At 70.0% G+C, this 56966-nt stretch carries 54 protein-coding genes and 5 tRNA genes (2 of these 59 cut by a window edge); 18 read left to right on the top strand and 41 right to left on the bottom strand.

The window, feature by feature from the left end; all coding sequences use genetic code 11:
• The 9 genes from mutM to ACWD02_RS31355 form a co-directional block, all read right to left on the bottom strand.
• On the bottom strand, window positions 1–381 hold the beginning of the coding sequence (gene mutM / locus ACWD02_RS31395; protein ID WP_451216392.1) for a bifunctional DNA-formamidopyrimidine glycosylase/DNA-(apurinic or apyrimidinic site) lyase. 483 nt of this gene lie to the left of the window's left edge; only the first 381 of its 864 coding nucleotides appear in the window; its start codon is at window positions 379–381; the stop codon falls past the left edge of the window.
• 103 nt (window positions 382–484) lie between these two features.
• Window positions 485–1342, bottom strand: a complete 858-nt coding sequence (gene rnc / locus ACWD02_RS31390) for a ribonuclease III (RefSeq protein WP_451216389.1) — start codon at window positions 1340–1342, stop codon at window positions 485–487.
• A 7-nt stretch (window positions 1343–1349) separates the two neighbouring features.
• Window positions 1350–1523: a 50S ribosomal protein L32 gene (gene rpmF, locus ACWD02_RS31385; RefSeq protein WP_003965982.1), complete on the bottom strand. Its 174-nt coding sequence runs from the start codon at window positions 1521–1523 to the stop codon at window positions 1350–1352.
• 2 nt (window positions 1524–1525) lie between these two features.
• Complete coding sequence (locus tag ACWD02_RS31380) at window positions 1526–2203, bottom strand: YceD family protein (protein ID WP_451216386.1); 678 nt, start codon at window positions 2201–2203, stop codon at window positions 1526–1528.
• Window positions 2204–2340: 137 nt separating this feature from the next.
• Window positions 2341–3405, bottom strand: a complete 1065-nt coding sequence (locus ACWD02_RS31375) for a cell division initiation protein (RefSeq protein ID WP_451216383.1) — start codon at window positions 3403–3405, stop codon at window positions 2341–2343.
• Window positions 3406–3515: 110 nt separating this feature from the next.
• On the bottom strand, window positions 3516–3995 hold the full coding sequence (gene coaD, locus ACWD02_RS31370) for a pantetheine-phosphate adenylyltransferase (RefSeq protein WP_351165707.1): 480 nt from the start codon (window positions 3993–3995) through the stop codon (window positions 3516–3518).
• 26 nt (window positions 3996–4021) lie between these two features.
• The gene (rsmD, locus tag ACWD02_RS31365) at window positions 4022–4615 is read right to left on the bottom strand and encodes a 16S rRNA (guanine(966)-N(2))-methyltransferase RsmD (RefSeq protein ID WP_451216380.1); all 594 of its coding nucleotides are present in this window, start codon (window positions 4613–4615) and stop codon (window positions 4022–4024) included.
• 70 nt (window positions 4616–4685) lie between these two features.
• A complete protein-coding gene (gene recG / locus ACWD02_RS31360) occupies window positions 4686–6878 on the bottom strand; it encodes an ATP-dependent DNA helicase RecG (RefSeq protein WP_451216378.1) in 2193 nt (730 codons plus the stop codon).
• 70 nt (window positions 6879–6948) lie between these two features.
• Window positions 6949–8613 (bottom strand): DAK2 domain-containing protein, encoded by a 1665-nt coding sequence (locus tag ACWD02_RS31355; RefSeq protein ID WP_451216375.1) that lies wholly within the window; start codon window positions 8611–8613, stop codon window positions 6949–6951.
• A 218-nt stretch (window positions 8614–8831) separates the two neighbouring features.
• Between ACWD02_RS31355 and rpmB the strand changes: the two genes are divergently transcribed.
• A complete protein-coding gene (rpmB, locus tag ACWD02_RS31350) occupies window positions 8832–9017 on the top strand; it encodes a 50S ribosomal protein L28 (RefSeq protein ID WP_160507429.1) in 186 nt (61 codons plus the stop codon).
• 249 nt (window positions 9018–9266) lie between these two features.
• Here rpmB and ACWD02_RS31345 read toward each other — a convergent pair whose 3' ends face one another.
• Complete coding sequence (locus tag ACWD02_RS31345; RefSeq protein WP_363212506.1) at window positions 9267–10235, bottom strand: thiamine-phosphate kinase; 969 nt, start codon at window positions 10233–10235, stop codon at window positions 9267–9269.
• 209 nt (window positions 10236–10444) lie between these two features.
• Between ACWD02_RS31345 and ACWD02_RS31340 the strand changes: the two genes are divergently transcribed.
• Window positions 10445–10678, top strand: a complete 234-nt coding sequence (locus tag ACWD02_RS31340) for an Lrp/AsnC family transcriptional regulator (protein ID WP_016642988.1) — start codon at window positions 10445–10447, stop codon at window positions 10676–10678.
• A gap of 26 nt (window positions 10679–10704) precedes the next feature.
• Complete coding sequence (locus ACWD02_RS31335; protein WP_451216815.1) at window positions 10705–11187, top strand: DUF3515 domain-containing protein; 483 nt, start codon at window positions 10705–10707, stop codon at window positions 11185–11187.
• Between the two features lie 16 nt (window positions 11188–11203).
• Here the strand turns inward: ACWD02_RS31335 and ACWD02_RS31330 are convergent, their stop codons facing one another.
• Genes ACWD02_RS31330 through ACWD02_RS31320 form a run of 3 tightly spaced genes read right to left on the bottom strand, consistent with a single transcriptional unit; the run spans window position 11204 to window position 14215 of the window.
• A complete protein-coding gene (locus ACWD02_RS31330; RefSeq protein WP_451216371.1) occupies window positions 11204–12382 on the bottom strand; it encodes a D-alanine--D-alanine ligase family protein in 1179 nt (392 codons plus the stop codon).
• Between the two features lie 34 nt (window positions 12383–12416).
• Entirely contained in the window at window positions 12417–13427 is a 1011-nt protein-coding gene (locus ACWD02_RS31325; protein ID WP_451216368.1) for an NAD(P)H-dependent glycerol-3-phosphate dehydrogenase, read from the bottom strand.
• Window positions 13424–14215 carry a lysophospholipid acyltransferase family protein gene (locus ACWD02_RS31320; RefSeq protein WP_451216365.1) on the bottom strand — a complete coding sequence of 264 codons (792 nt, stop codon included), beginning with the start codon at window positions 14213–14215 and terminating at the stop codon, window positions 13424–13426. The genes ACWD02_RS31325 and ACWD02_RS31320 overlap by 4 nt, the downstream gene beginning before the upstream one ends.
• Window positions 14216–14375: 160 nt before the next feature.
• On the opposite strand from ACWD02_RS31320, the gene cofC reads away from it, so the two are divergent.
• Both cofC and ACWD02_RS31310 read left to right on the top strand, forming a co-directional pair.
• On the top strand, window positions 14376–15011 hold the full coding sequence (cofC, locus tag ACWD02_RS31315; protein WP_451216362.1) for a 2-phospho-L-lactate guanylyltransferase: 636 nt from the start codon (window positions 14376–14378) through the stop codon (window positions 15009–15011).
• Window positions 15012–15024: 13 nt separating this feature from the next.
• Window positions 15025–15228 carry a hypothetical protein gene (locus ACWD02_RS31310; RefSeq protein WP_160507421.1) on the top strand — a complete coding sequence of 68 codons (204 nt, stop codon included), beginning with the start codon at window positions 15025–15027 and terminating at the stop codon, window positions 15226–15228.
• Between the two features lie 74 nt (window positions 15229–15302).
• On the opposite strand, the gene ACWD02_RS31305 is transcribed toward ACWD02_RS31310, so the two are convergent.
• The 4 genes from ACWD02_RS31305 to leuC all read right to left on the bottom strand — a co-directional run bounded on the left by ACWD02_RS31305 (window position 15303) and on the right by leuC (window position 18665).
• Window positions 15303–15983, bottom strand: a complete 681-nt coding sequence (locus ACWD02_RS31305; RefSeq protein ID WP_451216359.1) for an HU family DNA-binding protein — start codon at window positions 15981–15983, stop codon at window positions 15303–15305.
• Window positions 15984–16156: 173 nt separating this feature from the next.
• Window positions 16157–16393, bottom strand: a complete 237-nt coding sequence (locus tag ACWD02_RS31300; RefSeq protein WP_363212500.1) for an SCO5555 family protein — start codon at window positions 16391–16393, stop codon at window positions 16157–16159.
• Between the two features lie 239 nt (window positions 16394–16632).
• Window positions 16633–17226, bottom strand: a complete 594-nt coding sequence (leuD, locus tag ACWD02_RS31295) for a 3-isopropylmalate dehydratase small subunit (protein ID WP_363212499.1) — start codon at window positions 17224–17226, stop codon at window positions 16633–16635.
• A 5-nt stretch (window positions 17227–17231) separates the two neighbouring features.
• A complete protein-coding gene (leuC, locus tag ACWD02_RS31290) occupies window positions 17232–18665 on the bottom strand; it encodes a 3-isopropylmalate dehydratase large subunit (RefSeq protein WP_451216355.1) in 1434 nt (477 codons plus the stop codon).
• A 181-nt stretch (window positions 18666–18846) separates the two neighbouring features.
• On the opposite strand from leuC, the gene ndgR reads away from it, so the two are divergent.
• A complete protein-coding gene (gene ndgR, locus ACWD02_RS31285) occupies window positions 18847–19563 on the top strand; it encodes an IclR family transcriptional regulator NdgR (protein WP_053137572.1) in 717 nt (238 codons plus the stop codon).
• Between the two features lie 83 nt (window positions 19564–19646).
• Here the strand turns inward: ndgR and ACWD02_RS31280 are convergent, their stop codons facing one another.
• A complete protein-coding gene (locus ACWD02_RS31280; protein ID WP_451216812.1) occupies window positions 19647–20105 on the bottom strand; it encodes a DUF4188 domain-containing protein in 459 nt (152 codons plus the stop codon).
• Window positions 20106–20238: 133 nt separating this feature from the next.
• On the opposite strand from ACWD02_RS31280, the gene ACWD02_RS31275 reads away from it, so the two are divergent.
• Window positions 20239–20916: a MerR family transcriptional regulator gene (locus ACWD02_RS31275; protein ID WP_451216352.1), complete on the top strand. Its 678-nt coding sequence runs from the start codon at window positions 20239–20241 to the stop codon at window positions 20914–20916.
• A gap of 39 nt (window positions 20917–20955) precedes the next feature.
• Here ACWD02_RS31275 and ACWD02_RS31270 read toward each other — a convergent pair.
• The 9 genes from ACWD02_RS31270 to ACWD02_RS31230 all read right to left on the bottom strand — a co-directional run bounded on the left by ACWD02_RS31270 (window position 20956) and on the right by ACWD02_RS31230 (window position 24979).
• Window positions 20956–21028: transfer RNA gene (locus ACWD02_RS31270), tRNA-Glu, on the bottom strand.
• A 40-nt stretch (window positions 21029–21068) separates the two neighbouring features.
• Window positions 21069–21140, bottom strand: a tRNA-Gln gene (locus tag ACWD02_RS31265).
• Window positions 21141–21168: 28 nt separating this feature from the next.
• Window positions 21169–21241 (bottom strand) — tRNA-Glu (locus ACWD02_RS31260).
• Window positions 21242–21303: 62 nt separating this feature from the next.
• Window positions 21304–21376 (bottom strand) — tRNA-Glu (locus tag ACWD02_RS31255).
• 21 nt (window positions 21377–21397) lie between these two features.
• A tRNA-Gln gene (locus ACWD02_RS31250) sits at window positions 21398–21469 on the bottom strand.
• 87 nt (window positions 21470–21556) lie between these two features.
• Window positions 21557–22282: an HAD family hydrolase gene (locus tag ACWD02_RS31245; RefSeq protein WP_451216349.1), complete on the bottom strand. Its 726-nt coding sequence runs from the start codon at window positions 22280–22282 to the stop codon at window positions 21557–21559.
• A 79-nt stretch (window positions 22283–22361) separates the two neighbouring features.
• Entirely contained in the window at window positions 22362–23843 is a 1482-nt protein-coding gene (gene gltX, locus ACWD02_RS31240; RefSeq protein ID WP_451216346.1) for a glutamate--tRNA ligase, read from the bottom strand.
• A complete protein-coding gene (locus ACWD02_RS31235) occupies window positions 23836–24624 on the bottom strand; it encodes a fumarylacetoacetate hydrolase family protein (RefSeq protein ID WP_451216343.1) in 789 nt (262 codons plus the stop codon). Before ACWD02_RS31235 ends, gltX begins: the two co-directional genes overlap by 8 nt.
• 157 nt (window positions 24625–24781) lie before the next feature.
• Window positions 24782–24979: a hypothetical protein gene (locus ACWD02_RS31230; RefSeq protein WP_451216811.1), complete on the bottom strand. Its 198-nt coding sequence runs from the start codon at window positions 24977–24979 to the stop codon at window positions 24782–24784.
• A 575-nt stretch (window positions 24980–25554) separates the two neighbouring features.
• On the opposite strand from ACWD02_RS31230, the gene ACWD02_RS31225 reads away from it, so the two are divergent.
• The 8 genes from ACWD02_RS31225 (at window position 25555) to ACWD02_RS31190 (ending at window position 36114) form a co-directional block, all read left to right on the top strand.
• Complete coding sequence (locus ACWD02_RS31225; protein WP_451216340.1) at window positions 25555–29361, top strand: nitrate- and nitrite sensing domain-containing protein; 3807 nt, start codon at window positions 25555–25557, stop codon at window positions 29359–29361.
• Window positions 29362–29781, top strand: coding sequence for a roadblock/LC7 domain-containing protein (locus tag ACWD02_RS31220; RefSeq protein ID WP_098244998.1), 420 nt, complete (start codon window positions 29362–29364; stop codon window positions 29779–29781).
• 119 nt (window positions 29782–29900) lie between these two features.
• Window positions 29901–30305, top strand: a complete 405-nt coding sequence (locus ACWD02_RS31215) for a DUF742 domain-containing protein (RefSeq protein WP_363212493.1) — start codon at window positions 29901–29903, stop codon at window positions 30303–30305.
• A complete protein-coding gene (locus ACWD02_RS31210) occupies window positions 30286–30867 on the top strand; it encodes a GTP-binding protein (protein ID WP_451216336.1) in 582 nt (193 codons plus the stop codon). The genes ACWD02_RS31215 and ACWD02_RS31210 overlap by 20 nt, the downstream gene beginning before the upstream one ends.
• 340 nt (window positions 30868–31207) lie before the next feature.
• Window positions 31208–34438: a nitrate- and nitrite sensing domain-containing protein gene (locus tag ACWD02_RS31205; RefSeq protein ID WP_451216333.1), complete on the top strand. Its 3231-nt coding sequence runs from the start codon at window positions 31208–31210 to the stop codon at window positions 34436–34438.
• Between the two features lie 10 nt (window positions 34439–34448).
• Entirely contained in the window at window positions 34449–34862 is a 414-nt protein-coding gene (locus tag ACWD02_RS31200) for a roadblock/LC7 domain-containing protein (RefSeq protein WP_135330751.1), read from the top strand.
• Window positions 34863–34955: 93 nt separating this feature from the next.
• Window positions 34956–35549 (top strand): DUF742 domain-containing protein, encoded by a 594-nt coding sequence (locus tag ACWD02_RS31195; protein WP_363212490.1) that lies wholly within the window; start codon window positions 34956–34958, stop codon window positions 35547–35549.
• Entirely contained in the window at window positions 35530–36114 is a 585-nt protein-coding gene (locus ACWD02_RS31190) for a GTP-binding protein (RefSeq protein WP_030361923.1), read from the top strand. Before ACWD02_RS31195 ends, ACWD02_RS31190 begins: the two co-directional genes overlap by 20 nt.
• A gap of 83 nt (window positions 36115–36197) precedes the next feature.
• On the opposite strand, the gene ACWD02_RS31185 is transcribed toward ACWD02_RS31190, so the two are convergent.
• Complete coding sequence (locus ACWD02_RS31185) at window positions 36198–36395, bottom strand: acyl-CoA carboxylase subunit epsilon (protein ID WP_451216329.1); 198 nt, start codon at window positions 36393–36395, stop codon at window positions 36198–36200.
• Between the two features lie 33 nt (window positions 36396–36428).
• A complete protein-coding gene (locus ACWD02_RS31180; RefSeq protein ID WP_451216326.1) occupies window positions 36429–38024 on the bottom strand; it encodes an acyl-CoA carboxylase subunit beta in 1596 nt (531 codons plus the stop codon).
• Window positions 38025–38367: 343 nt separating this feature from the next.
• Between ACWD02_RS31180 and ACWD02_RS31175 the strand changes: the two genes are divergently transcribed.
• Window positions 38368–39006, top strand: a complete 639-nt coding sequence (locus tag ACWD02_RS31175; protein WP_451216323.1) for a YceI family protein — start codon at window positions 38368–38370, stop codon at window positions 39004–39006.
• Between the two features lie 205 nt (window positions 39007–39211).
• Here the strand turns inward: ACWD02_RS31175 and ACWD02_RS31170 are convergent, their stop codons facing one another.
• From ACWD02_RS31170 to ureA, 10 genes are all read right to left on the bottom strand, one after another.
• Window positions 39212–39817 (bottom strand): TIGR03086 family metal-binding protein, encoded by a 606-nt coding sequence (locus ACWD02_RS31170; protein ID WP_451216320.1) that lies wholly within the window; start codon window positions 39815–39817, stop codon window positions 39212–39214.
• A gap of 319 nt (window positions 39818–40136) precedes the next feature.
• Window positions 40137–41030 (bottom strand): alpha/beta fold hydrolase, encoded by an 894-nt coding sequence (locus tag ACWD02_RS31165; protein WP_451216317.1) that lies wholly within the window; start codon window positions 41028–41030, stop codon window positions 40137–40139.
• A 79-nt stretch (window positions 41031–41109) separates the two neighbouring features.
• The gene (locus ACWD02_RS31160) at window positions 41110–42468 is read right to left on the bottom strand and encodes a hypothetical protein (RefSeq protein ID WP_451216314.1); all 1359 of its coding nucleotides are present in this window, start codon (window positions 42466–42468) and stop codon (window positions 41110–41112) included.
• A gap of 61 nt (window positions 42469–42529) precedes the next feature.
• Window positions 42530–44134, bottom strand: coding sequence for a citramalate synthase (gene cimA / locus ACWD02_RS31155; protein WP_451216311.1), 1605 nt, complete (start codon window positions 44132–44134; stop codon window positions 42530–42532).
• Between the two features lie 332 nt (window positions 44135–44466).
• Window positions 44467–45762, bottom strand: coding sequence for a TolB family protein (locus ACWD02_RS31150; RefSeq protein WP_451216308.1), 1296 nt, complete (start codon window positions 45760–45762; stop codon window positions 44467–44469).
• A gap of 98 nt (window positions 45763–45860) precedes the next feature.
• Window positions 45861–47102: a TolB family protein gene (locus ACWD02_RS31145; RefSeq protein ID WP_451216305.1), complete on the bottom strand. Its 1242-nt coding sequence runs from the start codon at window positions 47100–47102 to the stop codon at window positions 45861–45863.
• Window positions 47103–47226: 124 nt separating this feature from the next.
• Window positions 47227–47838: a TetR/AcrR family transcriptional regulator gene (locus tag ACWD02_RS31140; RefSeq protein WP_451216302.1), complete on the bottom strand. Its 612-nt coding sequence runs from the start codon at window positions 47836–47838 to the stop codon at window positions 47227–47229.
• 14 nt (window positions 47839–47852) lie between these two features.
• Entirely contained in the window at window positions 47853–48890 is a 1038-nt protein-coding gene (locus ACWD02_RS31135; RefSeq protein ID WP_451216299.1) for an agmatine deiminase family protein, read from the bottom strand.
• 11 nt (window positions 48891–48901) lie between these two features.
• The gene (locus ACWD02_RS31130; RefSeq protein WP_451216296.1) at window positions 48902–50623 is read right to left on the bottom strand and encodes an urease subunit alpha; all 1722 of its coding nucleotides are present in this window, start codon (window positions 50621–50623) and stop codon (window positions 48902–48904) included.
• Complete coding sequence (gene ureA / locus ACWD02_RS31125) at window positions 50620–51324, bottom strand: urease subunit gamma (protein WP_451216293.1); 705 nt, start codon at window positions 51322–51324, stop codon at window positions 50620–50622. Before ureA ends, ACWD02_RS31130 begins: the two co-directional genes overlap by 4 nt.
• A 162-nt stretch (window positions 51325–51486) precedes the next feature.
• Between ureA and ACWD02_RS31120 the strand changes: the two genes are divergently transcribed.
• Window positions 51487–52905: a cytosine permease gene (locus ACWD02_RS31120; RefSeq protein ID WP_451216290.1), complete on the top strand. Its 1419-nt coding sequence runs from the start codon at window positions 51487–51489 to the stop codon at window positions 52903–52905.
• A 67-nt stretch (window positions 52906–52972) separates the two neighbouring features.
• On the opposite strand, the gene ACWD02_RS31115 is transcribed toward ACWD02_RS31120, so the two are convergent.
• Window positions 52973–54070 carry a branched-chain amino acid aminotransferase gene (locus ACWD02_RS31115; RefSeq protein ID WP_451216287.1) on the bottom strand — a complete coding sequence of 366 codons (1098 nt, stop codon included), beginning with the start codon at window positions 54068–54070 and terminating at the stop codon, window positions 52973–52975.
• A gap of 244 nt (window positions 54071–54314) precedes the next feature.
• Window positions 54315–55364 (bottom strand): 3-isopropylmalate dehydrogenase, encoded by a 1050-nt coding sequence (locus ACWD02_RS31110; RefSeq protein WP_451216284.1) that lies wholly within the window; start codon window positions 55362–55364, stop codon window positions 54315–54317.
• 151 nt (window positions 55365–55515) lie between these two features.
• Between ACWD02_RS31110 and ACWD02_RS31105 the strand changes: the two genes are divergently transcribed.
• On the top strand, window positions 55516–56966 hold the 5' portion of the coding sequence (locus ACWD02_RS31105) for a purple acid phosphatase family protein (RefSeq protein WP_451216281.1). The gene runs 163 nt beyond the window's last position; the window shows 1451 of its 1614 coding nt (coding positions 1–1451); it begins with the start codon at window positions 55516–55518; its stop codon lies beyond the right edge, outside the window.

Raw genomic sequence — 56966 nt, 5'->3', positions numbered from 1 at the left:
GTTCTCGTGCAGCGAGAGTCCGCCGAAGGTCCGCTGGTCGACGAAGCGCAGCTCGGTGCCGAGCGCGTCGGCGAACCGCACGCGGATCCTCAAGTGCTTCTCGTCGGGCGCCTCTTGGGGCTGGACGAGCAACTGCCCGCTCATGCCGAGATGGGCGAGGATCGAGGTGCCGCTGTCCTCGAGGGGCAGCCAGAGATACTTCCCGCGCCGCATGGCCGTACCGACCCGGTGGCCCTTGAGACGGAGACCGAAGTCGTCACCGCCCGCGAGGTGCCGCCGCACGGCACGCGGATGCAGCACCTCGGCATCGGCGACGGTGCGATGAGCCACCCACCGCTCAAGCCCACGCCGAACGACTTCAACTTCGGGCAGCTCGGGCACGGGTATTCACTCCGGGGCAATCGGGTGGGTGGGCGGGAAAAAACGCGGCGAAAAGGCTGGTGCCGGCCGCCCAAAGGGCAACCGGCACCAACGGTAAAGCGGTTCAGGCGGACGAAGCTTCAGCAGCCCCGTCAACCTCCGCGGCAGCGGGAGCAGCAGCCGGCGCAGCGGCGGCAATCTCCGCAGCCTTGATCCGCTCATCCGCCGCAGCGCGAATCTCGCGCCAAGCGGACTCCGCGGCCTGCTGCTCCGCTTCCTTCTTGCTGCGGCCGGTGCCGGTGCCGTACGAGACGCCTCCGACGCGGGCGGCAGCAGTAAAGGTCTTCTCGTGGTCCGGGCCGCTCTCCGTGACGAGATACTCGGGAACGCCGAGGCTCTCGGTCGCGGTGAGCTCCTGGAGGCTGGTTTTCCAGTCCAGGCCCGCGCCCAGGTTCGAGGACTTCTCGATCAGCGGGTCGAAGAGCCGGTGCACCAGCTCGCCCGCCGCGTCCAGACCCTGGTCCAGATAGACCGCGCCGATCACCGCTTCAAGGGTGTCGGCGAGGATGGATGCCTTGTCCCGGCCACCCGTGCCCTCTTCGCCCCGGCCGAGCCGGATGAAGAGGCCGAGTTCGAGGCCACGACTGACCTCCGCCAGCGCACGCGAATTGACCACCGCGGCCCGCAACTTGGCCAGCTGGCCTTCGGGCAGGTCGGGGTGGGTGCGATAGAGCGTGTCCGTGACGACGAGACCGAGCACCGAGTCCCCGAGGAACTCGAGCCGCTCATTCGTCGGCAGACCGCCGTTCTCGTACGCGTACGAACGGTGGGTCAGTGCACGCACCAGAAGGGCGGACTCGAGTTTGTACCCGAGCCGCCCTTCCAAAAGCGTGTGGGACGAGGCCGTGTTTTCCGCCTGCTTCTTGGCGTTCTCCGCCTTGGCGTCATCCGCCATCTTGTGGCTAGACACGGTGCCTCTCACCAGCCGCTCAGACCTCGAGGACCTGGCGCTTGTTGTACGTGCCGCAGCTCGGGCACGCGATGTGCTGCAGCTTCGGCTCCTGGCAACGCTCACACGAAACCAGGGTGGGGACCGCAGCCTTCCACTGCGACCGGCGGTGGCGCGTGTTGCTGCGCGACATCTTCCGCTTCGGAACAGCCACGGCTACTTCTCCTGCTTCTCGTCGACGCCGGCTTCGGCGCCGCTCACGTCGTCCTTCTCGCCGTCCTGGATGGTCCCGGCGAGTCCCTGCAATGCCGCCCAACGAATGTCGACGGCGTCATGGTGGTGGTCCGGATCGTCCGCGAGCCGTGCCCCGCACTGGGAACACAGGCCCGGACAGTCGTCCCGGCACACCGGCTGCATCGGCAGCGCAAGCACCACCGCATCACGCAGCACAGGCTCGAGGTCGAACAAGCCGTCCTCGAGATAGAGCCTGTCCTCGTCGTCCTCGGCGTCGTCGGCCGGTTCCGCGGTGCGGCCCCGGTCGTCGGCGTCAGGGTACGAGAACATCTCCTGGAAATCCGCTTCCACCTCAAGCTTCAGCGGCTCCAGACACCTTACGCACTCCCCCTCGGCCGACGCACGGGCGGTGCCTGTGACAAGCACCCCTTCCATGACCGACTCAAGACGGATCTTCAGCTCGACCGGAGCACCTGTCGGCACTCCGATGACCCCTTCGATGCCGAGGACGGCCGGCGAACCGGGCGCCTCGACGGAACGGGTCAGCCGCTGCAGCGCACCGGGACGCCGACCCAGCTCGTGTGTGTCGAACACGAGTGGGTTGCGGTGGTCAAGGCGAGCACTCAGGGCTTTTCCTGCTTTCGAATCCTGGAGGTTCAAGGAGGGCCGCCCCCGTCGTGAGCTTCGCTCACTAGCCGGGCAGCCTGGATCGCGGACGTACGCGCGACCGAAGAGCCAGGATACTGGACCTTTCGCTCACGGCCCAATCCGGTCCCTCGTGCATCGCGAACCGGGCGTCAGCGGCCCTGTTCGTACTGGCGCAGCTGCTCCGCCGTGATCATGCCGGTGTCGAAGAGGCTGGTCTCGTCGAGCACGCCGGGCGCCTGGTGCTGCTGTGGTTGCGGCTCCGCGTAGCCCTGCTGCTGGGTCTGGTCGTACCCCTGCTGCGCGTAGCCGTACGGATCCTGCTGCTGATAGCCGTACGGGTCCTGCTGGGCGTACTGCTGCTGGTAGCCGTACTGGTCCTGCTGCTGGTACGCGTACGGGTCAGGCTCCTGCTGGGGCGGCGCGTACGGCTGCTGGGCCGGGATCTGCGGGGGCGCCTGGGGCGGCTGCGGGGCCGCGGGGGCGGGTGCCGCGGGGGCCGTGGGGTCGGTGAGGCCCGCGAGGTACTCGGCGTCCGTGGTGTGCGCCTGGGAGGCAAGGCCCTCGGCGAGGCCCGCGAGGTCGTCGGCGGGCGCACGGCCGTGCAGCGTCTGGCGGCCGCGGCCGACCGCCTCCAGGGTCTTGGCGAGGACCGCCTCGAAGGCGCCGAGCTTGGCGTCGACGTACGCGTCGGCGTCGCGGCGCAGGGTCTCGGGGTCGTGGCTGCGCTGCGGGGCGTCCTCGTCCTCGTAGCCCTGCTCGTCGAGGCCGGGGCCGGTGCCGAGGAGCTTCTCGCGGCCGCGGCCGACCGAGCCGAGGGTCTTGGTGAGGACGACCTCGAAGTTGGCCAGCTTGCTGTCCACGTAGTCGTCGGCCTCGACGCGGACCTCTTCGGCGGCCTGGCGGGCCTCGGCGAGGATGCGTTCGGCCTCGCCCTGGGAGTTGCGGGCGACCTCCGTGTCGGAGATCAGCGAGCCGCGCTCCGCGTGGGCGGTCTCGATGATCCGCTCCGCCTCCTGGCGGGCCTGCTCGACCATCTGCTCGCGGCCGCCGATGAGCTCCTGGGCCTGGGCGAGGGAGCCGGGCAGCGCCTGGCGCACCTCTTCGAGCATCGACAGCAGATCGGCGCGGTTGACCACGCACGAGGCCGACATCGGCATGGACCGGGCACTGCCGACCGCGTCGACGATCTCATCGATCTTCTTCTGCACGTCCACCGTGTGCTCGCCACTCTCTACAGCTGGTTGGAGACGGACGGCACGACTGTAAGGCCAGACGGCGGCCGCCCGACACCGGGTGACGGGCTGTCAGTTGACCCGGTGGTCCGTCACTTCTTGCCGATGCGCTCCACCAGCGCCTCGTGGACCACCGGCGGCAGCAGGTGGGCGACGTCACCGCCCCAGGCCGCGACCTCCTTGACGAGCGAGGAGGACAGGAAGCTGTAGGTCGGGTTGGTGGGCACGAAGAGGGTCTCGACACCCGAGAGGCCGTTGTTCATCTGGGCCATCTGGAGCTCGTAGTCGAAATCGCTGACCGCGCGCAGGCCCTTGACGATGGCGGGGATGTCGCGCTGCTTGCAGAAGTCGACGAGCAGGCCGTGGAAGGACTCGACCTCGACGTTCCCGAAGTCGGCGGTCACCTCGCGGATCAGCTCGATCCGCTCGTCGACGGTGAACAGGCCCTTCTTCGACTGATTGATCATCACCGCGACGTGCACCACGTCGTACAGCCGGGAGGCGCGGGCGATGATGTCGAGGTGTCCATTGGTGATGGGGTCGAATGACCCCGGACAGACGGCGCGGCGCAACTGAAGTCCCTCGCTCTCCGGTCCGGTCATGGCGCGATCACTGAGTCGTCGCACGTAGAGGCGGCGCGACCGTACCAAAACGTGCCTTCGCCGTAGCGACGGGACCTCAGTGCTTCGAAGCCGTCGGGCCAGCTGAATTCTCCGCCTCTGGTACTGCGTTCAACGGTGACGAGCGCATCGTCCGTGAGCCAGCCCCCGGCGCGGAGTGTGAGCAGTATCTCGCGAAGATCGTCATCGGTGACGACGTACGGAGGGTCGAGAAAGACCAGGTCGTACGGGGTGTTGGGGGCGCCGCCCTGGATGATCTGGGCCGCTTTGCCCGCCCTGACCTCGGCGCCGGGCAGGCCGATCGACTTCACGTTCTCCCGGACGGTGCGCACCGCGCGGGTGTCCGCCTCGACCAGCAGGGCGTGGCCCGCGCCGCGCGAGAGCGCTTCGAGGCCGATGGCTCCGGACCCCGCGTACAGGTCGAGGACGCGCGCGCCGTCCAGCGTGCCCTGCAGGGCCTGCCAGGTGGAGAACAGGCCCTCGCGCGCACGGTCGGTCGTGGGCCGTGTGCCGTTCCCTGGCGGGACGGCGAGGCGACGTCCGCCGGCCACACCGGCGATCACGCGGGTCATCTGAGTCCTTGTCGGTGTACGTACGGGTGGTCCGGCCCCAGTGTCTCAGTCCCGGCGCCCGCGCCGCCTGTCAGCCCTTGTCGAGATACTGCTCGCGCTCGTCGTCCAGGAGGGCGTCGAGGGCGGTGCGCAGCTCGGGCAGGTGTTCCAGGTCCGGGTCGGCCGAGACCACCGAAACCGCCTCCTCGCGGGCCTCGGCGATGATCTCCTCGTCCTCGATGACGGCGAGCATGCGCAGGCTGGAGCGGACACCGGACTGCGCCTGGCCCAGTACGTCGCCCTCGCGGCGCTGCTCCAGGTCGATCCGGGAGAGCTCGAAGCCGTCGAGCGTGGCGGCCACGGCCGCGAGGCGGCCGCGGGCGGGGCTCGCCTCGGGCATCTCGGTGACCAGGAGGCAGAGGCCGGGGGCCGAGCCACGGCCGACGCGGCCGCGCAGCTGGTGCAGCTGCGATACGCCGAAGCGGTCGGCGTCCATGATCACCATGGCGGTGGCGTTCGGGACGTTCACGCCGACCTCGATGACCGTCGTCGCGACCAGGACCTGGGTCTCGCCCGCGGCGAAGCGGCGCATCACCGCGTCCTTGTCGTCGGGCTGCATGCGGCCGTGCAGGACCTCGACCCTGAGGCCGCTCAGCGGGCCCCGGGCGAGCTGCTCGGCGACCTCGATGACGGCGAGCGGGGGTCGCTTCTCGGCGGTGGCCTCCTCTTCGGCCTTCTTCTTGGCCTTCTTCGGGTCGTCGTCCTCGTCACCGATCCGGGGACACACGACGTACGCCTGGTGGCCGTTCTCGACCTCCTCGCGCACGCGCTCCCACGCGCGCGCCAGGAAGTGGGGCTTGTCCTCGGCCGGTACGACATGGCTGGCGATCGGCGAGCGTCCGGCGGGGAGCTGGTCCAGGACCGAGGTCTCCAGGTCGCCGAAGACCGTCATCGCGACCGTGCGCGGAATGGGCGTGGCCGTCATGACGAGGAGGTGCGGGGGCTGCTTGCCCTTGCCGCGCAGGGCGTCGCGCTGCTCGACGCCGAAGCGGTGCTGCTCGTCGACGACGACCAGGCCGAGGTCGTGGAACTGGACCTTGTCCTCGATCAGCGCGTGGGTGCCGATGACGATCCCCGCCTCGCCGGTGACCAGGTCGAGCAGGGCCTGACGGCGGCCTGCCGCGCCCATGGAGCCGGTGAGCAGCGTGACCTTCGTGCCGTGGTCCGAGCCGCCGAGCATGCCGCCCTCGGCGAGCTCGCCCATCATCTCGGTGATCGAGCGGTGGTGCTGCTGGGCGAGGACTTCGGTCGGCGCGAGCATCGCGGCCTGCCCGCCCGCGTCGACGACGGCGAGCATGGCGCGCAGGGCGACCATCGTCTTCCCACTGCCCACTTCTCCCTGGAGGAGGCGGTGCATCGGGTGTTCGGTCGCCAGGTCGTCGAAGATCTCCTTGGAGACCTTCTCCTGGCCCTCGGTGAGGGTGAAGGGCAGCTTGGCGTCGAAGGCGTCGAGCAGGCCGCCCTCGCGGGGGCGGCGGGCGGTCGCGGGGAGTTGCGCGTCCGCGTACCTCCGGCGGGCCAGGGCCACCTGGAGGACGAAGGCCTCGTCCCACTTCAGGCGGTCCCGGGCGGCTGCGATGTCCGCCTTGGTCTGCGGCCGGTGGATCTTCAGGAGCGCTTCGGGGAGCGGGATCAGCTCCCGTCCCTCGCGCAGGCTCGGCGGCAGCGGGTCGACGGCCTCCTGGGCGCTGGGCAGGACCGCGTCGACGGACTTGGCGATCTTCCAGGACTCCAGCTTCGCCGTGGCCGGATAGATCGGGATGAGGGCGCCGGCCCAGGAGTCGACCGCGTCCTCGGCGTCGCCCTTCAGAAGTTCGTACGCCGGGTGGGCGAGCTGCATTTTGCGGTTGAAGACCGATGCCTTGCCCGCGAACATCGCGCGCGTGCCCGGCAGCAGGTCCTTGTGCGGCTTGTGGATGCCACGGCCGAAGAAGACCAGCTGGAGCTGGCCGCTGCCGTCGGTGATCGTCACTTCGAGGCGCTGGCCCCTGCCGCCGTTGAACGTCAGGATGCGCGCCGTCGCGACCTGGGCGACCACCGTGACGTGCTCGTCCAGCGGGAGTTCGGCGAGGCGGGTGAGCTCGCCCCGCTCCGCGTATCTGCGCGGGTAGTGGTGCAGCAGATCACCGACCGTGTGCAGGTCCAGGTGCTCGGCCATCACCTTCGCGGTGGCGGGACCGACCACTTTCTTCAGGGGTTCTTCGAGCGCGGGCACGAGATCCATTGCACACCACGCCACTGACAATTCGGCGTACGTCCCCGAAATCCGCTGGTCAGGACTGCCGAAGGCAGGCCTACTCCACGCCGATCAGCAGCAGGGCCGACTGGCGTCCGCCGCGGTAGACCACCGTGTCGACCGCCAGGTGCACCTCGCGCACATGCTTCTCCAGCTCGTCGCCGAGGCTGTCCGGCACGTCGTCGCCGAGCACCAGCGTGACCATCTCGCCGCCCGCCGCCAGCATCCGGTCCAGCACGGACCGTGCGGTGCGCGTGGTGTCGTCGCCGATCAACGCGACGTCGCCGTCGATCAGGCCGAGGACGTCCCCGGCCTGGCAGATGCCCGCCATGGTCCACGACTGCCGCTCGGCGACGGCCAGTTCGGCGTACCGCGTCGCGCCGGCCGCCGAGGTCATCGCGACGACGTCCTCGTCGAAGCGGCGGTCCGGCTCGTGCACGGCCAGCGCCGCGATGCCCTGGACCGCGGACCGGGTCGGGATCAGCGCGACCCGCACCCCTTCGGTACGGGCCTGCTCGGCCGCGGCGGCCGCGGTGTGGCGCAGCTCGGCGTCGTTCGGCAGGAGCACCACCTCGCGCGCGTGGGCCCGCCGGATCGCTTCTACGAGCTCTCCGCTGGCGGGCGGCTCCCCGGGGCGCGTGGGCACGGTGGTCGCCCCGGCGTCGGCGTAGAGCCCGGCGAGCCCCTCCCCCGGCACGACGGCGACGATCCCGCGCTGCACCCGCTCGCGGGGCGGCTGCGCGGCGCCGGCGGTGTGCGCGTCGCCGACCCCGAAGTGGGTGATGCGGATGCGGTGGGGCCGCCCGGCCTCGACGCCCGCCTCGACGGCGGCACCGGCGTCGTCCACATGGACGTGGACGTTCCACAACCCGTCGCCGCCGACGACCACGAGCGAGTCGCCGAGCCCGTCGAGCCGCGTCCGCAGCCGGGCCACAGCCGTGTCGTCGGCCTCCAGGAGGTAGATGACCTCGAAGGCGGGGGCCGCACCGTCGGCCGGGGTGTCCTGGCACTCGACGGCGGCGCCCGCGCCGTCGGCCGTCCGCGGGGAAGCGGCCCGCAGCGACAGCGTCCCGCCCGACAGGGCCCCCACGAGCGCCCCGAGCACCGCGACGAGCCCGCGACCCCCGGCGTCCACCACTCCCGCACGGCCGAGGACCGCGAGCTGCTCCGGTGTCGCTTCCAGCGCCCGGCACGCACCGTCGTACGCGGCCCGCGCCACCGTCCCGCAGTCGCCGTCGGCGCCCGAGGCCGCGTCGGCGGCGGCGGCCGCCACCGTCAGGACCGTGCCCTCCACGGGGTGGGCCACCGCTTGGTAGGCCGACTCGGCGGCCCGGCGCAGCGCGAGTGCCAGCGCCCGGCCGTCGGCGTGATCAGTGTCACGGTCGGCGCCCAGGACCTGCGCCATCCCCCGCAGGAGCTGCGACAGGATCGTGCCCGAGTTCCCGCGGGCCCCGATCAGCGCTCCGTGCGCCATCGCCCGCGCGGCCTCGGCCAGCGTGGGGTGGGTCGGCTCCAGGCCGGTGAAGGCGGCGTCGACCGCCTGGGACGCCGATTCCACGGTCAGATAGAGGTTGGTTCCGGTGTCTCCGTCCGCGACCGGATAGACGTTGATCGCGTCGATCTCCTCGCGGGCCCTTCCCAGGGCGTCCAGAGCGAGGCCGCACCAGGCGCGCACCGCGACGGCGTCGAGGTTCTGCGGCACCTGCTCGCCTCCTAAAGGCATCCGGAATGGACGCAGCGTAGACCGGGAAGGGCGAAAGGCCCGGGGCGGGGCCGGGGCGAGACATGGTAGTTTCGTTCTACCGAAGCAGTCGTTGTATGCTGCTCCGGTTGCCCGATACCCATCGGGACATTCCTCCTGGCAACGCCACCCACGATCATTGCACTGATCCCGGCATGCCGGGATTAACCGTAAGTGCATCTGAAGTCTTGGAGTGACCCGTGGCTGCCAACTGCGACGTCTGCGGCAAGGGGCCGAGCTTCGGCAACAACATCTCGCACTCTCACCGCCGTACGTCCCGTCGCTGGAACCCGAACATCCAGCGCGTTCGTGCCGTGGTCAGCGGGACGCCGAAGCGGCTCAACGCTTGCACCTCGTGCATCAAGGCCGGCAAGGTCTCGCGCTGACGCTCAGCGCGGCCACCTAGCTGGTTGCTGAAAGAGCCGGTCCCCTCGGGGGCCGGCTCTTTCGTGTGCGCCCAGACCGTGTGCGCCCAGACCATATGCGCCCAGACCTCCACCGGCCCCGGAACCGCCACCGGCAGCTCCCAAAAGCCCTGCGGGCCCAGGGAGTTCTGCGCGGTGGCGGCGGTGACGGCCGTGACGTCGGACCCGGCGACGGTCAGGACGCGGGGCGGCGCGGTGCTCGCGCCCGGCTCACTCCACGTCCCCGTTGTCCCCGAAGTGGTCCCAGCCCTTGCTGGTCCAGGGCGCACCGTCCACCGTCACCTGGGGCAGTGCCGAGGGGTTGAGGACCTCGCCGATGACCTTCCAGCGAGCGGGCAGCTTCACGTCCGGCGGGAACGTCGCCACGATGGCGTGGTCCTCGCCGCCGTTGAGCACCCACTGCAGCGGGTCGACGCCGACGGCCTGGCCGATGTCGTTCATCTGGGTGGGCACGTCGACGTCTCCGGAGCGGATGTCGATGCGCACCTTGCTGGAGTCGGCGATGTGGCCGAGGTCGGCGATGAGGCCGTCGCTCACGTCCGTCATCGAGGTGGCGCCGAGACCGGCGGCCGCGGGGCCCGCGTGGTACGGCGGTTCGGGCCTGCGGTGGGCCTCCACGAAGGCGCGCGGTGAACGGAAGCCGCGGGAGAGCACCGCGTGCCCGGCGGCCGACCAGCCCAACCAGCCGGTGACGGCGACGACATCGCCGGGCTGAGCACCCGCGCGCGTGACCGGCTCGTGGTTGCGCAGATCGCCGAGCGCGGTGATCGCGACGGTGATCGTGTCGCCCCGTACGACGTCTCCGCCCACGACCGCGGCCCCGGCGACCTGGCATTCGTCACGCAGGCCGTCCATGAGCTCGGTGGGCCAGCTGGCGGGGAGTTCGGCGGGCACGACCAGGCCGAGCAGGAGCGCGGTCGGTACGGCGCCCATGGCGGCGATGTCCGCGAGGTTCTGCGCGGCGGCCTTGCGTCCCACGTCGTACGCGGTCGACCAGTCGCGCCGGAAGTGCCGCCCCTCCAGGAGGATGTCGGTGCTCGCCACGACCCTGCGGTCGGGGGCCGACACGACGGCGGCGTCATCGCCGGGGCCGAGCCGGACGGCCGGGGTGGACGTGAGCCGGGAGGTGAGTTCCCTGATGAGCCCGAACTCCCCCAACTCGCCGACGGTTCCCTTCACCGGGACTCACCATGCCCTTTCACGCTGCTCGGCTTGCGGTCGCGAGCCATCACTGTCATAGGTACGCTCGATATGATCGTCAACTTCTGTTGCCCGTCCACCGCGATGTGCGCGCCACAGCTCCCCCGGGTCTCCCCGTGGGAAGCGGCGACGCGGTACCGTGGCGTCCCTTCCCCCCACATGATCCTCGTGGCCGCCCTGGAGGTTCCGTGGTACAGGCGTACATCCTGATCCAAACAGAGGTCGGCAAGGCGTCGACCGTCGCCGAGCTGATCGGCAAGATCCCAGGAGTGATCCAGGCCGAGGACGTGACCGGACCCTACGATGTCATCGTGCGCGCCCAGGCGGACACGGTCGACGAACTCGGCCGCATGGTGGTCGCCAAAGTCCAGCAAGTGGACGGCATCACCCGGACCCTGACCTGCCCCGTCGTGCACCTGTAGCCCCCGTCTACCCTTGGCCGGTGAAGATTTCCCGTCGCCGGCGTCGCTGCCTCGTCTCCGCTCCCGCCCTCGCACTGCTGATCGCGTCCGCGGGCTGCTCCTCAGCAGACGAAGCGGTGAAGGCAGCGGTTCCCACCCCGGACGGCAAGGTCACCGAACTGTGCCGGAACCTGGACAAGCGGCTGCCGAAGAAGGTGGACGGTCTTGAGCGCGTTGATCCCGAGCCGAAGTCGGAGCTGACCGCCGGGTGGGGAGACCCGGCGATCATACTGCGCTGCGGTGTCGCCAGACCGCCGAAGATGAACGACCCCGAGGCGGACGGTGTGACGGCTGACGGCGTCAACTGGCTGATGGAGGAGCAGGACGACGGTTCGTTCCGCTTCACGTCCACGCTGCGCAAGGCGTACGTGGAGATCACGCTGCCCGAGGAGCGCGCGGGGAGCGGCGTGAGCCCGCTGACGGACTTCGCCGCCCCCGTCAAGAAGACGATCCCCAAGGGGATCGCCTAGCGCATCCCGCGAGGGGTCAGCGCAGCCCCGTCGACCGGTTGAGGGCCGCCTGGACGAGGCGGTCCACCAGCTCGGGGTAGCTGACGCCGCTCGCCTCCCACATCTGCGGGTACATCGAGATGGGCGTGAAGCCCGGCATCGTGTTGATCTCGTTGATCACGAACCCGTCCTCGGTGAGGAAGAAGTCCGCGCGCACCAGGCCCTCGCAGGAGGTGGCCTCGAAGGCGTCGACCGCGAGCCGCTGGATCTCGGCGGTCTGCTCGGGCGTCAGCGGGGCGGGCACGATCCCGGGCGTCGAGTCGATGTACTTCGCCTCGAAGTCGTAGTAGTCGTGCGACTGCACCGGCGGGATCTCGGCGGGCACGCTCGCGCGCGGCCCGTCCTCGAACTCCAGGACCCCGCACTCGATCTCGCGGCCGCGCAGGAGCGACTCGACGAGGATCTTGGGGTCGTGGCGGCGGGCTTCCTCGATCGCCTCGTCGAGGCCCTCGAAGGAGTCGACCTTGGTGATGCCCATCGAAGAGCCGCCGCGCGCGGGCTTGATGAACAGCGGCCAGCCGTGGTCGCCGGCGAACTCCGCGATCTTCTTGCGGGCGCCCTCCTGGTCGCGGTCCCACTCGCGCGGGCGGATCACCAGGTACGGGCCGACGGGCAGACCGAAGGAGGTGAACACCCGCTTCATGTACTCCTTGTCCTGGCCGACGGCCGAGGCGAGCACACCGGCGCCCACGTAAGGCACTCCGGAGAGCTCCAGGAGCCCCTGGAGGGTGCCGTCCTCTCCGTAGGGACCGTGCAGCATCGGGAAGACGACGTCGACCTCACCGAGCGCCTTGGGCACGGAGCCGGGCTCGCTGTAGACGACCTCGCGGTTGCCGGGGTCCAGCGGCATCACCACGCCGCCGTCGGCCGACTCGGCCAGCGCGTCGACGTTGGGCACCTGCCGGTCGGTGATCGCCATGCGGTCGGGATCGTCGGCGGTCAGGGCCCAGCGGCCGTCCGTCGTGATGCCGATGGGCAGGACGTCGTACTTGGTGCGGTCGATGGCACGCAGTACGGCGCCCGCCGTGACGACCGAGATGCCGTGCTCCGAGCTGCGGCCGCCGAACACGACGGCCACACGCGGCTTGCGGAGCGGCAGCTCAGAGCTCTGCTCGGGGCGCGGCTCGGGGCTCTGGGGGAGGTTCTCGCTGCTCATATCGGCTTGAGGGTACCCGCTGGCCCGGGGAGAGTCAGCGGCGCTCGGGCTTGGCGCTGCGCGACATCAGCTCCTTGAGGGCGACCACGGGGGGTGTGCCCTCGTGCACGATGCCCACGACCGTCTCGGTGATGGGCATGTCGACGCCGTGCCTGCGGGCCAGATCCAGCACCGACTCACAGGACTTGACGCCCTCCGCGGTCTGCTTGGTGACCGCGATGGTCTCCTCGAGGGTCATGCCCTTGCCGAGGTTGGTGCCGAAGGTGTGGTTGCGCGAGAGCGGCGACGAGCAGGTGGCCACCAGGTCGCCCAGGCCCGCGAGTCCGGAGAACGTCAGCGGGTCGGCGCCCATCGCCATGCCCAGGCGGGTGGTCTCGGCGAGCCCGCGCGTGATGAGCGAGCCCTTGGTGTTGTCGCCCAGGCCCATGCCGTCCGCGATGCCGACGGCGAGACCGATGACGTTCTTGACGGCGCCGCCGAGTTCGCAGCCGACGACGTCCGTGTTCGTGTACGGGCGGAAGTACGGGGTGTGGCAGGCGGTCTGCAGGCGTTGCGCGATCGATTCGTCGCGGCAGGCGACCACGGCGGCTGCGGGCTGCCTGGCGGCGATCTCGCGGGCGAGGTTGGGGCCCGTGACGACGGCCACGCGGTCGGCGGCGACCTTCGTGACGTCCTCGATGACCTCGCTCATCCGCATCGCGGAGCCCAGTTCGACGCCCTTCATGAGGGAGACGAGCACGGTGTCGGGGGCGAGCAGCGGCGCCCACTCGGCGAGGTTGCCGCGCAGCGTCTGCGAAGGCACCGCGAGCACGGTGAAGTCGGCGCCGGCCGCGGCCTCGGCCGGGTCCGTGGTCGCCCTCAGGCTCTCCGGGAGTTCGACACCGGGGAGGTAGTCCGGGTTGCTGTGCGAGGAGTTGACGGCCTCGGCGAGTTCGGCGCGGCGGGCCCACAGGGTGACGTCGCACCCGGCGTCGGCGAGCACCATGCCGAAGGCAGTACCCCACGAGCCGGTTCCGAAGACGGCGGCCCTCACCGGGTTCGTCACTTGCTGTCCTCCGTGGTGCTCTCGGGGGTGTTCTCGGGGACGCCTGAACCGCTCGGGCCGGTCGCCTTGCGGCGTTGCGCGAGCCGCGCCTTGCGCGGGTCGTAGGGAACCGCGGGCGCCTTCTCGTGCCGGATCTCCTCGAGGAGTTCGGTGACCCCGGCCATGATCTCCTCGGTCACCTCCCGCAGGATCTCGGGTGTGGGTTCCTTGTCGTAGAAGCGCGAGAGGTCGACCGGCTTGCCCGCGAGGACCTGGAGCTTCTTGCGCGGGAAGAGGCTGAGCTTCTTGCTGTACGGGGGAAGCGCGAGGTTGGCGCCCCACTGGGCGACGGGGATCACCGGGCACTTGGTCCGCAGGGCGACCCGCGCGGCACCGGACTTGGCGGTCATCGGCCACATCTCGGGGTCCCTGGTGAGGGTGCCCTCGGGGTAGAACGCCACGCACTCACCGCGCTCGATCGCGTCGACCGCGGCACGGAAGGCGTCGAGCGCATTCGTGGTCTCGCGGTAGACCGGGATCTGGCCCGTGCCCTTCATGACCTTGCCGACGAAGCCGTCCTTGAAAAGGCCGTCCTTTGCCAGGAAACGAGGCACTCGTCCGGTGTTGTACTGAAAATGCGCGTACGAGAGCGGGTCGATATACGAGTTGTGATTCACCGCCGTGATGAATCCACCGTCGGCCGGAATGTGCTCCATTCCACGCCAGTCCCGCTTGAACAGAACCACCAGCGGCGGTTTTGCGATGACCGCCGCCAGGCGGTACCAGAAGCCGATTCTGCGGCGGGACACTCGGACACCTTCCTCCATGAACCTGGTCGGCCGCACAAGTGTCGCCCCAGGCTGCCTGTCTGTCGAGAACACCGTACGCCCGCCCCCGCAACCCCGGCCCCGGTAGTGCCCCGGCCGGCAGGTCACAATGGGCCCGACGCGAAGGACGGAGCCGGCACCCGTGCAGTGGACCCTGGTGATACCCCTGAAGCCGCTGGAGCGCGCCAAGAGCAGGCTCACCGCCACCACCGGTGACACCTTGCGCCCCGGCCTCGCCCTGGCCTTCGCGCAGGACACCGTGGCCGCCGCGATGGCCTGCCCGGCGGTACGGGATGTGGTGGTCGTCACGGACGACGGCCTCGCCGGGCGCGAGCTGGCGGTGCTGGGGGCCAGGATCGTCCGTGACGAGCCCGCGGGGGGCCTCAACGCGGCCCTGGCGCACGGGGCGGCGGATGTACGCGCCGGGCGGCCCGGAACGGCCGTCGCGGCGCTCAATGCCGATCTCCCCGCACTGCGCCCCCTGGAATTGACCCGGGTACTCGACAGCGCGGCCCGATTTCCCCGTTCTTTCCTCGCGGACGCCGCCGGAATCGGCACGACGTTGCTCTCCGCCACCCCCGGCATGGAATTGCGTCCGGCATTCGGCGCGGCGTCCCGTTCCCGGCACAAGGCCTCCGGGGCGGTGGAACTTCCGCTCGACGACGTCGATTCCGTACGCCAGGACGTGGACACCGGCGACGACCTGCGGGCCGCGCTCGCGCTGGGTGTGGGGCCGCGCACGGCGGCGGCTGCCGCGAGGCTGCTGATCGCCGACTGAGTACGCTTCCCCCATGCAGGCGACCGCGTACACGTACGACTCCGAGACCCGCAGCGGCAGCGTGCTGCTCGACGACGGCACTCCGGTGCCCTTCGATCCCCCGGCGTTCGACGCGGGCGGCCTGCGGCTGCTCAGGCCCGGCCAGCGGGTGCGGATCGAGGTCGAGGGTGAGGGCGAGGGCCGCCGGATCACCCTGGTGACGCTGCAGACGTTCTGAAGTGGCCCCCGCACACGCCGCGGGCCGGGCTCCCAGTTGGGAGCCCGGCCCGGCGCGTGAGTGCCCTGGTGCCCTTACTTCTTGCGGGCGGTCGCCTTCTTGGCGGTGGTCTTGCGCGCCGTCGACTTCTTGGCCGGAGCGGTCTTCTTCGCGGTGGCCTTCTTGGTGGCCGGCGCGGTCTTCTTGGCGGTGGCCTTCTTGGCGGGGGTGGCCTTCTTGGCCGTCGCCTTCTTGGCCGTGGCCTTCTTGGCGGTCGCCGTCGTCTTCTTGGCGGTGGCCTTCTTGGCCGTGGCCGCCTTCTTCGCCGTCGCCGTCGTCTTCTTGGCGGTGGCCTTCTTGGCGGGGGTGGCCTTCTTCGCCGTCGCCTTCTTGGCGGTGGCCTTCTTGGCCGCGGCCTTCTTGACGGTCGCCGATGCGCTGCCGCCCGAAAGGCTGCCCTTGGGCGCCTTCTTGACCGCGACGTCGTTCTTCGGGAGCTTCTTCGAGCCGCTCACCAGGTCCTTGAAGCCCTGACCGGCGCGGAAGCGCGGAACCGAGGTCTTCTTGACCCGAACGCGCTCCCCGGTCTGCGGGTTGCGGGCGTAACGGGCCGGACGGTCAACCTTCTCGAACGAGCCGAAACCGGTGACCGAAACACGGTCTCCGCTGACCACGGCACGGACGACTGCGTCCAGAACCGCGTCCACGGCGTCGGCGGCCTGCTGACGGCCACCCACCTTGTCGGCAATCGCTTCTACGAGCTGCGCCTTGTTCACGTCTTCCCCTTCGGAGACCTCGCCCGAGCGTATTCGCCAGGCTTTTTCGCACGTTAGGCAGATATATACCGCAAATCAAACACGAAACGGGCTAATCACCCTTGTGCCGCAACGAACTCGACTGTCCATGAGTTCCTCGAAGGTTCCTCGAAGGGCCGTTTGAGCCTTGTGGCTCAGGCATCTTCGGGGAATCGGCCCTCTTCAGCTTCGTCGAGGGACGCCATCAATCGCTCCAGACGCCTTGCCGCATCGGCGAGATCGTGTTTGGCCGCGGCCGTAATGACCAGCAGCTTCCGGGTCAGCGCCATCCGTACGCCCTCCGGGACTTGCAGTGCACGCACCCTTGAGTGCGCTTCCTTCAGTTGGTCCGCAACAAGCCCGTAGAGCTCGAGTTGGCTGTCACGTTCCATGCACCGATTGTGCCATCTGGGGCGAGTTGTCGCCTCCGCAGGGGGTAACTACCCACATCCGGCGCCCTCCTGAGGGTACCCGGTCGGACCGAGTACAAGGGGATTTCAAGCCTCTTCTGCCGTCCGGATCAAGGGAGTTGAGACCACCCGTTCAGGTCAGCGGACCCCCTCCAGGGCCCGGACACAGATGTACCCCCAACCGTCCACGATTGGGGGTACACCAGGGTGTTGCGGGGGTGTCAGACCTGCACGGTCCGCGGCTTGTACGAGCGTCGGCCGGCCTCGTACGCGGCGATGTCCGGCTCGTTCTGGAGCGTGATGCTGATGTCGTCCAGGCCGTTCAGGAGACGCCAGCGGGCGTTCTCGTCGAGCTCGAAGTCGGCGGTGACGCCCTCGGCGCGGACCTGGCGATCCTGCAGGTCAACGGTGATCTCGGCCTGCGGGTCGGCCTCCGTCAGGTCCCAGAGCGCGTCCACGATCTTCTGGTCGAGCACGACGGTGAGCAGGCCGTTCTTCAGCGAGTTGCCGCGGAAGATGTCGGCGAAGCGCGAGGAGATGACGGTCTTGAAGCCGTAGTTCTGCAGCGCCCAGACGGCGTGCTCGCGCGAGGAGCCCGTACCGAAGTCGGGGCCTGCCACCAGGACCGTGGCGCCCTGGCGTTCGGGCTTGTTCAGGATGAACTCGCCGTCCTTGCGCCAGGCCTCGAAGAGCCCGTCCTCAAATCCGTCCCTGGTGACCTTCTTCAGCCAGTGGGCGGGGATGATCTGGTCGGTGTCGACGTTGCTGCGGCGCAGCGGAACGGCCCGGCCGGTGTGCGTGGTGAATGCTTCCATGGCTCTCAGACTCCGGCGGTGACGGGGTTACCAGGGGCGTCGGTCAGGTCCGCGGGCGACGACAGGTGGCCGGTGACCGCGGTGGCGGCGGCGACCTGGGGCGACACCAGGTGGGTGCGGCCGCCCTTGCCCTGCCTGCCCTCGAAGTTGCGGTTGGAGGTCGACGCGGAGCGCTCGCCGGGCGCCAGTTGGTCGGGGTTCATGCCCAGGCACATCGAGCAGCCGGCGTGCCGCCATTCGGCGCCCGCGGCGACGAAGACCTTGTCCAGGCCCTCCTCGATGGCCTGCAGGGCGACCCGGACCGAGCCGGGGACGATCAGCATCCGTACGCCGTCGGCGACTTTGCGGCCCTCGACGATGGACGCCGCCGCACGCAGGTCCTCGATGCGGCCGTTGGTGCACGAACCTACGAAGACGGTGTCGACCTTGATGTCGCGCAGCGCCTGCCCCGCGGTCAACCCCATGTATTCCAGGGCCTTTTCGGCGGCGTACCGCTCCGAGGCGTCTTCGTACGAAGCCGGATCGGGGACCTGCGCCGAGAGCGGCGCGCCCTGGCCCGGGTTGGTGCCCCAGGTGACGAACGGCGCGAGCTTCGTGGCGTCGATGTAGACCTCGGCGTCGAAGACCGCGTCCTCGTCCGTCTTCAGGGTCTTCCAGTACTCGACCGCCGCGTCCCACTCCTCGCCCTTCGGGGCGTGGTCGCGGCCCTTGATGTAGTCGAAGGTGGTCGCGTCGGGGGCGATCATGCCCGCGCGGGCGCCGGCCTCGATCGACATGTTGCAGATGGTCATGCGGGCTTCCATCGAGAGTTTCTCGATGGCGGAGCCGCGGTACTCCAGGACGTAGCCCTGGCCGCCGCCGGTGCCGATCTTGGTGATGATGGCGAGGATCAGGTCCTTGGCCGTGACGTCGTCGGGCAGTTCGCCGTCGACGGTGATGGCCATGGTCTTCGGCGGGGCCATCGGCAGCGTCTGCGTGGCCAGGACGTGCTCGACCTGGGAGGTGCCGATGCCGAACGCGAGCGCGCCGAAGGCGCCGTGCGTGGAGGTGTGCGAGTCGCCGCAGACCACGGTGGTGCCGGGCTGGGTCAGGCCCAGCTGGGGGCCCACCACGTGGACGACGCCCTGCTCCACGTCGCCCAGCGAGTGCAGCCGCACGCCGAACTCGGCGCAGTTCTTGCGCAGCGTCTCCAACTGCGCCCGCGAGACCGGGTCCGCGATGGGCTTGTCGATGTCGAGGGTCGGGGTGTTGTGATCCTCGGTGGCGATGGTGAGGTCGAGGCGCCGCACCGGGCGTCCTGCCTGGCGCAGGCCGTCGAAGGCCTGCGGGCTGGTCACCTCGTGCAGCAGGTGCAGATCGATGAAGAGGAGGTCGGGCTCGCCTTCGGCGCGCCGGACGACGTGGTCGTCCCAGACCTTCTCCGCGAGTGTCCTACCCATCGCTTTCCCTCCGACCGGCTGTGTTGGGCCGGCCCAACTAGAGAATTGTTCGTCCACGCCCGTACCCCTCGTGCCGCGCGTGGACCGCCATCCGTTGGTCCGCGGATCGCACGTCCCAGGGTGACGTGTTCCATCGAAAATTGAACTTGCGTTTCACAGAGTGAGACGCGAGTATCGACGCATGGACAACTCTAGCGGCGTCGGCGTTCTCGACAAGGCGGCTCTCGTCTTGAGCGCCCTGGAGTCCGGCCCGGCCACCCTCGCGGGTCTGGTCGCGGCCACCGGACTCGCACGACCCACGGCACACCGTCTCGCCGTGGCACTGGAACACCACCGGATGGTGGCGCGCGACATGCAGGGCCGCTTCATTCTCGGCCCGCGGCTCGCGGAACTCGCGGCGGCGGCCGGCGAGGACCGCCTGCTCGCCACGGCGGGCCCGGTCCTCACGCACCTGCGTGACGTGACGGGCGAGAGCGCGCAGCTCTATCGCCGCCAGGGCGACATGCGCATCTGCGTCGCGGCGGCCGAGCGTCTCTCGGGCCTGCGGGACACGGTCCCCGTCGGCTCGACGCTCACGATGAAAGCGGGCTCGTCCGCGCAGATCCTGATGGCCTGGGAGGAGCCGGAGCGCCTGCACCGCGGCCTCCAGGGCGCCCGCTTCACGGCCACCGCCCTTTCGGGCGTACGCCGCAGGGGCTGGGCCCAGTCCATCGGCGAGCGGGAGCCGGGCGTCGCGTCCGTCTCCGCCCCCGTGCGCGGCCCCTCGAACCGCGTGGTCGCCGCCGTCTCGGTCTCCGGGCCGATCGAGCGCCTGACCCGCCACCCGGGCCGGATGCACGCCCAGGCCATCATCGACGCCGCAGGACGCCTGTCCGAGGCCCTGCGCCGCACGGGCTGACCCGTACCACCCCGGTCAGCACGTAGTAATCGCCCGAGGGGCCGCCTCAACGCCGCGGCTGCCCCTCGGGCGTTTTACATGCCTCAGACGACCTTGAGCCGGTCGGCGGCCCGCTCCCCCCGGCGGCCCACCGGCACCACGCCGACGGCCTTGCCCAGGCCGAACTCCGGCATGTTGATGTAGACCGCCTCATGAGCGCCGGGCGGCACCACGTACGTCTCGTGCCAGAAGCCGACCTTCCCCTTGCCCTCCCGCAACCGCCGGTTGAAGGCGGCCCAGGCGGGGCGGTGCTCCTTGCCCTGCTCGGACGCGTAGGCAAGGAGCTTCTCCGGTGACTCCCAGTACTGGACGACGTACAGCACCCGTGGGCCGCCGAGCAGCAGTTGATAGCCGAGCATGCCGCTCCCCGGGTCCCGCGACAGCTCCTCGAGCATCCGGGGCATCGCCCGGAAGACGGGCCACCAGCTGCGCACGGCACGGAAGTTGTTGATGCGCATCCCGATGTTGAAGACGGTGACCGGACCCTGCGCGTCGGCGGTCATGCGCCCTTCGATCGGCTTGGTGCTCACGATGGTTCCCCCTTCAGAGAGCGTTGGATAGCTCTGCTATCCATGATTGGATAGTGCCACTCCCCAAGGGGATGCGCAAGAGAGAACCAAGAGAAGGAGCGAGCCGATGCGACTGGCGGAGCTCAGCACGCGCAGCGGGGTCTCGACGGCCACGATCAAGTACTACCTGCGCGAGGGGCTGCTCCCGCCGGGCCGCCGCGTGACGGCCACGCAGGCCGAGTACGACGAGCAGCACCTGCGGCGACTGCGCCTCGTCCGGGCGCTCATCCAGGTGGGCCGGGTGCCGATCGCGTCCGCCCGCGAGGTGCTCACCGCCCTGGAGGACGACTCCCTCGACCACAACTCCCGTCTGGGCATGGCGGTCTGGGCACTCCCCCACGGCCCCGAGCCCGTCGAGGACGACCCGGCGACACTGACGGCACGCCACACGGCCGACGCCCTGCTCGAACGGCTCGACTGGCGGTACGGCCAGGGCTACGGCGCCGATTCACCGGCGTACGGGATGCTCGTGACCGCGGTCGCGACGCTCGCCCGGCTCGGATACCCCTGCGCCGTCGACGACTTGGCGCCCTACGCGCGCTCGGCGGGACAACTGGCCGTCGCCGACCTGGACTTGGTGGAGCGCTACGAGTCGCCCGACGAACAGCTGGAGGCGGCGGTCGCGCTCACCGTCCTCTACGAACCGGTCCTGCTGAGCCTGCGCAGGCTCGCCCAGGCCGAGGAGTCCAACCGCCGCTACGGGCAGGAGGGTTCGGGCGACGCGACAGGAGCGCCGGAGGAATGACGAAAGGGCCCTCCCTTACGGGAAGGCCCCTTCTTTCTGTACCCCCGACCGGATTCGAACCGGCGCTACCGCCTTGAGAGGGCGGCGTGCTAGGCCGCTACACAACGGGGGCTAGCTTTTCCTGCTGCACTGCTTTGTCCTGCCGTACTGCGCTGGGCTACCAGGACTCGAACCTAGAACAACGGAACCAGAAACCGTCGTGTTGCCAATTACACCATAGCCCACTGTGGTCTAGACCAGCTAGACACTGCGTACCCCCGACCGGATTCGAACCGGCGCTACCGCCTTGAGAGGGCGGCGTGCTAGGCCGCTACACAACGGGGGCCCTAGCGATCCTGCATCGGCTGCAGTGGGTGCGACCCGAACTGCTTCCATGGGAAGGATCTGTACCCCCGACCGGATTCGAACCGGCGCTACCGCCTTGAGAGGGCGGCGTGCTAGGCCGCTACACAACGGGGGCGTTGCAGATAAGCTCTGCGAGCTGGCCTACCAGGACTCGAACCTAGACTAACGGAACCAGAAACCGTCGTGCTGCCAATTACACCATAGGCCATCGATACGCAACCCCTTGCGGGAGTTTTGCTCGACTTGCGCTTCCTGGTCGGACCTTTCGGCCTTCTCGGGCGGCGCAGGAAGAACATTACCCGAAGGTGGACGGCGCTCCAAAACGGGTATCGCCGCGGAGCAGCGGGGGCAGCTCGGTGAGACACGTGATGCGGTGTACGCCCGACATGCCTTCCTGGGCCGCGCCGTTGCGGTCGAGCCAGATGCCGAGAAGACCCGCGTCCCGGGCGCCCCGTGCGTCGATCTCCGGCTGGTCCCCTACGTAGGCGACTTCCTCGGGGGCCAGGCCCATCGTCGTACACACCGCGAGGAAGGCCTCCGCCGCGGGCTTGGAGACGCCGAGTTCGGCGGCGCACAGGACGGACTCGAAGCGGTCCCGCACGCCGAGTACGCGCAGCTTGCGGTCCTGGACCATCAGTGCGGAGTTCGAGAGCACGGCGTGGCGGTAGTCGTCGGCGAGGGCGTCCAGGACGGGGAGGGTGTCGGGGAAGAGGGTCCAGGCGGATTCGTAGTGGACGAGGTAGCGCTGGAACCAGGCGTCCGCGTCCCGGTCGCTCAGGACGGCGTCCAGGAACTCGCGTACGCGGTCGCGGCGCTGGGCCTCGAAGTCGACCCTTCCGGCACTGAAGCGGGCCCAGTGGCGCTCGGTGACCTCTTTCCACAGGGCAAGGGCACGCTCGGCGGTCTCGTACCGCTCCATGAGGCCTTCGGCGGTGAGGTGGGCGTGCATGCCGGTGGCGTCGGCGTACGCGTAATCGAAGATCGTGTCGTCCACGTCCCAGACCACGGCTTTGATCGGCATGGTCCGAACGTACGCGAAGGGCCCGGCAGCCGTGATGGCTTCCGGGCCCTTCGTTCTGAACGTGCGTGCTTGCGCAGCCTTACGCGGCAAGCTTCGCCAGGGCCGCGTCGATGCGGGCCAGGGACTTCTCCTTGCCCAGGATCTCCAGGGACTCGAAGAGGGGCAGGCCGACCGTGCGGCCGGTGACGGCGACGCGGACCGGGGCCTGGGCCTTGCCGAGCTTCAGGCCGTGCTCCTCGCCGGCGGCCAGGACGGCCTCCTTGAGGGACTCGGGGGACGTCCAGTCGGCGGCGTCGAGCTTGGCGCGGGCCGTCGTCAGAAGGGCGGCCGGGTCGCCCTTGCCCATGGCCTTCGTCCAGGACGCCTCGTCGTCGACGGGCTGGTCGAGGAAGAGGAAGTCCACGTTCTCCGTGATCTCGGAGAGGACCTTGATGCGGGTCTGGGCGTGGGGGGCGATGGCTTCCCAGGCGGCCTGGTCGAAGCTCTCGGGGGCCCAGTTGGCGTGCGGGGCCCGAAGCCACGGCTCGCAGGCCGCCGCGAACGCCTTCACGTCCAGCATGCGGATGTGGTCGGCGTTGATCGCCTCGGCCTTCTTCAGGTCGAAGCGGGCCGGGTTGGCGTTCACGTCCGCGAGGTCGAACTTGGCGACCATGTCCTCGATCGAGAAGACGTCCTGGTCCGCGGAGAACGACCAGCCCAGGAGGGACAGGTAGTTGAGGAGGCCCTCGGGGAGGAAGCCGCGCTCGCGGTAGAGGTTCAGGGACGCCTGCGGGTCGCGCTTGGAGAGCTTCTTGTTGCCCTCGCCCATGACGTACGGGAGGTGGCCGAAGGCCGGGGTCTCCTTGGCGATGCCCAGGTCCGCAAGCGCCGCGTAGAGGGCGATCTGGCGGGGGGTCGAGGAGAGCAGGTCCTCGCCGCGCAGGACGTGGGTGATCTCCATCAGCGCGTCGTCGACCGGGTTCACCAGGGTGTAGAGCGGTGCTCCGTTGGCGCGGACGATGCCGTAGTCCGGGACGTTCTCCGGCTGGACGGTGATCTCGCCGCGGACCAGGTCCGTGAACGTGATCGCCTCGTCGGGCATGCGGAAACGGACGATGGGCTTGCGGCCCTCCGTCTCGTACGCGGCACGCTGCTCGGCGGTCAGGTCGCGGCAGTGGCCGTCGTAGCCGGACGGCTTGCCGGCGGCGCGGGCGGCGTCGCGGCGGGCGTCCAGCTCCTCCGTGGAGCAGTAGCAGTAGTACGCGCGGCCGGAGTCCAGGAGCTTGGCGGCGACGTCCTGGTAGACGTCCATCCGCTGCGACTGGCGGTACGGCGCGTGCGGGCCGCCGACCTCGGGGCCCTCGTCCCAGTCGAAGCCCAGCCAGCGCATCGCCTCGAGCAGCTGCTCGTACGACTCCTCCGAGTCGCGGGCCGCGTCGGTGTCCTCGATGCGGAAGACGAGGGAGCCCTCGTTGTGCCGGGCGTAGGCCCAGTTGAAGAGAGCGGTGCGGACCAGGCCCACGTGGGGGTTGCCGGTCGGCGAGGGACAGAACCGTACGCGTACGGGAGTCGCGTTAGCCACGCTTGATCACCTTGTTGGTGAGAGTGCCGATGCCTTCGATGGTGACGGCGACCTCGTCGCCGACGTTCAGGGGGCCGACCCCTGCCGGGGTGCCCGTGAGGATGACGTCGCCGGGGAGCAGCGTCATGGCCTCGGAGATGTGCACGATCAGGTCCTCGACGGAGCGGACCATGTCGGTCGTACGCCCCAGCTGGCGCTGTTCGCCGTTGACCGTGCACTGGATGGTGAGGTCGGAGGGGTCGAGGTCGGTCTCCACCCAGGGGCCGAGCGGGCAGGAGCTGTCGAAGCCCTTGGCCCTGGCCCACTGCTTCTCGCGCTGCTGGACGTCACGCGCGGTGACGTCGTTCGCGCAGGTGTAGCCGAGGATGACGTCGCGGGCGCGCTCGCGCGGGACCTCGCGGCACATGCGGCCGATGACCACGGCGAGCTCGGCCTCGTAGTGCACCTCCTGCGAGAAGGAGGGGTACGCGATGGCGTCACCGGGGCCGATCACCGAGGTGGACGGCTTGAAGAAGGCGACCGGGACGTCGGGGACCTCGTTGCCGAGTTCCTTGGCGTGGTCCGCGTAGTTGCGGCCGATGCCCACGACCTTGTTGGGGAGCACCGGAGGCAGCAGCCTGACCTTGCTCAGCGGGACCTTCGTGCCGGAGAGCTCGAAGTCCGCGAACGGGATGCCCTTGATGATGTCGAGGACGAGCCCATCGGTCGTTCCGGGGGGACTTTCGCCCTCGACCGCGCCGAAGGCGACGTTGCCGTCGATGGAGAACCTGGCGATGCGCAAGAGCGGTGCCCTTTGCTGGAGGGAGAGACTGACACCCCAGGCTAACGCGGTGGCCTGCGGCCGGCGTGCGACCGGATCTCACGTGCCCCCGCGTCGGCACTCCGTCTGTCGCCGCTGCGCGAGCTCGTCCTCGAACGCCGGACGGGCTGGATTCTTCTCAGACAGCCGGACTGAACTGCTCCGGCGCGTCCATAAGGATCGTGCGCTTCGGGTTGGCCGTCACCGCCGGGAGTTCCGTCGCGTGGTCCGGCTGCTCGGCGGCCGGGGCGACCTCCTGTGCGTCCGTGAGGTGGGCGAGGGTGGTGCGGCGCGGGTTGGCTATGTTGCGGAACATCGCCGACTTGACGGTCTTCATCTGCTGTTCGTGCCCTGTCAGTTGAGGCGTCGTGTGGTGGACGCGGGTTGTCGGATTCGCCATCCCTGTAAAGCGTCAGGCTAAACATCCAATTCCCGCCCAAAGCCCGGATGAGGCCTTGATCTTCATGTGAGTTTGCTCACGAGGTAGCGGGCAAAAGGGTCAATTCAGGCCCGTGAAGGGGTTGTTGGAATCGGACATTGCGCCACTGAAGCCATCATTCCGCTCCCGATCATGAACACTGGGACACCCGTCGGCCAGAGCTTTACTGGGCCCAATGGCCCGTTTTGCCCCAGATCACTTTCTACGTCTCGTGACGCGCCACTCACGCCCAGTCACGGAGGTCGCGGCGCGACACACGGGCCTTGTTGGAGATCCTGCACTGTGCTGGAATTCCCGGGACCGCCGCGGGATCGAACCGGCGCGCAGGGGCGCAACGCAGCGCCGAGTGGCGGCGGGAAAGGGGAGCCAGCGCCGGTCACTCACGACCACCATGGGGCGTTCTGCGCCCCACGACGCCGACACCGTCCCGCCGTTTGTGCGGAGGGACGCCTGGTCCAGAGGTTGCGACGCTAGTGCAGGGACGTTTCAAGAGGGATGGCAGCAGCGCTGCGGCAGAGCCGGAGCGCGGCGGGACCGACCGCGGCTCCTCGGCCCAGCACGCCCAGAACCCCGGGCAGGTACCGGCCGGCGAGACCGGCCGCGGAGCCGGCGGCGTGAGCCTGCCCACGGCCACCGCGTCATCGGGCGGCACGACGGGCACCGTGAAGTCGCCCACCGGGCCCGGCTCGCGAATAGCCCTGCGCAACTGGCGCATCTCCACCCGACTGGTCTCGCTGCTCGCGCTCCCCGTGATCACCGCGACCTCCCTCGGCGCGCTCCGCATCAACGAGTCCATGGACGAGATCCAGCAGCTCAACAACATGAAGCTGCTGACCGACATGACCAAGCGCGCCACCGAGCTGGCCTCCGCGCTCCAGGAGGAGCGCGACCGCTCGGCAGGCCCCCTCGCGCACGGCGCGAACTCCTCGGACTACGTGGTCAAGGGCGCCCGGCAGAAGACCGACCGCGCCTACAACCGCTTCCTGCAGGAGACGCAGGACCTCGACAACACCGACGGCGACAAGGGTCTCCTCGGCGTCCGCGCGAACACCGTCGAGATCACGCAGCAGCTCCAGAAGATCAATGACGTACGCAAGAACGCCTACGACGACGAGAACTCCACGTCGCAGACGGTCGACGCGTACAGCCAGCTCATCGAGCAGCTGCTCACCCTGTCCTCGGACATGGCGCAGGCGACCAGCAACCCGGACATGATCCAGCGCACCCGCGCCCTGACGGCCTTCTCCTCCGCCAAGGAGTACGCCTCGGTGCAGCGCGCGGTGATCGCCGCCTCGCTCCCCGCCGGTGACAGCACCTTCGGCAAGATCTCCGAGACCGACCGGCGCTACGGCTGGTCCGCGCTCGACAAGGAAAACTCCGAACTGGATGCCTTCAAGGGCATCTACTCGGGCAATCCCGACGAGCTGACCAAGCCCATCGACGGCGGCAACTCCTCCATCAAGGGCGCCGACTCCTATGCCAAGCGTGTGCTTGAGCAGGAGGGCGGCATCAAGCTCCAGGACAAGCGTTCGTACAAGGACTGGGTCGACGCCGACACCACCAAGATCGACGCGATGTCCAAGATCGAGCTCACGCTGCTCAACGAGATGGAGCAGAAGGCCCGCGAGCTGCGCAACGAGTCCGAGCAGGCCGCCATCCTCAACGGTGCGCTGATCCTGCTCGTCCTCGGCGTCTCGCTCGTCGGCGCCTTCGTCGTGGCCCGGTCCATGATCCGCTCGCTGCGGCGCCTCCAGGACACCGCGACCAAGGTCGCCCAGGACCGGCTGCCCGAGCTCGTCAAGCAGCTCTCCGAGGCCGACCCCCAGGACGTCGACACCTCGGTCGAGTCCGTCGGTGTGCACTCCCGGGACGAGATCGGCCAGGTGGCCGCGGCCTTCGACGACGTGCACCGCGAGGCCGTCCGCCTCGCCGCCGAGCAGGCGTTGCTGCGAGGCAACGTCAACGCGATGTTCACCAACCTGTCGAGGCGTTCGCAGGGTCTCATCCAGCGTCAGCTGTCTCTTATTTCCGAGCTGGAGTCGCGCGAGGCCGACCCGGACCAGCTGTCCTCGCTCTTCAAGCTCGACCACCTCGCGACCCGCATGCGCCGTAACGGCGAGAACCTCCTCGTTCTCGCCGGTGAAGAGCCCGGCCGTCGCTGGACCCGGCCCGTCCCGCTCGTCGACGTGCTGCGTGCCGCCGCGTCCGAGGTGGAGCAGTACGAGCGCATCGAGCTCTCCGCGGTCCCGACGACCGAGGTCGCCGGACGCGTGGTCAACGACCTCGTGCACCTGCTCGCCGAGCTTCTGGAGAACGCGACGTCGTTCTCCTCGCCGCAGACCAAGGTCAAGGTCACCGGTCACGCGCTGCCTGACGGCCGTGTGCTGATCGAGATCCACGACACCGGCATCGGCCTCTCCCCCGAGGACCTCGCGGCGATCAACGAGCGGCTCGCGTCGCCGCCCACCGTGGACGTCTCGGTCTCGCGCCGCATGGGTCTGTTCGTGGTCGGCCGTCTGTCGCAGCGCCACGGCATCCGCATCCAGCTCCGTCCTTCGGACTCCGGCGGCACGACCGCGCTCGTCATGCTGCCCATCGATGTCGCCCAGGGCGGCAAGAAGGCGCCGAACAAGCCCGGTGCGCCCGGCCCCGGCCAGGGCGGTGGCCCGGTCGCCGCGCAGGCGTCCGCGGGTGCCGCGGCAGCGCGTCGCGGCGTCGGCGGCGGTAACGGTGCGCCCGGCTCGGCAGGTCCCGCGGGATCCCAGGGCAGGCTCGGCGCCGGTCCGCCCCGTGGTCAGGTCACGGGTGCGGGGCCGCGTGCCGCGCTGCCCTCGCGTGACGCGGGACCGGGGCCGCGCAACGGTTCGCCGTCCGCTCCCGCGGGCCCGCCGTCCGGTCAGCAGCCTCCCCGCCAGGGACCGCCCGGACAGGGTGCCGGCGCCCCGGGCTCGTCCGGTGGCAGCCTCTTCGGGGGCGGGCAGGGCGGTAACCGCGGTCAGGCCTCCGCGCCGCAGCCTCCGGTGCCCCAGCAGCGTACGAACCCGGTGAACCCCGCGGGGCCCGCCAACCCCGCAGGTCCGGCGCACCCATCCGCGACCGACGCCGGGGACCAGGGGCGCAGGCCGCAGCTGCCGCCGCGCGGTGGTCCGCGTGCCGAGCTTCCCGGGGGCAACCCGCAGCCGCGCGTGCCCAGTTGGAGCGACGAGAACGCGCAGCCGCAGATATCGCACGAACCGTTCGACACCCCGCGCGGGCACGAGGAGCCGGAGTCCACGGGACAGTTCCCGCACCCCTCGGCCGGTGCCGCGCAAGGCCCCGGTTCGACCGCCGAGTTCGCGCGGCCGGACTTCAACGGGCCGCCGCCCGGCACGGGTTCGCCGCAGAACGCGGGCCAGCAGGGTGGTCAGGGTCCGGGTCAGGGCCAGGGTCAGCAGGGCACCGGTCAGTTCGTCCGTCCGGACGTCTTCGGTGGCCAGGACTCCTCTTCGGGCACGAACCAGTTCCAGCGTCCCGGCACCAGCGCTCCCGGCTACAACGGCGGGGCTCCCCGACGCGGCCAGAACCCCGGCCAGAACCCGGGTCAGAACCCCGGCCAGGGCCAGGGTGCGCAGGGCCAGGGCGGTCAGCTCGGCATCCCGCCGGTGGCGCCGCAGCCTCAGCAGCCCGTACGGCCCTCGCAGCCGGACGAGCTGCCGCCCGCCGGTCCGGGTGACGGCCGTACCCCGCTGTTCGACACGCTGGAGACCAACTGGTTCCAGCAGCAACAGCAGCAGCAAGGGCAGCAGCAGCCCCAGGGCAGCGCACCCGAGCAGCAGCAGCCCCAGCGTCCGCAGCGGCAGCAGCCGTCGTCGCCCTCGTCGCCCCTTCCGTCGAGGCCGCAGGCACAGCAGCCGCAGAACCCGGCCGCGCCGCAGCGCCCGACCGGAACGCCCGCCGCGCCGGCCAACGGAACCGGTGGCGGGAACGGCAGCCACGTCACGAACGGCAGCGCCGCCTCCTGGCGCACCTCGCCCAACGACGAGCTGGGCCGCCAGGCCGAGCGCGTCCGGCAGCCGTCCGCGGGTGGCGTCACCACGTCCGGCCTGCCGCGCCGCGTTCCGCGAGCCAACCTCGTCGCGGGCACCGCTCAGCAGCAGCAGGACAGCACAGGTCCGCAGGTCTCGCGTGCGCCCGACGACGTGCGCGGCCGGCTGACGAATCTCCGTCGGGGCATCCAGCAGGGTCGCCAGGCCGGTACCGGCCAGACCGGCAGCTTCCCCACTCACCAGCAGGAGCGTTAGTTGAGTCCGAGCCAGGCGGCACAGAATCTGAACTGGTTGATCACGAACTTCGTGGACAACACCCCCGGGGTGTCCCACACCGTCGTGGTCTCCGCCGACGGCCTCCTTCTGGCGATGTCCGAGGGCTTCCCGCGTGACCGCGCCGACCAGTTGGCCGCGGTCGCGTCGGGTCTCACCTCCCTCACCGCCGGGGCCTCGCGGATCTTCGAGGGCGGCGCCGTCACCCAGACCGTGGTGGAGATGGAGCGGGGGTTCCTCTTCCTCATGTCGGTCTCCGACGGTTCGTCCCTCGCCGTGCTCGCACACCCCGAGTGCGACATCGGCCTCGTCGGCTACGAGATGGCGCTCCTCGTGGACCGCGCGGGCGCCGTCCTGACCCCGGACCTCCGCGCCGAACTGCAGGGCAGCCTGCTGCACTAGCTCTCTTCATCGGCCGCCCCACCGACCGAACGTACTGACCACCGTCCGGCCAACCTGGTGCCCCCCACCGGCTCTATCAGACGGCACGCAGACCACCTGCTGTCCCGCCCGGAGGATCCATGACCCCGCCCAACGCCTCTCACGAACCGTACGGCTCTCAGGCGTCGTACGGCTATGAAGGCGACCAGCCGCTGGTGCGTCCTTACGCGATGACCGGCGGCCGGACAAGGCCCCGCTACCAGCTCGCGATAGAGGCGCTGGTGAGCACGACGGCCGACCCGGCGCAGCTGATGGGGCTGCTCCCGGAGCACCAGCGCATCTGCCACCTGTGCCGCGAGGTCAAGTCGGTGGCCGAGGTTTCGGCTCTGCTCTCCATGCCGCTCGGCGTGGCCAGGATCCTCGTGGCCGACCTGGCCGAGGCCGGGCTCGTCGCCATTCACCAGCCCGGCGGCGACGAGAACGCCGGCGGCCAGCCAGACGTGACACTGCTCGAAAGGGTGCTCAGTGGACTTCGCAAGCTCTAGCAGCGGCTCAGGCCGCTCCACCACCTCCGCGAAGATCGTGGTGGCGGGCGGCTTCGGCGTGGGCAAGACCACGTTCGTCGGGGCGGTCTCTGAGATCAACCCGCTGCGCACCGAGGCCGTCATGACGTCCGCCTCCGCGGGCATCGACGACCTCACCCACACCGGGGACAAGACCACCACCACGGTGGCCATGGACTTCGGCCGCATCACCCTGGACCAGGACCTGATCCTGTACCTCTTCGGTACGCCGGGCCAGGACCGCTTCTGGTTCATGTGGGACGACCTCGTACGCGGCGCCATCGGGGCCGTCGTGCTCGTCGACACCCGCCGTCTCGCCGACTGCTTTCCGGCCGTCGACTACTTCGAGAACTCCGGGCTGCCCTTCGTCATCGCCCTCAACGGCTTCGACGGCCACCAGCCGTACACCCCCGATGAAGTGCGCGAAGCTCTCCAGATCGGTCCCAACACCCCGATCATCACCACGGACGCCCGACACCGTGCGGACGCAAAGAGTGGCCTGATCACACTGGTCGAGCATGCACTTATGGCCCGACTCAAGTAGACGAGGGCGTACGGCAGTTGCCGTAGATTCCACAGAGTGGTCTGTGTCATTTGACACGGATGACCGCTCTGTTCATAACGTTTCGACAGAGAATTCGCCGGGCGCCGCCACGCGTCGCGGTCATTCGGTGTCGCTGCGCGCACAAGAGCCCCGCCTTTTGGCGGGGCTCGCTCTTTTTGACCGTTTTATCTGAGGCTTACACCACTCGGAACTTGCCCTTCCCACTGTTTGGTAGAGGACCCCCTGACGTGCTGGAATGCGCTGAACTGCCCAGTAGCACGGGCCTTGGAGACGACAGCGGGACCGGTGTAGGTCCCGCCGCCGAGAGGTTGTTGGTCGAGTGAGGCGAAGCAAGACGAGCCCCGCACCGCCGCAGACGCGGGACACGCGGGGCAACTTCACCCCGCCGCCGCGCACAGCGGCGTCCCCCGCCGATGTGCAGGGCATGGAACCGCCGGCGCCCTCCGGCGGCAGAATGTCCCCGCGCAACTGGCGCGTGCCGACCCGCCTGAACGCGATCCTCCTCATACCCGTGCTCGTCGGCCTTGTCATGGGCGGCTTCCAGGTCAAGGGCTCGATCGACACCTGGAGCGAGGCCCAGGACGCCGAGAACACGGCCCGCCTCGTGCAGGCCTCGCTGAACTACGGCAACCGCCTCATCGAAGAGCGCGACATCTCCGCCGCCCCGCTGCTGCGCGGCGAGAAGAACGCCCCGGCCGTCGTGAAGGCCCGCAAGGCCACCGACGCGGCCGCCGACGAGTTCGACGCCGCCGCCGAGAACATGCCGCAGAAGGAAGGCCTCAAGCGCCGCCTCGACGGCTTCCACAAGGTGGAGCCGGGCCTCCAGTCCCTGCGGCAGGCCGCGTACACCTCCAAGCTCCCCGGCGCGCAGACCGAAGAGGCCTACGTCGGCATCCAGCACCCCCTGATGGAGTTCGCCAACGAGCTCGGTCTGGGCACCGGAAACATCACCAGCTACGGCCGGACCGTCTACGCCATCTCACTGACCAAGGCCGCGCTCTCCCTCGAGCGCTCCATCGGCATGCACCTGCTGGTCAAGCCGGGCCCTTCCGCGAGCAACTTCGGCAAGCAGAAGGTGGCCCTCTCCTCGTACGCCTACCTCGAGGGCATCGCCATCGAGGAGTACACGGGCGGTGGCACCCCCCAGGACGTCGCCAAGCTCGAGGCCGCCAAGAAGAAGCTGAAGGCCGACGGCGAGAAGAAGGCCAAGCAGGCCGCCGCCGCCGCGAAGGCCCAGGGCAAGACGTTCGTCCCGCCGCCGTCCGCCGAGGACATGGTCTCGGCCATCGCGACGCTGCCGAGCACGCAGCCCAGCGCCCGCGTCGAGCTCGCCGGGAAGGGCGTCACCAAGGAAGCCTGGTGGGCCACGACGTCCGCCAAGTTCGACGCGTACCGCACCATCGAGTCCGACCTCGCCGACAAGGCGGTGACCGAGGCGTCGGACATCGCGGCCGACGCCCAGCGCAACGCGTACATCACCGGCGCCATCGTCGTGATCGCCCTGCTCGCCGCCTTCATCCTGGCCGGGATGATGGCCCGCCAGATGTCCAAGGCGATGCGCCAGCTGCGCACGGCCGCCTTCGGCATCGCCGAGCAGCGGCTGCCGATGCTGGTCGACCAGCTGTCGCGCACCGACCCCGGTCGTGTCGACACCCGCGTACAGCCCATCCCGATCTCCTCCACGGACGAGATCGGCGAGGTCGCCCGCGCCTTCGACCAGGTGCACCGCGAGGCCGTCAGGCTCGCCGCCGAGCAGGCCCTGCTGCGAGGCAACATCAACGCGATCTTCACCAACCTCTCGCGCCGCAACCAGTCCCTGATCGAGGGCCAGCTGACCCTCATCACCGACCTGGAGAACAACGAGGCCGACCCGGACCAGCTGGAGAGCCTCTTCCGCCTGGACCACCTGGCGACCCGTATGCGACGCAACGGCGAGAACCTCCTGGTCCTCTCCGGCGAGGAGCCGGGCCGCCGCTGGGACCAGCCGGTCCCGCTGGTCGACGTGCTGCGCGCCGCCTCATCCGAGGTGGAACAGTACGAGCGCATCGAGCTCTCCGGTGTCCCGGAGGCCGAGATCCACGGCCTCGCCGTGACCGACCTCGTGCACCTGCTCGCCGAGCTCCTGGAGAACGCCACCACGTTCTCCTCGCCGCAGACCAAGGTCCGCGTCACCGCGACCCGTCTTCCCGACGGCCGCATCATGGTCGAGATCCACGACAAGGGCATCGGCCTCACCGCCGAGGACTTCGCGGACATCAACCACAAGCTGGCCAACCCGCCGACGGTGGACGCCGCGATCTCCCAGCGCATGGGTCTGTTCGTGGTCGGGCGTCTCTCCGACCGGCACGGCATCCGCGTCCAGCTGCGCCCCTCGGGTGAGCAGGCCGGCACGACCTCGCTCGTCATGCTCCCCGACGGGATCACACACGGTGGCGGCGGCGATCACCAGCTGCCCGAGTCCGAGTTCACGGTCTCCTCGATCATGCCGGAGCAGCAGGCCCCGGAGCAGCCCGCGTTCAACCACCAGCCGATGCGCACGGCGGCCGAACTGGGCTTCGACGACAGCCGTTACAACGGCGACGCCGTCGAACCCGCGGACCTCGACCCCGTCGGCCGTTCGCTGATGCGCGAGGAGCGGCGTGCCGCCCTGGAGGCGCAGGCGCAGTCCGGCGACGGCCGTCCGCTCTTCCGTGACGAGATATCCCCGCAGCAGCAGGGCTTCGAGCAGCAGCAGGGCGGTTACGAGCCCGCGTACGACCAGCAGGTCCCGGCGTACGACGAGTACAACCAGGGCCAGTCCGCTCAGCCGGCGTACGACGACGCGTACTACCCGGCGCGGGACGGCTACCAGGACGCCCCCTATACGGAGGCCGGTCACGACGACCACGCCGCTCGTACGGGTGCCGTCTCCGAGCCGTTCGCGGCCTACCCCGACCGCTCTCACCAGGACGACTGGCCGTCGAACGACGGATACGAGAACAACTCGGGTGCGTATCAGGCCGAGTACTCTCCGGAACCGGAATCCGGTCCGGCGACTCCCGCGAACGGCGCCGAGCGCGTAGGCTTCGAGCGTCCCGGACCGGTCCCGTCCGCAGTCCACGACACCACCGCAGCGGGTCTCCCGCGCCGCGGATCAACCGGTGCGACGGGCAACGACAGCGCGTCGGCCCCGATGGGCGACGCCTTCGGGAACACCACCGGCGACGCCTTCGGGAACAACGTCGGCAACAGCGAGAGCAACTGGCGTTCGTCGTCCAACGACGACCGCTGGCTGCGCGCCGAGTCGCTGAAGGAGCCCAAGGCGGGTGGAGTCACCCCGTCCGGTCTCCCGAAGCGGGTGCCCAAGGCCAATCTGGTCGAGGGCACGGCGGAACAGACCCCACAGGGCGGCCCTCAGGTCTCCCGCGACCCCGAGGACGTTCGGGGTCGGCTGAGCAACCTGCGCCGCGGCGTCCAGCGGGGACGCAGCGCAGGCAGTGACACCACGAATGGCCAGGACACCGGTAATCACCGCGGTGGACCTGACAGCACCTACAACCAGGAGCGTTAGTGTGAGCCCGATGAGCCAGGCGGCGCAGAACCTGAACTGGTTGATCACCAACTTCGTGGACAACACCCCTGGGGTGTCCCACACGGTGGTGGTCTCCGCCGACGGACTCCTTCTGGCGATGTCCGAAGGCTTCCCCCGCGACCGGGCCGACCAGCTCGCGGCCGTCGCATCCGGTCTGACCTCCCTCACCGCCGGGGCCTCCCGGATCTTCGAGGGCGGTTCCGTGACCCAGACCGTTGTGGAGATGGAGCGAGGATTTCTCTTCCTTATGTCCATCTCTGACGGCTCCTCGCTGGCCGTCCTCGCCCACCCGGATGCGGACATCGGTCTCATTGGGTACGAGATGGCACTTCTTGTCGACCGTGCCGGCACCGTACTCACGCCCGACCTGCGTGCGGAGCTGCAGGGGAGCCTTCTCAACTAGTAGACGTACGGTGCGTTTTCGCGTCCCGTGGCCGTAAGGTTTCGGGACGCGGCTCCAGAATGATGGTGCCCGGCACAGTCGGAGGAGGAGTACGTGGCAGGCTCAGGAACACCCCCGGACGGTTCGTCATCGGCCAACTGGTCGCCTGGTCACGGCCAGGGGCAGGGACCGCACGACGGGGCGCCCAACCGTTACAACTTCCCCTCCGCGCCCAGCCAGCACCGCAGGCCTTACCAGCAGCCGCAGCAGCCGGGCCCCCGCCAGAGCCCGTACGAGCAGCCTCACACCCCCAGGATCCAGCCAGTGCAACCACAGCGACGCGCGCCCGAGTCGGCGCCCGCTGCGAGCAACCCCCTGGTGCGCCCGTACGCCATGACGGGCGGCCGCACCAGGCCCCGGTACCAGCTCGCCATCGAGGCGCTGGTGCACACCACCGCCCAACCGCACCAGTTGCAGGGCCAGTTGCCCGAGCATCAGCGGATCTGCAATCTGTGCCGCGAGATCAAGTCAGTCGCTGAGATCTCGGCACTTCTCACCATTCCTCTCGGCGTCGCCCGGATCCTCGTAGCCGACCTGGCGGAGGCCGGACTTGTCGCCATCCATCAGCCTGGCGGCGACGAGTCCGCCGGCGGCCAGCCAGACGTGACACTGCTCGAAAGGGTGCTCAGTGGACTTCGCAAGCTCTAGCGGCGGAGCAACAGCTCGCTCCACCACCTCCGCGAAGATCGTGGTGGCGGGCGGCTTCGGCGTGGGCAAGACCACGTTCGTCGGGGCGGTCTCTGAGATCAACCCGCTGCGCACCGAGGCCGTCATGACGTCCGCCTCCGCGGGCATCGACGACCTCACCCACACCGGGGACAAGACCACCACCACGGTGGCCATGGACTTCGGCCGCATCACCCTGGACCAGGACCTGATCCTGTACCTCTTCGGTACGCCGGGCCAGGACCGCTTCTGGTTCATGTGGGACGACCTCGTACGCGGCGCCATCGGCGCGGTGGTCCTGGTCGACACGAGGAGGCTCGCCGACTGCTTCCCCGCCGTCGACTACTTCGAGAACTCCGGGCTGCCCTTCGTCATCGCCCTCAACGGCTTCGACGGCCACCAGCCGTACACGCCGGACGAGGTGCGCGAGGCGCTGCAGATCGGCCCGGACACCCCGATCATCACGACGGACGCGCGGCATCGCGCCGACGCCAAGAGCGCGCTGATCACGCTCGTTGAGCACGCGCTGATGGCGCGGCTGCGTTAGCGGTCCTTGCCCGTACGCCGCGAAGGCCCCGGTACTCCAAGGAGTACCGGGGCCTTCGTCGTATGCCGTCGGGCGGTGTGGGCTCAGCCCTGCCAGCTGTGCGGGGCGCGGAAGCCGGGCGTGCGCTCCAGGCGGCGCCAGCCGGCCTTGTCGCGGCCTCGGCGGGGCGTGGGGGCCTGCGCGGTGGCGGCGGCGCTACGGGCCAGCAGGATCGCCGTGATGGCGGCGACCTCCTCGGGCTCGGCGTGGCCCTTCTCGACGCGGATGTCGGGAGTGTTCATGTGCAGCGTTCTCCTTGTGGGCTACTGCAGGAATTACTGCGGGGGGTTGCCGTGCTTGCGCGACGGCAGGTCTGCGTGCTTGTTGCGGAGCATCGCGAGCGAGCTGATGAGCACCTCGCGGGTGGCGGCGGGGTCGATCACGTCGTCGACCAGGCCGCGCTCGGCCGCGTAGTAGGGGTGCATGAGCTCGGCCTTGTACTCCTTGACCATCTTCTGCCGCATGGCCTCGGGGTCCTCGGCCGCCGCGATCTGCCGGCGGAAGATGACGTTGGCGGCGCCCTCGGCGCCCATCACCGCGATCTCGTTGGTGGGCCAGGCGTAGGTCAGGTCGGCGCCGATGGACTGGGAGTCCATGACGATGTACGCGCCGCCGTAGGCCTTGCGCAGGATCAGCGAGATGCGCGGCACGGTGGCGTTGCAGTAGGCGTAGAGGAGCTTGGCGCCGTGCCGGATGATCCCGCCGTGCTCCTGGTCGACGCCCGGCAGGAAGCCGGGGACGTCCAGGAGGGTCACGATCGGGATGTTGAAGGCGTCGCACATCTGGACGAAGCGGGCCGCCTTCTCGGAGGCCTCGATGTCCAGGACGCCGGCCAGCGACTGCGGCTGGTTGGCGACGATGCCGACGACCTTGCCGTCCAGGCGGGCCAGGGCGCAGATGATGTTGCGCGCCCAGCGCTCGTGGACCTCCAGGAAGTCGCCGTCGTCGACGAGCTCCTCGATGACCTTGGCCATGTCGTACGGACGGTTGCCGTCGGCCGGGACCAGATCGAGCAGGACGTCCGAGCGGCGGTCCGCCGGGTCGTCCGAGTCGTGGGTGGGCGGGTTCTCGCGGTTGTTCGAGGGGAGCATCGCGATGAGGTAGCGGACCTCGGCGAGGCAGGTCTCCTCGTCGTCGTACGCGAAGTGGCAGACGCCGCTCGTCTCGGCGTGCACGTCCGCGCCGCCGAGGCCGTTCTGCGTGATCTCCTCGCCGGTCACCGCGCGGACCACGTCCGGTCCGGTGATGAACATCTGCGAGGTCTCGCGCACCATGAAGACGAAGTCGGTGAGGGCCGGGCTGTAGGCCGCTCCCCCGGCGCACGGGCCGAGCATCACCGAGATCTGCGGGATGACGCCCGATGCCTTGGTGTTGCGCTGGAAGATGCCGCCGTATCCGGCGAGCGCCGAGACGCCCTCCTGGATACGAGCGCCCGCGCCGTCGTTCAGGGAGACCAGCGGGGCACCGGCCGCGATGGCCATGTCCATGATCTTGTGGATCTTCGTGGCGTGCGCCTCGCCGAGCGCGCCGCCGAAGATGCGGAAGTCGTGGGCGTAGACGAAGACCGTGCGGCCCTCGACCGTGCCCCAGCCGGTGATGACACCGTCGGTGTACGGCTTCTTCGCCTCCAGGCCGAAACCGGTCGCCCGGTGCCGGCGCAACTGCTCGACCTCCTGGAACGACCCCGCGTCCAGAAGCAGCTCGATCCGCTCGCGTGCGGTCAGCTTGCCCTTGGCGTGCTGGGCCTTCGTCGCCTTCTCACTGGGGCCGCGCAGCGCCTCGGCACGGATCGCGTGCAGCTCGGCCACGCGGCCGCGTGCGTCGGTGGGCTCGCCTTCGGGAGAAGAAGCGGTGTCGTCCAAAACGGTCATGTAGTGACCTTACGAAGTGCACCTAGGGAAACGGACCGTCGACTCTGCACAGTCTCCGGCCCGTTTTCCTGGCACCCCCGAACAGAAGCCCTGCGCTGTGCGCGCGAAGTGACTGCTCAGGACCGTCTGCGGCTGTAGGGATTCCACAAAGGGGTGCGTGAGAGACAGCTCACAGGTCGGAGCGGGTGCGACTACTTTGCGCTGCCGACTCGCCACGTAAAGCTATAGGTTGAATGTTGAACTGAATCGCGTTAGAGTCAATCTCGTTGAACATTCAACAGATACATCCCTCGTAGCTCGCAGCTCGGGCCTCCCGCTCGTAGCTCGTCCCCAAGGAGCAGTCATGGGTCTCTTCGGCCGCAAGAACGAAACCGCCACCTCGTCCGCGACCTCCTCCGCCGCGGGCACGGCCACGGCCGTCGCCCCGGTCAACCCGGAGCTGGCCGCCCTGACCGGTGACTACGCGATCGACCCCTCGCACACGTCGATCGGCTTCGTCGCCCGCCACGCCATGGTCACGAACGTCAAGGGTTCCTTCACCGACGTCGCCGGCACGCTGCACCTGGACGGCACGGACCCGGCCCAGTCGACGGCTTCCATCGACGTACAGATGGAGAGCATCGACACCGGCAGCGCCGACCGTGACGGTCACCTGAAGAGCGCGGACTTCTTCAAGACCGACGAGTTCCCCGAGATGACCTTCCGCTCCACGAAGGCGGAGGCGCTGGGCGGCGACGACTACCGCATCACCGGTGACCTGACGATCCTCGGCACCACGAAGCAGCTCGCCATCGACCTGGAGTTCAACGGCTCGGCCACGGACCCCTTCGGGAACGAGCGGGTCGGCTTCGAGGGCAAGGCGGAGATCCTGCGCTCGGACTGGGGCCTGACGTGGAACGCGGCGCTGGAGACGGGCGGGGTGCTTGTCTCCGACAAGATCAAGCTGAGCTTCGACATCTCCGCGATTCGTTCCGGCTCCTGAGCCTTGGGCGTGTTCTGGGCCGCCGCTTCGCGACGGATGATTGCCCACCCACCCACCCGATTGCCCCGCGTCCAGGGGTGAGGGGTGGGTGGGTTCGTTTGTTTCGTCTGCGGCTCGGGGTGGGTGAGCTGCTCGTGCCGCGTGCGACTTGGGGTGGGGCGGTTCGTTTCTGTGGTGTGCGCAGCGGCCCTGCTGCCGTTCTGCGTTACGGCCACGTCGGGTTGCGGCCCAAGTAGCGCAGCAGCGCTGCCGCTTCGCCCTCGGTCTCGCTGTTCTGGTTCGGCTCCAGCGGTGGTGCGAAGGCGAAGGCGCGGAGTGGTTCCACGATGTGGTGGGCCACGTCCAGCAGTGTGCGGGCCAACTCGTCGTTGAGCGGGGAAGGTTGGCCGGTGGCCACCGCCATGTCCCAGGCGTGGACCGCCGCGTCCAGTGCGCAGGCGCCGACCCCGAGGGTGGCCGTCATGGTGCCGGGCGGAAGCGGTACCGGTACCTCCTGGGTCCCCTCGTCGACCGCCGCCCAGGCTTCGGCGGCCGCCGCGAGCGCCGGTTCGAGCAGGGCCTCGGGGGAATCCGTCAGCTTGCCGGAGGGCGCGAACGGGTTCTCGGCCGGGCCGGGACCTCCGGTGAGGGCCGAGGCGTAGCCCAGCTGGTCTCCCGCGGCGTGCTGCAGGACTTGGGTGACGTTCCACTCCGCGCAGGGCGTCGGGCGGTCCCAGTCCCCTTCCGGTACGCCCTGAACGGCCGCGCGGAGTGCCGCGTGCGCGGCGTCGAGGATGGCCCAGTTGGTGTTCGTCGTGCCGTGCTCGCTCACGTCGACCTCTTCCGTCTGTGGAATGCGCCAACCGGCCGGACAGGTCCCACCTTGCCCTGAAGGGCGGTCCAGCTTCCAGCGTCGCGCACGTGACCACACAGCAGTTCGGGCCTCTGGCACCATGACCGCATGGACCCGGACCAGAGCGGGGCATCGACTGGATGCCGCACCGCCGGCCCGGATCGTCCGGCCGACGTCCGGGCCGGCGTACTCCGTCCGCTGGGCCTGCACCCGGCCCAGCCCATGTCCCGCGTGGTCGGCCCCTCGCCGCCGGGCTGGTGGCACGCGGCGGCGGAACGACGGCGCGGGCGGTAGAACCCTAGGGATGCACGGAGTCCGTGTGCGCCAGGATCGCCTTCGCGAGCGGGCCCTGGACCGCCGGGGGCAGCGCGTGGCCCATGCCCGCGATCTCCACCACGTGGGCGCTGCCGCCGCCGATGACCTGTGCCAGGTGGTGCGGATGCGGGGGCGGGAACACCGGCTCGGCGGGGGCGGACACGACGAGTGTGGGGACCTTCGTGGCGGCCAGTTCGTCGGTGCGGAGCATGTGGGAGTCGTCGGCCCGGGCATGGGCCGTGGAGGCCACGTGGGTGCCTGCGTGCTCGATGATCCGGCGCTCGAGGTCGCGGAAGTACGCGTCGTCCACGTCGAGTTGGCGACCGTTCAGGACGCGCCAGTGCTCCACCCTGCGGTCGAGCTCGGCCTCGACGCCCGTGTCCTCCACCGGGCGGGACCACATCTCGAGGACTTCCGGGGCGATGCCGGGGAGTTCGCCGACGGGGACCGTGGTTCCGTCCGGTGCCACGTACGGGGTCTCGCTGAGCGCACACGTGCCGATGAGCGTGGCGCTGAGGACGCGCTCGGGGTGATCGGCGAGGACCAGCTGGGTCAGCATGCCGCCGAGGGACATACCCACCAGGTGCGCGCGCTCCACTCCCCAGCCGTCCAGGACGGCCACCGCGTCCCGCGCCAAGTCGGTTATGGGGTAGGGGTGTTCGTCGAAGGTGGAGGTGGAGCGCCCGGTGTCGCGGTGGTCGTAACGGATGACCTGATGCCGGTCGGCGAGCGCGTCGACCAGGGCGTCGGGCCAGCCGAGGCCCGAGGCCTGGGCGCCCATGATCAGGAGCAGCGCGGGGGCGTCGGGCGCGCCACGCCGCTCCGCCCACAGGCGGATGCCGGGGGCCGCTTCGACGTACTGCTGCTGTGGCCGCATGGGGTGACCTTCCGTGGCTACGGGGAGCTTCATTAAGACGATACGTATCGTCTCGCAAAGGCCTCGTGCCGTCAACCCGTCAGAACCCGCCGCCACCGAAGTCGCCGCCGCCCCCGCCGTAGTCCCCGCCCCCGAAGCCGCCTCCGAAGTCGCCGGGGTCGAAGTCCGAGCCCGAGTAGTCCCCGCCCTCGTACCCCGCGCCCGCGCCGCCGAAGTCGCCGTAACCGCCGCCGTAGTCCGCCGCGTACGCCGGGCTCGCCATCATGCCGCCCAGCATCGTGCCGACCAGCAGGCCCGGCAGCATGCCGCCGCCGAAGTAGCCGCCGGCCCAGGGTCCGTACGCCGGGCCCGCCTCCCAGTACGGCCGTCGCTCCCCCGACTCCGTGGCCACCGTCCGGGACATCGGCTGCTCGCCGTCCGCGAGGCGCGTCGCGTCCGCCAGGCACACCGGTACGGTCCGCTCGGCGCCGCCCGGCGGCGCCCACTGGGCGTCCTTCACGGAAGGGCCGTGCCGCGGGTCGAAGAAGCAGGGGGCGCGCCGCTCCGGCAGCGGGCGGCCCTCCCGCCGCGCGGCGAGCAGGGCGAGCGAGAAGCGGCCGTCCTCCAGGGACTGGGTGACGGCCCGTACCTCCTCGGGGCGCTTCGCCGCCGCCATGAACGACTTCGCCTTCTCGTACGAGTCCAGGGCCCGTTCGTAGTCCGTGCGCATCGCGTCGTCCGCTCCCGCCTCCGCGGGGTGGAAGTCGAGCCGGTCCAGCTCCTCGCCGTACGCCGTGATGTCCTCGTCCACCACGACCCGCAGCTTCTCCAGCGCGACGCGCTGTTCCTCGGCCTTGCGCCGTCGGTTGCGCCGGACCACCGCGTACGTGGCGCCGCCGCCCGCGACGAGCACCGCGCCGACACCGATCAGCGCGCCGACGGGGGTGCCGCTGTCGGAGCCGCCGGCGTCCCACGAGGCCGGCGCGGAGCCACGGGCGTCCTTCACCGCCTGGTCGACGAAGTCGTTGAGCTGGGTCTTGGTGTCACCCTCGTCCCCGTACGTCGTGACGAGGTTCGACACGGCCGCGTTGCTCAGCACCGCCGGGTCGGCCTTGGCGTCGAACGCGTCGCCGAGCCGTATCCCGTACACACCGGTCACGCCGGTCTCGGTGCGCAGCTTCTGGAAGAGGTCCTGCTTGGGGAAGTCCGCGGGCAGCACCGCCACGAACACGGGCTTGTCGGCGTCCTTGATCTTCTCCGCGATGGCATCCGCGTCCGCCCCGGACAACTGGTCCGAGGCGGCCGGATCCACGTACACCGGGCTCTTCTCCCAGGCGTCGGCCACAGCCGGGACACTCGTGGCGGCCGCGGCCCCGGGCGCCGCCGTGAACGACACGGCACCCAGGGACAGGAGCATCCCGGACAGCGCGACAAATATTCGCTTCGTCCCATTGCTCATACTTCGAAGCTAACTCAGTCGGGCTCCCGACGGAGGTCCGCGACCACCCCGTCCGCGGCGGCTACTCCACCGGCTCGACGCCCGCCCGCAGCAGACCGAAGGTGTACGCGTCCTCAAGGGCCTGCCACGACGCCGCGATGACGTTCTCCGCCACGCCCACCGTCGACCACTCGCCGTCACCGTCGCTGGTGGAGATCAGCACCCGGGTCGTGGACGACGTGCCGTGCTTGCCCTCCAGGATGCGGACCTTGTAGTCGACCAGCTCCATCTTGGCGAGCTGGGGGTAGATCCGCTCCAGGCCGACCCGGAGCGAACGGTCGAGGGCGTTGACCGGGCCGTTGCCCTCAGCCGTGGCGACGATGCGCTCGCCCTTGGCCCACAGCTTCACGGTCGCCTCGTTCGCGTGCGTGCCGTCGGGGCGGTCCTCGACGATGGCCCGCCAGGACTCGACGCGGAAGTAGCGGCGTGCCCGGCCCTCGACCTCCTCGCGGAGCAGCAGTTCGAAGGACGCGTCGGCGGCCTCGTACGTGTAGCCGCTGAGCTCGCGCTCCTTGACCCGCTCGACGACCCGGCCCACCAGCTCCCGGTCGTCGCCCAGGTCGATCCCGAGCTCCTTGCCCTTGAGCTCGATGGAGGCGCGTCCCGCCATGTCCGAGACCAGCATCCGGATGCGGTTGCCCACCAGGTCCGGGTCGATGTGCTGGTAGAGGTCCGGGTCGACCTTGATCGCGGAGGCGTGCAGGCCCGCCTTGTGGGCGAAGGCCGAGACGCCCACGTACGGCTGGTGGGTGGAGGGCGTGAGGTTCACGACCTCGGCGATGGCGTGCGAGACGCGGGTCATCTCGCGCAGCGCGCCCTCGGGCAGGACCTGCTTGCCGTACTTGAGCTCAAGGGCGCCGACCACCGGGAAGAGGTTGGCGTTGCCGACGCGCTCGCCGTAGCCGTTGGCGGTGCACTGGACGTGGGTCGCGCCCGCGTCCACGGCGGCCAGCGTGTTGGCCACCGCGCAGCCCGTGTCGTCCTGCGCGTGGATGCCGAGCCGGGCGCCGGTGTCGGCGATGACGGTGCCGACGATGGCCTTGACCTGGGCGGGGAGCATGCCGCCGTTGGTGTCGCACAGGACGACGACGTCGGCGCCCGCCTCGGAGGCCGTGCGGACGACGGCTTTCGCGTACTCGGGGTTGGCGCGGTAGCCGTCGAAGAAGTGCTCGCAGTCGACGAAGACGCGCCGCCCCTGGTCCCGGAGGTAGGAGACGGTGTCGCGCACCATCTCCAGGTTCTCCTCCAGGGTGGTGCGCAGGGCGAGCTCGACGTGCCGGTCATGGGCTTTGGCGACCAGCGTGATGACCGGGGCGCCGGACTCCAGCAGGGCGTTGACCTGCGGGTCCGTGGCCGCGGAGCCGCCGGCGCGGCGTGTGGCGCCGAAGGCGACGAGCTGGGCGTGCCGGAAGGTGATCTCTTGCTGGGCGCGGGAGAAGAACTCGGTGTCGCGGGGGTTGGCGCCCGGCCAGCCGCCCTCGATGAAGCCCACGCCGAAGTCGTCCAGGTGCCGGGCGATGGTCAGCTTGTCCGCGACGGTCAGGTTGATTCCCTCGCGCTGCGCGCCGTCGCGCAGCGTGGTGTCAAAGACGTGGAACGAATCGTCGGGCGTGCTGGTTTCCGTCATGCTGATCTGGCTCCTGTGTCGGATCTCGGTCTACCGGAATGACCGGCTCCACCGCCTCAATGATCCCCCGCGCTCCGCGTCCGGCTGATGTTGGGCCAGGAAACGAAAAAACCCCTCGTGGGTACGAGAGGTTTGCGCGCGGGTCTGAGAGACGACGGTGTCCGCCCGTACATGGTGGTACGAGACGGTCACTGCGGACCGGCGCGCCTGCTGCCAATAATCATGGCGAACGAGAGCACGGTGGCAGCCTGCCACAGCCCGCACACACCGCGCTGCCCCGTCTCACGATGCGGGCGGCGTGTCCGCCGCGCCGCCCGCACCGCCGTGAGACGTCAGCGCAGGTGCCGCACGAAGATGTCCCGCGCCTCGTTGGTGTCACCGGGCACCAGGTTCGTGGCGTCCGAGGAGAACGCGACCGTCCCGGCGTCCGCGCTCAGCCCGTAGTGGGACACGGCGGAGTCGGCGTCGCCGCCGCCCTGCGGCACGTCCACGCGCTGGTTCTTTCCGGTGCGCAGATCGCGTACGTAGAGGGATGCCTTGCCGGGGTCGCCGGCGACGAGACCCGAGGCGCCTGACTGGAACACCACACGGCGGCCGTCCGGAGTGATCCGGGGGGTGTACGAGTCGCCGTCCGGCTGGCCGCCCTCGGCGTCGTACACGATCCGCTCGATGGCGTCGGTGCGCAGATCGATGCGGAAGATGTCGTACTTCTCGTTCGTGTCGCCGGGGACGAGGTCGCCGGAGCGCGCGGAGAAGACGCCGTAGCGTCCGTCCCTGCTCAGCGAGTCCACGCCGACCTCGCGGTCGGCGCCCGAGGGTGTGAGGTCGAGCCGCCTGCCCTCGCCGGCCTTCACGTCGTAGATGTAGGTGCGCCCGTCGCGGCCGGGACGCTGCTGGCCTATCGAGTAGCCGACGTGGCTGCCGTCCGCGCTCATGGTCAGCTGCGTGATGTAGTACGAGGAGCTCGCGCCGCCCGTGACGATCTCGCTGATCCGCTTGGTGGTCCCCTTCTTCCGGTCGCGGACGTAGACGCCGGTGTTCATGCCGTCCACGTAGTCGCCGTTGTCCTTGAGCTGCGAGACGAACGTGACGTACCGGCCGTTCTCGCTCGTCTGCGCGGCGGTCGTGTCATGTCCGGTCACGGGCTTGTCCGCGTCCGAGAGGCTGACGAGCTCGGTCCGCTTCTTCTTGAGGTCCCGCAGGTAGATGCCGCTGTAGTGGTTGCCGTCCTCGTCGTACGTGACGGCGGCGAAGGTGACGTAGCGGCCGTCGGCGCTGATGGTCGGCCGCTGGCTCACGTAGTCGGTGAACTCGGCGCCGGAGTCCTGCACGCTGACCCGTTCGACGGTGCCGCGCTTCAGGTCGCGGACGTACACGTCGGGCCAGGTGTCGGTGTCGCCCGGCAGGAGGTTCTTCGCCTCCGTCGAGAAGACCACGTACCGCCCGTCGTCGCTGACGTCCGGCAGCTCCGAGGGTCCGTCGGACTGCGTCCCGTCGGGGGCGACGCTGATCCGTTCGGTGCCCGGAGCGGCGTCGGGCGCCGCGGACGCGGCGGGCAGGGTGGCGGCCGTGACCGCGGCGACGAGTGCCGCGGCGGTCAGGGCGGCGCGGCGCTTGGTGCTGTGCATGGTGAAGTCCCCCGTTTTTGCTGGTTGTTCGCTGCGGATGCCGGTCTTGGCGCGGTCGCACGTTGCTGCGTGCAATGTCTGTGATGCGCGAGATGCTCTTATGGTTGCGGTGTTCCTGGAACTGTCCGCAAGAAGACGTCCGAGACCCCGTTGGTGTCCCCCGCCACCAGATCGGCCGACTTCGAGTCGAAGGCCACGACAGTGCCGTCGTCATTGACCGAGGGGCGCCGTGCCGCGAGGTCGTTGCGGCCGCCCGCCAGGTCGACGCTGATCAACTGCGTTGCGCCGGTGGCCAGTTCGCGCAGGTACACCGAGGGCACGGAGCCCTTGCCGCGCTTCTTCGCCGAGATGTACGCGACGTGGGTGCCGTTCTTGGCGAGCGAGGCCTGAGCCGTGTAGCCCTTCTTCTTCGGGGCCTGCACCAGGGTCGTGGTGCCCGCGTCGAGGTCGCGCACATAGACGTTCGTGTCGCGGTTCGTGTCGCGCCCCTTGCCACCGGTGGCGAGGTTGGTCGCGCGCGAGTCGAAGGCGACGCGGCGCCCGTCGTAGCTGAGCGACGCGCCCGACGAGGCTCCGTCGGCGGCGCCGCCGTCCCGCGCCACGGACACCTTCTCCAGGGCGCCGGTGGTCATGTTCCGGACGTAGATGTCGCCGCCCTGCTCGTAGGAGACGTACTCCCCGTTGGCGCTGATCGACGGGTCGTCGGCGGCCTCGGCCGTGGCCTCGCTGACCAGGTCGGTGGTGCCGCCGTTGAACTTGAAGCGGTAGACGCGCGGTTGGGGCGTCGGGTCCGCTTCGCTTGCGGGCAGGGTGGCCGTGTAAGCGACCCATTGGCAGCCGGGGTCCAGGTGCGGCCGGCCCATCGAGGCGAAGCGGACCCCCTGGTAGCTGTGCAGCCCGGTGATCTTTCCGACCGGGCGGTTGCGGATGTAGACGGTCGGGCGGTGGTCGGGTTTCGGCGGACTGCCCAGGGTCGTGGACTCGGAGACGAACCCGACCATCCGGCCGCTGGCGCAGGGCGCGGCGTCGTACGACGGGCCGTTCGCCCCGTAGCTGACGGACGAGAGGCCGCTCGCGTCCCTGACGGACACCCGGGGCAGGGCATCGGCGCCCACGTCGGCCGTGAAGGCGACCACGCGGCCGTCCCCCATCGCCGGGTCGTACGCCGGGTCGGTGGTCTGCTCCCCCGTACTGGTCGTGCTGACCCGCTCGGTGGCCGGCGGCGCCGGGTCGGGCTCCGCGCGGGCAGGGAGCGCTCCCACTGTGCCGAGCAGGGCGGCGAGGCCAAGGCCGACAAGGGACACGCGTCCGGCGAAGGACACACGGACAGCAGTGGACATGGTTTCCCCCAAAACCTGTCGTTCCCCCCGGCCCGTCACCGAGGGCCCACGGGGATACAAGCGCATCGCGAGGAGACACACAATCCGCAGGAACGCGTACAACCTAGACGGGGGAAACCGGGTCCTAGGAGGCGCCGGAGCCGAGCGCTCCGTCCAGGAACTCCCGTACGTGCGCCAGGATCTGGTCACGTCCCGTGCCGCGCAGGCCGATCGCCACATGGATGGAGAACCCGTCCAGCAGCGCCCGCAGGCGCGCCGCGAACCGGTCGGGGTCGAGCGGCCCGAACTCGCCCCGCGAGACTCCCTCGGCGAGCAGCGCCACCAGGTCGCGGTGCCAGGCGCTCTCGATGGCGACCTGCCGGTCGCGCTCGTCCTCGTCGGCGTTCAGGGAGCGGTTCCAGACCTCCAGCCAGAGCGTCCAGTGGGGGTCGCCGGGGGCGTCGGGGACGTACAGATCGACGTACGCGTCGAGGCGCTCGCGGGCCGTGCCCTGCCGGGCGAGCAGCCTGCCGCGCTCGGCGCCGAGCGCGGACTCGCTCCACTCCAGGGTGCGCAGGAGCAGCTCGTCCTTGGTGCGGAAGTAGTAGAGGAGGTGGCCGCTGCTCATGCCGACCTCGCGGCCGAGCGCGGCCATGGTCAGCTTCTCCAGGCCGCGCTCGGCGATCATCTCCATGGCGGCGGCCAAAACGTCCTCGCGCGGTGGGGCGTTCTTCCGCGCGCGGGCCTGACCTGCCATTTCGTTCTCCTTGATCACACCTTCGGCTGCTGCTGGGTGATGCAGTGGATGCCACCACCCCCGGCGAAGATCGTACGGGCGTCGACGAGCGTGACCGTACGGTCGGGGAAGAGGCCGCGGAAGATGCCGGCCGCGATCTCGTCGTGGGGGTCGCCGAAGGCGCACAGGACGACGCCGCCGTTGCAGAGGTAGTGGTTGATGTAGGAGTAGTCGACCCAGCCCTCGGCGTCCTTCAGGACGGTCGGGGCGGGCACCTCGACGATCCGCAGGGTGCGGCCGCGCGCGTCCGTCTGTCCGGTGAGGGCGGCGACGATCTCCTTGCTGACCTCGTGGTCGGGGTGGTCGGGGTTCCGCTGGGAGTGGACGAGGACTACGCCGGGCGCGGCGAAGGCGGCGACGATGTCGACGTGGCCGAGGGTGCCGAAGCCGTGCCCGGGGTAGTCGGCGGTGAGGCCGCGCGGCAGCCAGATCGCCTTGGTGGTGCCGAGGTGGGCGTGGATCTCCGCCTCGACCTGCTCCTTCGTCCAGCCGGGGTTGCGCTCGGGGCCGAGCTGCACCGTCTCGGTGAGCAGGACGGTGCCCTCGCCGTCGACGTGGATGCCGCCGCCCTCGTTGACGAGGCGCGAGGTGTACGTCCGGGCTCCCGCGAGGTCGGCGACGTACGCGCCGACCTTCGCGTCGTGGTCCCAGCGGGCCCACTCCTGCGCGCCCCAGCCGTTGAACGTCCAGTCGACGGACGCCAGTCGGCCCTTGCCGTCGGTGAGGAAGGTCGGCCCGATGTCCCGCATCCAGGCGTCGTCGAGCTCCCGCTCCACCACCTCGATGTCCGGGCCGAGGAGCTCCGTCGCGTACGCGGCCTGCCCGGGCCCGCAGACCACGGTGACCGGCTCGAAGCGGCGTACGGCACGAGCGACGTTCGCCCAGGCGAGGCGGGACTCGTCCAGGCCCGAGGGATCGTCGAAGGTCGGGTTGGGGCACGGCCACGCCATCCAGGTGCGCTCGTGCGGGGCCCACTCGGCGGGCATGCGGAAGCCGTCGGCGGCAGCGCTCATGACGTACACCCTTAAAGGAAGTAGAGGCGGTTGAGGGAGACGGAGTCGGCGGGCTCGGACCGGACCGGGTCGCCGTCGAGCGTGACCAGGCCGGAACGCTGGTCGACGTCGATGGAGCCGGTGCGGGAGTTGAGCCGCAGGTCGGCGGGCCCGATGCCGCGGGTGCCGCGCACGGCGACCCTGCGCCGCCGGGTCGGCATCTTGTCGTTGCCCTGGTCGACGGCCGCCCGGGCGACGAAGGCCACCGAGATGTCGGCGGGCGTCGAGCCGTACGCGCCGAACTGCGGGCCCAGGACGAGGGGCTCGCAGGTGTCGGTCGCCGCGTTCGGATCACCCACGACCCCGTAGGCGGGAAAGCCCGACTTCAGGACCAACTGCGGTTTGGCGCCGAAGAATTCGGGCCGCCAGAGCACGATGTCGGCCATCTTGCCGACCTCGATGGAACCGACCTCGTGGGCGAGGCCGTGGGCGATGGCGGGGTTGATGGTCAGCTTGGCCATGTACCGCAGGACGCGCGCGTTGTCGTCCCCGTCACCGTCGCCCTCCATGGGGCCGAGCTCGGCCTTCATCTTCCCGGCCATCGCGAAGGTCCTGCGCACGGTCTCGCCCGCGCGCCCCATGCCCTGCGCGTCGGACGAGGTGATGCCGATGGCGCCCAGGTCGTGCAGGACGTCCTCCGCGCCCATGGTCCCGGCGCGGATGCGGTCACGCGCCATGGCCGCGTCGCCCGGCAGATCGGTCTTCAGGTCGTGGACCGAGACGATCATGCCGTAGTGCTCGGCGACGGCGTCGCGCCCGAAGGGCAGCGTGGGGTTGGTGGAGGAGCCGATCACGTTCGGCACGCCCGCCATCTTCAGCACGTTGGGCACGTGCCCGCCGCCGCATCCCTCGATGTGGAAGGCATGGATGGTGCGCCCCTCCAACACCTTCAGGGTGTCCTCGACGGAGAGGCACTCGTTCAACCCGTCGCTGTGCAGGGCGACTTGCACGTCATGTTCTTCGGCGACCCGCAGCGCCGTGTCAAGGGCACGCGTGTGGGCGCCCATGTCCTCGTGCACCTTGAAGCCCGACGCACCGCCCTCGGCGAGCGCCTCGACCAGCGGGGCGTCGTGCGAGGACGAACCCCGGCCCAGGAAGCCGATGTTGACCGGCCAGGCGTCGAAGGCGTTGAACGCGTGCCGCAGCGCCCAGGGCGAGTTGACGCCGACGCCCCACACGGGCCCGAACTCCTGGCCGATGACGGTGGTGACGCCGGAGGCGAGCGAGGCCTCCATGATGCGCGGCGACAACAGGTGTACGTGGGTGTCCACGGCTCCGGCGGTGGCGATGAGCCCCTCGCCCGAGACGATGGACGTGCCGGTGCCGACGACGACGTCGACCCCGTCCAGGGTGTCGGGGTTGCCGGCCCGCCCTATGGCGTGGATCCGCCCCTCCCTGATGCCGACGGACACCTTGCGGATGCCCTGCACGGCGTCGATCACCAGGACGTTGCTGATGACGACGTCGCAGGTCTCGCGGACGGCGGCGGCCTTCAGGTGCAGCCCGTCACGGGCGGTCTTGCCGAAGCCCGCGAGGAATTCGTCACCGTGCCGCTGGGAGTCGGACTCGACACGGACCGTCAGGCCCGAATCGCCGAGCCGGACGCGGTCGCCGGCCCGGGGGCCGTGCGTGGCGGCGTACTCGTACGGGGTGAGGCGGCGCGGTTCGGCGGGGTGGCCTCCGGGGCGGCTCATCGCTCGGCCTCCTGCTCAGTCGTCTGCGGTACGCCGAGGTAGCCGCAGGCGGCGGCGCGGCGCAGGGCCTCTTCGCGGGCGCCCGGCGCGTCAAGCGGCCCGTCGACAAGACCGGCGAAGCCGATCGCGATCCGTTCGCCGCCGATCGGAAGCAACCCGATCTCGGCGCTCTCGCCGGGCCCGAAGCGGACCGAGGACCCGGCGGGCACGGCGAGGCGCATGCCGTAGGCGGCCGAGCGGTCGAAGTCGAGCCGGGGGTTGGCCTCGAAGAAGTGGAAGTGCGAGGTGACGGAGACGGGCACGGTGGAGGTGTTGCGCACGGCGAGCGTCACGACGGGCGCGGGGTCCGCGTGCTCCGGTCCGGGCAGCAGCGCTCCCGGGGCCTCGCTCCCCAGCCCCCCGCCGATCGGCTGGGCGACGACCGCGAGCCGGGACCCGTCGTCGAAGACGGCCTCCACATGCACCTCGGTCACCACATCCGCGACGCCCGGCAGGACGTCGTCGGGCCCGAGGATCGAGCGGGCCCGCTCGATCGCCTCGGCGAGCCTGGCCCCGTCGCGGGCCGCCTCGCACACCGTGTCCGCGATCAGGGCGGTCGCCTCGGGGACGTTGAGTCTGAGGCCGCGCGCCTTGCGGGCCCTGGCCAGCTCGGCGGCCCCGAAGAGCAGCAGCCGGTCGCGTTCCGTGGGGGTAAGCCGCACGCCACCACACCTCCGTCGTTTGAACAACACTCTAACCACGAGATTGCCGCGACGGAAACATTGACGTGCGAGCTTGACTCAGGTCACATTGAGCGGCACTCAAACAGTCGTCCGGCAGCCTGTGTGCGCAGGCGGCCACGATCGAGCGTCAGGGGCGCCCTCATGCCGATGGAACAGCGCGGAGTCGACACCATCCCGGACGGGGAACGCACCAGCGGCCCCCGCGATCTCATCTCGATCCTGCTCGGCTCCAACCTCTGCCTGGGGGTGATCGTCTTCGGCTGGCTGCCGGTGTCGTTCGGCCTCGGCTGGTGGGCTTCCGTCACCTCGGTGGTGGCGGGCACGGTCATCGGCACGGCCCTGACCGCGCCCCTGGCCCTGGTCTCGCTCCGCACGGGCACGAACCTCTCCACCTCCTCCGGGGCCCAGTTCGGCGTGCGGGGACGGCTGGTCGGCTCGGTCGTCGGCCTCCTGCTGTCCCTCGGCTACACCGCGCTGACCATCTGGATCGGCGGCGACGTGATGGTGGGCGTAATGCACCGCCTGACGGGACTTCCGGCGAGCGGCCTCTCGTACGGGGTCGTGTACGCGCTCCTTGCCGCCGCCACGGTGGCGGGCGCGGTCTACGGCTACCGTGCGCTGCTGCGCCTCTCGCGCGTCCTCGCGGTCGGCATGACGGCGCTGCTCGTCCTCGGGGTGGTGGCGTACGCCCCCGACTTCACGACGTCGGCTCTGCCCGAGGCGGGCGGCTACCTCCTCGGCTCTTTCTGGCCGACGTGGCTCCTTGCCCTGGTGGCGGCGGGCCTGAGCGGTCCGATCGCGTTCATCACGCTCCTGGGCGACTACACGCGCTACGTCTCCCCCGCCCGCCACAGCTCCCGCACGGTGCTGCGGGCGTCGTGGATCGGCCTGCTCGCCGGGCTCCTCGTCCCCCAGCTCTTCGGCACGTTCACGGCGTACGCGGCGGGGGCGGCGCTCGACTACGCCGGGCCGCTGGTCTCGGCCGCCCCCGGCTGGTACCTGGTCCCGCTCCTGCTTGCCGCCTCCGCGGGTTCGGTCGGCAACGCGGGCCTGATGCTGTACTCGATGGGCCTGGACCTCGACGCGATCCTGCCGCGTGCGTCGCGGGCCCGCGCGACGTACACCGTGGCCGTGGTCGCCACGGGATGCGTGTTCGTGGGGCACTACGCGTGGGAGGCGCAGGACGCGATGACGTCCTTCGTCCTCCTCCTCACGGCCATCGGCACGCCGTGGGCGGTGATCACCCTGATCGGCTTCGCCCGCTGCGGGGGCGTGTACGACGCGGAGGCGCTGCAGGTCTTCAACCGCCGTTCGCGGGGCGGGATCTACTGGTACCGGGCGGGGTGGAACGTCCCGGCGACGGTGAGCTGGGCCCTGGGCGCGGCGGTCGGCCTGGCGGCGGTCTCGCTCCCCTCCTACGAGGGGCCGCTGCTCTCCCTGACCGGCGGGGTGGACTGCAGCTTCCTGCTGTCGGGAGTGGTGGGCGGCGTGGCGTACGCGGTGCTTGAGCGGGGACGGGCCCCCGAGCCTGTGGAACCTGCGGTCAGCGTGGCCCCCTGAGCGCGAAGGCCGGGCCGGAAGGCTTGCTTCCGGGCCCGGCCCTCTGCGGTTCTACGGAGTCAAGCCCTCAGCCGAGGTCGTGCATCCAGCCGTGGCGGTCCTCCGCCGTGCCGCGCTGGACGTCGAGCAGTGCCTCGCGCAGCTTCATCGTGACCGGGCCCGGCTCGCCGCCGCTCTGCGTCCACTCGCCCGAGCGGCACTTGACCGTGCCCACGGGGGTGATCACCGCGGCCGTGCCGCACGCGAAGACCTCCGTCAGCGTGCCCTCGGAGGTGTCCGCCTGCCACTGGTCGATCGAGACCCGCGACTCCTCCGACTTGTAGCCGAGGTCCTGGGCGACCGTGAGCAGCGAGTCGCGGGTGATCCCGGCGAGCAGCGAGCCGGTCAGGGTCGGCGTGACGATCTTGTCCCCGTACACGAAGTACAGGTTCATGCCGCCGAGCTCCTCGACCCACTTGTGCTCCACGGCGTCCAGGTAGGCGACCTGGTCGCAGCCCTTCTCCGCGGCCTCGGCCTGCGCGAGCAGGGACGCCGCGTAGTTGCCGCCGGTCTTGGCGTCGCCCACGCCGCCGGGGACGGCGCGCACGCGGTCCTCCGACAGCCAGATGGAGACGGGCTTGACGCCACCGGGGAAGTACGCGCCGGCGGGCGAGGCGATGACGATGAAGAGGTATTCGTTGGCGGGCTTCACGCCCAGGCCGACCTCACTGGCGATCATGAAAGGCCGCAGGTAGAGCGATTCCTCGCCGCCGTGCGCCGGCACCCACGCCTTGTCCGCCTTCACCAGCGCGTCGCACGCCTCGATGAACGTCTCGACCGGCAGCTCCGGCATCGCGAGGCGCCGCGCCGACCGCTGGAAGCGCTCCGCGTTGGCGTCGGGGCGGAAGGAGGCCACCGAGCCGTCGGGCTGCCGGTAGGCCTTCAGACCCTCGAAGATCTCCTGCGCGTAGTGCAGGACGTTGGTCGCCGGGTCGAGCGAGAGCGGGCCGTACGGCACGAGCTGGCCGTCGTGCCAGCCGCGCCCCTCCGTCCACTTGATCGTCACCATGTGATCGGTGAAGTGGCGGCCGAACCCGGGGTTGGCCAGGATCGCCTCGCGCTCCGCCTTGGACAGCGGGCTCGAGGTGGGCTTGAGCTCGATCGTGGGTGTCGGCGTCGTCGTCATGAGTACTAGTCCTTCACGGTGTGATGGTGACGGACCGCGCTCACGCCAGTACGTCTCGTACCAGGACGTCCGAGCAACCCTGCATTCCGCGGCCCCACGTTCGATTATCGCTCGCGTGGCGCCGAGGAAGAAACAGCGTGAATGCGGCCCAGGGGTCGATGGTGGCACCCGCAGCCGCATACGAGAAGCCGCCGGGTGGTGAACCAGACCCGGCGGCTTCTGTGCACAAAGGATGAGCGCCGGGTCAGCCCGCTACTCGTACGGCGAGCGCGTCGCCGATCTGCTCGGTGGTGCGGACCGTGTCGCCGCGCTCCGCGAGGTCCGTGGAGACGGCGGTCTCGATGCGTGCCGCCTGGTCCTCGTAGCCGAGGTGACGCAGGAGCAGGGCGACGGACAGGACGGTGGCCGACGGGTCGGCCTTGCCCTGGCCCGCGATGTCCGGCGCCGAGCCGTGCACGGGCTCGAACATCGACGGGAACTCGCGGCTCGGGTTGATGTTGCCCGAGGCCGCGACGCCGATTCCGCCGGAGACGGCGGCGGCGAGGTCGGTGATGATGTCGCCGAAGAGGTTGTCGGTGACGATCACGTCGAAGCGGCCCGGGTCGGTGACGAGGTAGATCGTCGCGGCGTCGACGTGGATGTAGTCGGTGGTGACGTCGGGGAACTCCTTCGCCACCTCGTTGAAGACGTTCGTCCAGAGGTGACCGGCGTACGCGAGGACGTTGTTCTTGTGGACCAGCGTCAGCTTCTTGCGCGGGCGGGCCTGCGCGCGGGCGAAGGCGTCACGGACCACGCGCTCCACACCGAAGGCCGTGTTGACGGAGACCTCGGTGGCGACCTCGTGCGGGGTGCCCGTGCGGATCGAGCCGCCGTTGCCCGTGTACGGGCCCTCGGTTCCTTCGCGTACGACGATGAAGTCGATCTCGGGCTGGCCCTTGAGGGGGGTCGCCACACCCGGGAGCAGCTTCGACGGCCGCAGGTTGACGTGATGGTCGAAGAGGAAGCGGAGCTTCAGCAGGAAGCCGCGCTCCAGGACGCCGGACGGGACCGAGGGGTCGCCGATCGCGCCGAGGAGGATCGCGTCGTACTGCTTGAGGGCCTCGACGTCGGCGTCGGTGAGGGTCTCACCGGTCGCGTGGTAGCGCTTGGCGCCGAAGTCGAACTCCTTGGTCTCCAGCTTCACATCCTGCGGGAGGACGGCGTTGAGGACCTTGAGCCCCTGGGCCACGACTTCCTGGCCGATTCCATCACCGGGGATCACTGCGAGATTGAGGATGCGAGAACTTGCCGACATGCGAGCAGCGTACGCGTCGTCCCAGTGGATGACACACGCAGTCCGGCATGCGGACACTCCTGGTCACGCCATGGGTGCGTCATCACATGGCCACCCTCCCTTCACCCACAGGCCTGGCGGGAGTTGGGAGTCACCGGGAAGTTGTATGGACATGGACACCCCCAACGTCGGCATACCGGAGCGGCTCGCGGCCGGGATGAGCATGCCGGAGCAGCACGATTACCTGCGCAAGAAGCTGTCCCGGCGCAAGGTCCTCGCCGGTTCGTTCGCCACGGCCGGGACGGTCGGCGGCATCGGCCTGCTCGCGGGCAGCTCGGGCAGCGCCCACGGCGAGAGCGCGTCGGCGTCGAGCCCTCTCACCACGGCCTCCGCGCCGTCCGCGCCGGTCAGGGTCGACGGCAGGCTGGTGGCGCCCTTCGCCCGGCATCTCGCCTTCGGGGCGGACCCGAAGACGCAGATGCGGGTCTCCTGGCAGGTGCCGTTCGCGGTCAAGTCCCCGTATCTGCGGGTGGGACTGAAGCCCTGGGAGCTGAGCCGGAAGATCGAGGCGGAGGTACGCGACCTGCACACCCCGACCCTGTCGAAGAAGCTCCCCGCGGTCGAGCAGTACTACCTGCACGCGGCGCTCGACGGTCTGAGGCCCGGCACGACGTACTACTACGGGGTCGGCCACGACGGCTTCGACCCGGCGTCGCCCGAGCGGATGGCGACGATCGGCTCCTTCCGTACGGCGCCCGCGACACCGGAGAAGTTCGTGTTCACGGCCTTCGGCGACCAGGGCGTGAGCTACGACGCGCTCGCCAACGACCAGTTGATCCTGGGCCAGAACCCGTCCTTCCATCTGCACGCGGGCGACATCTGCTACGCGGACAGCACCGGGCACGGCAAGGAGTCCGACACGTACGACGCACGCGTGTGGGACACCTTCCTGGCCCAGACGGAGTCCGTGGCGAAGTCGGTCCCGTGGATGGTGACGACCGGCAACCACGACATGGAGGCGTGGTATTCGCCGGACGGCTACGGCGGCCAGTACGCCCGCTGGTCGCTGCCCGAGAACGGCTTCGACCCGAAGGGCGCGCCGGGCGTCTACTCCTTCACGTACGGCAATGTCGGCGTCGTCGCGCTGGACGCGAACGACGTCTCGTACGAGATCCCGGCCAACAAGGGCTACACGGACGGCAAGCAGACCGCGTGGCTGGACAAGCGCCTCGGCGAACTGCGGGCGGACGGGACCGTCGACTTCATCGTGGTCTTCTTCCACCACTGCGTGTACTCGACGGCGACGCACGGGTCCGACGGCGGAGTACGCGACGCGTGGCTCGACCTGTTCAGCAGGCACCAGGTGGACCTGGTCGTCAACGGCCACAACCACGTCTACGAACGCACCGACGCGATCAAGGGCGGCGAGGTCGGCAAGCCCGTACCGGTCGGCGCGTCGACTGATCCGACGCGCGACGGCATCGTGTACGTGACCGCGGGCGGCGCGGGCAAGGACCTCTACAGTTTTCCGGCGGGCGTGAAGGACAGCTTCGAGGGGAGCATCGAGGACCGGGACTCGATCCTGTCGTTCCACTGGACGAAGTCACGCGTCGCCGACCCGGA

It is taken from the genome of Streptomyces sp. NPDC002853 (assembly GCF_053591915.1).
This window is presented reverse-complemented; position numbering and strand designations above follow the sequence as displayed.

What these genes read in the sequence shown, in the direction of transcription:
- rsmD (WP_451216380.1), bottom strand. Translation starts at nt 4,615, where the DNA reads ATGACCCGCGTGATCGCCGGTGTGGCCGGCGGACGTCGCCTCGCCGTC.
- recG (WP_451216378.1), bottom strand. Translation starts at nt 6,878, where the DNA reads ATGGATCTCGTGCCCGCGCTCGAAGAACCCCTGAAGAAAGTGGTCGGT.
- ACWD02_RS31355 (WP_451216375.1), bottom strand. Translation starts at nt 8,613, where the DNA reads ATGCCTTTAGGAGGCGAGCAGGTGCCGCAGAACCTCGACGCCGTCGCG.
- ACWD02_RS31330 (WP_451216371.1), bottom strand. Translation starts at nt 12,382, where the DNA reads ATGAGCAGCGAGAACCTCCCCCAGAGCCCCGAGCCGCGCCCCGAGCAG.
- ACWD02_RS31310 (WP_160507421.1), top strand. Translation starts at nt 15,025, where the DNA reads ATGCAGGCGACCGCGTACACGTACGACTCCGAGACCCGCAGCGGCAGC.
- ACWD02_RS31300 (WP_363212500.1), bottom strand. Translation starts at nt 16,393, where the DNA reads ATGGAACGTGACAGCCAACTCGAGCTCTACGGGCTTGTTGCGGACCAA.
- leuD (WP_363212499.1), bottom strand. Translation starts at nt 17,226, where the DNA reads ATGGAAGCATTCACCACGCACACCGGCCGGGCCGTTCCGCTGCGCCGC.
- leuC (WP_451216355.1), bottom strand. Translation starts at nt 18,665, where the DNA reads ATGGGTAGGACACTCGCGGAGAAGGTCTGGGACGACCACGTCGTCCGG.
- ndgR (WP_053137572.1), top strand. Translation starts at nt 18,847, where the DNA reads ATGGACAACTCTAGCGGCGTCGGCGTTCTCGACAAGGCGGCTCTCGTC.
- ACWD02_RS31280 (WP_451216812.1), bottom strand. Translation starts at nt 20,105, where the DNA reads ATGACCGCCGACGCGCAGGGTCCGGTCACCGTCTTCAACATCGGGATG.
- ACWD02_RS31275 (WP_451216352.1), top strand. Translation starts at nt 20,239, where the DNA reads ATGCGACTGGCGGAGCTCAGCACGCGCAGCGGGGTCTCGACGGCCACG.
- ACWD02_RS31245 (WP_451216349.1), bottom strand. Translation starts at nt 22,282, where the DNA reads ATGCCGATCAAAGCCGTGGTCTGGGACGTGGACGACACGATCTTCGAT.
- ACWD02_RS31230 (WP_451216811.1), bottom strand. Translation starts at nt 24,979, where the DNA reads ATGAAGACCGTCAAGTCGGCGATGTTCCGCAACATAGCCAACCCGCGC.
- ACWD02_RS31215 (WP_363212493.1), top strand. Translation starts at nt 29,901, where the DNA reads ATGACCCCGCCCAACGCCTCTCACGAACCGTACGGCTCTCAGGCGTCG.
- ACWD02_RS31200 (WP_135330751.1), top strand. Translation starts at nt 34,449, where the DNA reads ATGAGCCAGGCGGCGCAGAACCTGAACTGGTTGATCACCAACTTCGTG.
- ACWD02_RS31185 (WP_451216329.1), bottom strand. Translation starts at nt 36,395, where the DNA reads ATGAACACTCCCGACATCCGCGTCGAGAAGGGCCACGCCGAGCCCGAG.
- ACWD02_RS31180 (WP_451216326.1), bottom strand. Translation starts at nt 38,024, where the DNA reads ATGACCGTTTTGGACGACACCGCTTCTTCTCCCGAAGGCGAGCCCACC.
- ACWD02_RS31175 (WP_451216323.1), top strand. Translation starts at nt 38,368, where the DNA reads ATGGGTCTCTTCGGCCGCAAGAACGAAACCGCCACCTCGTCCGCGACC.
- ACWD02_RS31165 (WP_451216317.1), bottom strand. Translation starts at nt 41,030, where the DNA reads ATGCGGCCACAGCAGCAGTACGTCGAAGCGGCCCCCGGCATCCGCCTG.
- ACWD02_RS31160 (WP_451216314.1), bottom strand. Translation starts at nt 42,468, where the DNA reads ATGAGCAATGGGACGAAGCGAATATTTGTCGCGCTGTCCGGGATGCTC.
- cimA (WP_451216311.1), bottom strand. Translation starts at nt 44,134, where the DNA reads ATGACGGAAACCAGCACGCCCGACGATTCGTTCCACGTCTTTGACACC.
- ACWD02_RS31150 (WP_451216308.1), bottom strand. Translation starts at nt 45,762, where the DNA reads ATGCACAGCACCAAGCGCCGCGCCGCCCTGACCGCCGCGGCACTCGTC.
- ACWD02_RS31145 (WP_451216305.1), bottom strand. Translation starts at nt 47,102, where the DNA reads ATGTCCACTGCTGTCCGTGTGTCCTTCGCCGGACGCGTGTCCCTTGTC.
- ACWD02_RS31140 (WP_451216302.1), bottom strand. Translation starts at nt 47,838, where the DNA reads ATGGCAGGTCAGGCCCGCGCGCGGAAGAACGCCCCACCGCGCGAGGAC.
- ACWD02_RS31135 (WP_451216299.1), bottom strand. Translation starts at nt 48,890, where the DNA reads ATGAGCGCTGCCGCCGACGGCTTCCGCATGCCCGCCGAGTGGGCCCCG.
- ACWD02_RS31130 (WP_451216296.1), bottom strand. Translation starts at nt 50,623, where the DNA reads ATGAGCCGCCCCGGAGGCCACCCCGCCGAACCGCGCCGCCTCACCCCG.
- ACWD02_RS31120 (WP_451216290.1), top strand. Translation starts at nt 51,487, where the DNA reads ATGCCGATGGAACAGCGCGGAGTCGACACCATCCCGGACGGGGAACGC.
- ACWD02_RS31115 (WP_451216287.1), bottom strand. Translation starts at nt 54,070, where the DNA reads ATGACGACGACGCCGACACCCACGATCGAGCTCAAGCCCACCTCGAGC.
- ACWD02_RS31110 (WP_451216284.1), bottom strand. Translation starts at nt 55,364, where the DNA reads ATGTCGGCAAGTTCTCGCATCCTCAATCTCGCAGTGATCCCCGGTGAT.